At 63.0% G+C, this 56775-nt stretch carries 52 protein-coding genes and 1 pseudogene (2 of these 53 cut by a window edge); 24 read left to right on the top strand and 29 right to left on the bottom strand.

The genetic code is table 11. The annotated features are described in order from the left end of the window. On the bottom strand, positions 1-2879 hold the 5' portion of the coding sequence (locus tag ACP2YP_RS09635) for an efflux RND transporter permease subunit (RefSeq protein WP_426423897.1). Its footprint begins 259 nt before the window's first position; 2879 of the gene's 3138 nt are visible here — the first part of the coding sequence; the start codon lies at positions 2877-2879; its stop codon lies beyond the left edge, outside the window. Between the two features lie 236 nt (positions 2880-3115). Beyond that, positions 3116-4222: pseudogene (locus tag ACP2YP_RS09630) on the bottom strand (efflux RND transporter periplasmic adaptor subunit). Between the two features lie 146 nt (positions 4223-4368). On the opposite strand from ACP2YP_RS09630, the gene ACP2YP_RS09625 reads away from it, so the two are divergent. Both ACP2YP_RS09625 and ACP2YP_RS09620 read left to right on the top strand, forming a co-directional pair. Then, entirely contained in the window at positions 4369-4599 is a 231-nt protein-coding gene (locus tag ACP2YP_RS09625; RefSeq protein WP_426423896.1) for an antitoxin MazE family protein, read from the top strand. 21 nt (positions 4600-4620) lie between these two features. After that, positions 4621-4989, top strand: coding sequence for a type II toxin-antitoxin system PemK/MazF family toxin (locus ACP2YP_RS09620; protein WP_426423895.1), 369 nt, complete (start codon positions 4621-4623; stop codon positions 4987-4989). Positions 4990-5043: 54 nt separating this feature from the next. Here the strand turns inward: ACP2YP_RS09620 and ACP2YP_RS09615 are convergent, their stop codons facing one another. After that, positions 5044-6372, bottom strand: coding sequence for an MFS transporter (locus ACP2YP_RS09615; RefSeq protein ID WP_426423894.1), 1329 nt, complete (start codon positions 6370-6372; stop codon positions 5044-5046). A gap of 74 nt (positions 6373-6446) precedes the next feature. On the opposite strand from ACP2YP_RS09615, the gene ACP2YP_RS09610 reads away from it, so the two are divergent. Beyond that, positions 6447-6893, top strand: a complete 447-nt coding sequence (locus ACP2YP_RS09610; protein ID WP_426426098.1) for a DUF2809 domain-containing protein — start codon at positions 6447-6449, stop codon at positions 6891-6893. Between the two features lie 91 nt (positions 6894-6984). On the opposite strand, the gene ACP2YP_RS09605 is transcribed toward ACP2YP_RS09610, so the two are convergent. The 4 genes from ACP2YP_RS09605 to ACP2YP_RS09590 form a co-directional block, all read right to left on the bottom strand. After that, positions 6985-8145, bottom strand: coding sequence for a winged helix-turn-helix domain-containing protein (locus tag ACP2YP_RS09605; protein ID WP_426423893.1), 1161 nt, complete (start codon positions 8143-8145; stop codon positions 6985-6987). Between the two features lie 116 nt (positions 8146-8261). Further along, on the bottom strand, positions 8262-8516 hold the full coding sequence (locus tag ACP2YP_RS09600) for a hypothetical protein (protein WP_426423892.1): 255 nt from the start codon (positions 8514-8516) through the stop codon (positions 8262-8264). A gap of 122 nt (positions 8517-8638) precedes the next feature. Beyond that, positions 8639-8896 carry a hypothetical protein gene (locus tag ACP2YP_RS09595; RefSeq protein WP_426426096.1) on the bottom strand — a complete coding sequence of 86 codons (258 nt, stop codon included), beginning with the start codon at positions 8894-8896 and terminating at the stop codon, positions 8639-8641. A 247-nt stretch (positions 8897-9143) separates the two neighbouring features. Next, entirely contained in the window at positions 9144-10556 is a 1413-nt protein-coding gene (locus ACP2YP_RS09590) for a caspase family protein (protein WP_426423891.1), read from the bottom strand. Positions 10557-11078: 522 nt separating this feature from the next. Between ACP2YP_RS09590 and ACP2YP_RS09585 the strand changes: the two genes are divergently transcribed. Further along, the gene (locus ACP2YP_RS09585; protein ID WP_426423890.1) at positions 11079-11720 is read left to right on the top strand and encodes an OmpA family protein; all 642 of its coding nucleotides are present in this window, start codon (positions 11079-11081) and stop codon (positions 11718-11720) included. Positions 11721-11784: 64 nt separating this feature from the next. On the opposite strand, the gene ACP2YP_RS09580 is transcribed toward ACP2YP_RS09585, so the two are convergent. Then, positions 11785-13089: a phospholipid carrier-dependent glycosyltransferase gene (locus ACP2YP_RS09580; protein WP_426426095.1), complete on the bottom strand. Its 1305-nt coding sequence runs from the start codon at positions 13087-13089 to the stop codon at positions 11785-11787. A 163-nt stretch (positions 13090-13252) separates the two neighbouring features. Here ACP2YP_RS09580 and ACP2YP_RS09575 point away from each other — a divergent pair, with 163 nt between their 5' ends. Both ACP2YP_RS09575 and ACP2YP_RS09570 read left to right on the top strand, forming a co-directional pair. Beyond that, entirely contained in the window at positions 13253-13954 is a 702-nt protein-coding gene (locus ACP2YP_RS09575; RefSeq protein ID WP_426423889.1) for a FecR family protein, read from the top strand. Between the two features lie 2 nt (positions 13955-13956). Next, entirely contained in the window at positions 13957-15087 is a 1131-nt protein-coding gene (locus ACP2YP_RS09570; protein ID WP_426423888.1) for a hypothetical protein, read from the top strand. Between the two features lie 136 nt (positions 15088-15223). Here ACP2YP_RS09570 and ACP2YP_RS09565 read toward each other — a convergent pair whose 3' ends face one another. The 3 genes from ACP2YP_RS09565 to ACP2YP_RS09555 all read right to left on the bottom strand — a co-directional run bounded on the left by ACP2YP_RS09565 (position 15224) and on the right by ACP2YP_RS09555 (position 16812). Then, complete coding sequence (locus tag ACP2YP_RS09565) at positions 15224-15712, bottom strand: VOC family protein (RefSeq protein WP_426423887.1); 489 nt, start codon at positions 15710-15712, stop codon at positions 15224-15226. A 26-nt stretch (positions 15713-15738) separates the two neighbouring features. Beyond that, positions 15739-16167 carry a VOC family protein gene (locus ACP2YP_RS09560; protein WP_426423886.1) on the bottom strand — a complete coding sequence of 143 codons (429 nt, stop codon included), beginning with the start codon at positions 16165-16167 and terminating at the stop codon, positions 15739-15741. A gap of 129 nt (positions 16168-16296) precedes the next feature. Then, positions 16297-16812 carry a cupin domain-containing protein gene (locus ACP2YP_RS09555; RefSeq protein ID WP_426423885.1) on the bottom strand — a complete coding sequence of 172 codons (516 nt, stop codon included), beginning with the start codon at positions 16810-16812 and terminating at the stop codon, positions 16297-16299. 129 nt (positions 16813-16941) lie between these two features. Between ACP2YP_RS09555 and ACP2YP_RS09550 the strand changes: the two genes are divergently transcribed. Then, positions 16942-17160: a CsbD family protein gene (locus ACP2YP_RS09550; protein WP_426423884.1), complete on the top strand. Its 219-nt coding sequence runs from the start codon at positions 16942-16944 to the stop codon at positions 17158-17160. A gap of 58 nt (positions 17161-17218) precedes the next feature. Here ACP2YP_RS09550 and ACP2YP_RS09545 read toward each other — a convergent pair whose 3' ends face one another. Then, entirely contained in the window at positions 17219-17683 is a 465-nt protein-coding gene (locus ACP2YP_RS09545) for an FKBP-type peptidyl-prolyl cis-trans isomerase (RefSeq protein ID WP_426423883.1), read from the bottom strand. 72 nt (positions 17684-17755) lie between these two features. Next, positions 17756-19342, bottom strand: coding sequence for a gamma-glutamyltransferase (gene ggt / locus ACP2YP_RS09540; RefSeq protein WP_426423882.1), 1587 nt, complete (start codon positions 19340-19342; stop codon positions 17756-17758). 185 nt (positions 19343-19527) lie between these two features. Here ggt and ACP2YP_RS09535 point away from each other — a divergent pair, with 185 nt between their 5' ends. Together ACP2YP_RS09535 and ACP2YP_RS09530 are read left to right on the top strand one after the other, a co-directional pair. Beyond that, entirely contained in the window at positions 19528-20295 is a 768-nt protein-coding gene (locus ACP2YP_RS09535; RefSeq protein WP_426423881.1) for a rhodanese-related sulfurtransferase, read from the top strand. Then, complete coding sequence (locus ACP2YP_RS09530) at positions 20285-20503, top strand: SlyX family protein (protein WP_426423880.1); 219 nt, start codon at positions 20285-20287, stop codon at positions 20501-20503. Before ACP2YP_RS09535 ends, ACP2YP_RS09530 begins: the two co-directional genes overlap by 11 nt. Positions 20504-20509: 6 nt before the next feature. On the opposite strand, the gene ACP2YP_RS09525 is transcribed toward ACP2YP_RS09530, so the two are convergent. Both ACP2YP_RS09525 and ACP2YP_RS09520 read right to left on the bottom strand, forming a co-directional pair. After that, entirely contained in the window at positions 20510-22411 is a 1902-nt protein-coding gene (locus ACP2YP_RS09525; RefSeq protein WP_426423879.1) for a diguanylate cyclase, read from the bottom strand. A 166-nt stretch (positions 22412-22577) separates the two neighbouring features. Next, complete coding sequence (locus ACP2YP_RS09520) at positions 22578-22793, bottom strand: hypothetical protein (RefSeq protein ID WP_426423878.1); 216 nt, start codon at positions 22791-22793, stop codon at positions 22578-22580. Between the two features lie 110 nt (positions 22794-22903). On the opposite strand from ACP2YP_RS09520, the gene hemE reads away from it, so the two are divergent. Beyond that, entirely contained in the window at positions 22904-23938 is a 1035-nt protein-coding gene (gene hemE, locus ACP2YP_RS09515) for a uroporphyrinogen decarboxylase (protein WP_426423877.1), read from the top strand. Between the two features lie 221 nt (positions 23939-24159). Here hemE and ACP2YP_RS09510 read toward each other — a convergent pair whose 3' ends face one another. Continuing rightward, the gene (locus tag ACP2YP_RS09510) at positions 24160-24894 is read right to left on the bottom strand and encodes an SDR family oxidoreductase (protein WP_426423876.1); all 735 of its coding nucleotides are present in this window, start codon (positions 24892-24894) and stop codon (positions 24160-24162) included. Positions 24895-25004: 110 nt separating this feature from the next. Between ACP2YP_RS09510 and ACP2YP_RS09505 the strand changes: the two genes are divergently transcribed. Next, on the top strand, positions 25005-25964 hold the full coding sequence (locus ACP2YP_RS09505; RefSeq protein WP_426426094.1) for a LysR family transcriptional regulator: 960 nt from the start codon (positions 25005-25007) through the stop codon (positions 25962-25964). A gap of 160 nt (positions 25965-26124) precedes the next feature. On the opposite strand, the gene hemC is transcribed toward ACP2YP_RS09505, so the two are convergent. Beyond that, entirely contained in the window at positions 26125-27105 is a 981-nt protein-coding gene (gene hemC, locus ACP2YP_RS09500) for a hydroxymethylbilane synthase (protein ID WP_426423875.1), read from the bottom strand. Between the two features lie 80 nt (positions 27106-27185). After that, positions 27186-28811, bottom strand: a complete 1626-nt coding sequence (locus tag ACP2YP_RS09495) for a GMC family oxidoreductase (RefSeq protein WP_426423874.1) — start codon at positions 28809-28811, stop codon at positions 27186-27188. Between the two features lie 270 nt (positions 28812-29081). Here ACP2YP_RS09495 and ACP2YP_RS09490 point away from each other — a divergent pair, with 270 nt between their 5' ends. Continuing rightward, complete coding sequence (locus ACP2YP_RS09490) at positions 29082-29570, top strand: hypothetical protein (protein WP_426423873.1); 489 nt, start codon at positions 29082-29084, stop codon at positions 29568-29570. 54 nt (positions 29571-29624) lie between these two features. Here ACP2YP_RS09490 and ACP2YP_RS09485 read toward each other — a convergent pair whose 3' ends face one another. Continuing rightward, positions 29625-30215 (bottom strand): TetR/AcrR family transcriptional regulator, encoded by a 591-nt coding sequence (locus ACP2YP_RS09485; protein WP_426423872.1) that lies wholly within the window; start codon positions 30213-30215, stop codon positions 29625-29627. A gap of 305 nt (positions 30216-30520) precedes the next feature. On the opposite strand from ACP2YP_RS09485, the gene ACP2YP_RS09480 reads away from it, so the two are divergent. Together ACP2YP_RS09480 and ACP2YP_RS09475 are read left to right on the top strand one after the other, a co-directional pair. Then, the gene (locus tag ACP2YP_RS09480; RefSeq protein ID WP_426423871.1) at positions 30521-30886 is read left to right on the top strand and encodes a nuclear transport factor 2 family protein; all 366 of its coding nucleotides are present in this window, start codon (positions 30521-30523) and stop codon (positions 30884-30886) included. Between the two features lie 148 nt (positions 30887-31034). Next, positions 31035-32459 (top strand): TAXI family TRAP transporter solute-binding subunit, encoded by a 1425-nt coding sequence (locus ACP2YP_RS09475; protein WP_426423870.1) that lies wholly within the window; start codon positions 31035-31037, stop codon positions 32457-32459. A 76-nt stretch (positions 32460-32535) separates the two neighbouring features. Here the strand turns inward: ACP2YP_RS09475 and ACP2YP_RS09470 are convergent, their stop codons facing one another. From ACP2YP_RS09470 to pgm, 4 genes are all read right to left on the bottom strand, one after another. Next, positions 32536-33516 carry a PDR/VanB family oxidoreductase gene (locus ACP2YP_RS09470; protein ID WP_426423869.1) on the bottom strand — a complete coding sequence of 327 codons (981 nt, stop codon included), beginning with the start codon at positions 33514-33516 and terminating at the stop codon, positions 32536-32538. A 7-nt stretch (positions 33517-33523) separates the two neighbouring features. Beyond that, the gene (locus ACP2YP_RS09465; protein ID WP_270167514.1) at positions 33524-34285 is read right to left on the bottom strand and encodes a GntR family transcriptional regulator; all 762 of its coding nucleotides are present in this window, start codon (positions 34283-34285) and stop codon (positions 33524-33526) included. Positions 34286-34290: 5 nt separating this feature from the next. Next, positions 34291-35322, bottom strand: a complete 1032-nt coding sequence (locus tag ACP2YP_RS09460; protein WP_426426093.1) for a Rieske 2Fe-2S domain-containing protein — start codon at positions 35320-35322, stop codon at positions 34291-34293. A gap of 310 nt (positions 35323-35632) precedes the next feature. Further along, complete coding sequence (gene pgm / locus ACP2YP_RS09455) at positions 35633-37279, bottom strand: phosphoglucomutase (alpha-D-glucose-1,6-bisphosphate-dependent) (RefSeq protein ID WP_426423868.1); 1647 nt, start codon at positions 37277-37279, stop codon at positions 35633-35635. 145 nt (positions 37280-37424) lie between these two features. Between pgm and ACP2YP_RS09450 the strand changes: the two genes are divergently transcribed. Then, on the top strand, positions 37425-38573 hold the full coding sequence (locus ACP2YP_RS09450; protein WP_426423867.1) for an alpha/beta hydrolase family protein: 1149 nt from the start codon (positions 37425-37427) through the stop codon (positions 38571-38573). 90 nt (positions 38574-38663) lie between these two features. On the opposite strand, the gene ACP2YP_RS09445 is transcribed toward ACP2YP_RS09450, so the two are convergent. The 4 genes from ACP2YP_RS09445 to ACP2YP_RS09430 form a co-directional block, all read right to left on the bottom strand. Next, on the bottom strand, positions 38664-39548 hold the full coding sequence (locus ACP2YP_RS09445; RefSeq protein WP_426423866.1) for an aldose 1-epimerase family protein: 885 nt from the start codon (positions 39546-39548) through the stop codon (positions 38664-38666). Between the two features lie 142 nt (positions 39549-39690). Continuing rightward, positions 39691-41004, bottom strand: a complete 1314-nt coding sequence (locus ACP2YP_RS09440) for a UDP-glucose dehydrogenase family protein (protein WP_426423865.1) — start codon at positions 41002-41004, stop codon at positions 39691-39693. 95 nt (positions 41005-41099) lie between these two features. Further along, the gene (locus ACP2YP_RS09435) at positions 41100-42512 is read right to left on the bottom strand and encodes a mannose-1-phosphate guanylyltransferase/mannose-6-phosphate isomerase (protein WP_426423864.1); all 1413 of its coding nucleotides are present in this window, start codon (positions 42510-42512) and stop codon (positions 41100-41102) included. Between the two features lie 23 nt (positions 42513-42535). Continuing rightward, entirely contained in the window at positions 42536-43555 is a 1020-nt protein-coding gene (locus ACP2YP_RS09430) for an NAD-dependent epimerase (protein WP_426423863.1), read from the bottom strand. 276 nt (positions 43556-43831) lie between these two features. On the opposite strand from ACP2YP_RS09430, the gene ACP2YP_RS09425 reads away from it, so the two are divergent. Further along, the gene (locus tag ACP2YP_RS09425; protein ID WP_426423862.1) at positions 43832-44947 is read left to right on the top strand and encodes a glycosyltransferase family 4 protein; all 1116 of its coding nucleotides are present in this window, start codon (positions 43832-43834) and stop codon (positions 44945-44947) included. A gap of 67 nt (positions 44948-45014) precedes the next feature. After that, the gene (locus tag ACP2YP_RS09420) at positions 45015-46172 is read left to right on the top strand and encodes a glycosyltransferase family 4 protein (RefSeq protein ID WP_426423861.1); all 1158 of its coding nucleotides are present in this window, start codon (positions 45015-45017) and stop codon (positions 46170-46172) included. A gap of 11 nt (positions 46173-46183) precedes the next feature. Here the strand turns inward: ACP2YP_RS09420 and ACP2YP_RS09415 are convergent, their stop codons facing one another. Then, on the bottom strand, positions 46184-46321 hold the full coding sequence (locus tag ACP2YP_RS09415; protein WP_426423860.1) for a hypothetical protein: 138 nt from the start codon (positions 46319-46321) through the stop codon (positions 46184-46186). A 516-nt stretch (positions 46322-46837) separates the two neighbouring features. On the opposite strand from ACP2YP_RS09415, the gene ACP2YP_RS09410 reads away from it, so the two are divergent. From ACP2YP_RS09410 to ACP2YP_RS09385, 6 genes are all read left to right on the top strand, one after another. Continuing rightward, the gene (locus tag ACP2YP_RS09410) at positions 46838-48067 is read left to right on the top strand and encodes a polysaccharide biosynthesis/export family protein (protein ID WP_426423858.1); all 1230 of its coding nucleotides are present in this window, start codon (positions 46838-46840) and stop codon (positions 48065-48067) included. 229 nt (positions 48068-48296) lie between these two features. Further along, positions 48297-49484 (top strand): glycosyltransferase family 4 protein, encoded by a 1188-nt coding sequence (locus ACP2YP_RS09405; protein WP_426423856.1) that lies wholly within the window; start codon positions 48297-48299, stop codon positions 49482-49484. Positions 49485-49535: 51 nt separating this feature from the next. After that, positions 49536-50735, top strand: a complete 1200-nt coding sequence (locus tag ACP2YP_RS09400; protein WP_426423854.1) for a glycosyltransferase family 4 protein — start codon at positions 49536-49538, stop codon at positions 50733-50735. 69 nt (positions 50736-50804) lie between these two features. Further along, complete coding sequence (locus ACP2YP_RS09395) at positions 50805-52217, top strand: hypothetical protein (protein WP_426423852.1); 1413 nt, start codon at positions 50805-50807, stop codon at positions 52215-52217. Positions 52218-52396: 179 nt separating this feature from the next. After that, positions 52397-53839, top strand: coding sequence for an oligosaccharide flippase family protein (locus ACP2YP_RS09390; RefSeq protein ID WP_426423850.1), 1443 nt, complete (start codon positions 52397-52399; stop codon positions 53837-53839). Positions 53840-53883: 44 nt separating this feature from the next. Beyond that, a complete protein-coding gene (locus ACP2YP_RS09385) occupies positions 53884-54630 on the top strand; it encodes a hypothetical protein (protein ID WP_426423848.1) in 747 nt (248 codons plus the stop codon). Between the two features lie 35 nt (positions 54631-54665). On the opposite strand, the gene ACP2YP_RS09380 is transcribed toward ACP2YP_RS09385, so the two are convergent. Beyond that, positions 54666-55766 (bottom strand): hypothetical protein, encoded by a 1101-nt coding sequence (locus tag ACP2YP_RS09380; RefSeq protein WP_426423846.1) that lies wholly within the window; start codon positions 55764-55766, stop codon positions 54666-54668. Between the two features lie 246 nt (positions 55767-56012). Between ACP2YP_RS09380 and ACP2YP_RS09375 the strand changes: the two genes are divergently transcribed. Then, a protein-coding gene (locus ACP2YP_RS09375; RefSeq protein ID WP_426423844.1) for a glycosyltransferase crosses the window boundary here: on the top strand, positions 56013-56775 show its 5' portion. 350 nt of this gene lie beyond the right edge of the window; only the first 763 of its 1113 coding nucleotides appear in the window; its start codon is at positions 56013-56015; its stop codon lies beyond the right edge, outside the window.

Raw genomic sequence — 56775 nt, 5'->3', positions numbered from 1 at the left:
CGGGCGCGCCGAACGGTCGCCTCCACGATCGCCTCGCGCCGGGGCAGGCCATGCGAGACGTCAGTCTCGATCTGATCGACCAGGATGACGGCGTTGCGCATGATCATGCCGGCGAGCGCGATCAGGCCGAGCAGCGCCACGAAACCAAACGGGGCATTGGCGACGTTGAGGCCGAGTGAGGCACCGACGATGCCAAGCGGCGCCGTCAGGAACACCAGGAACAGGCGCGAAAAGCTCTGCAGCTGGATCATCAGCAGCGTCAGCATCACCATGACCATCACCGGGAAGAGGATGAAGATCGAGGCGTTGCCCTTGGCGGATTCCTCGAACGCGCCACCCGGCTCGATGCGGTAGGCTGGCTCGAGATAGTCCTTGATGGCCTGCAGCTTCGGCGTGATCTGGTTGGTAACGTCGGGCGCCTGCACGCCGTCGACGACGTCGGAGCGCACGGTGATCGCCATGTCGCGGTTACGCCGCCACATGATCGGCTCCTCGTGGGCATATTCGATCTTGGCGATCTGCTGCAACGGCACGGCGACGCCGTTCTTCGACGTGATGGTGAGATCGCCGACGCCACCGAGATCGAGGCGCTCAGACGGGATCGCGCGCGCAACCACGCCGACCTTCTCGATGCCATCACGCACGGTCGTGACCTGCGCACCCGATATCAGCATGGACAGCGCCTGGGAGACGTCCTGCGGGGTGAGACCCATGGCGCGGGCGCGGTCCTGGTCGACGACGAGCTTGAGGTAGGGCGACTGCTCGTTCCAGTCGAGCTGGACGTCCTTGACGTTCTTGTTCTGCCGCATGACGTCGCGAACCTGGTAGGCGATCTCGCGCACCTTGTTGGCGTCGGGGCCGATCACGCGGAACTGCACGGGGAAGCCGACCGGCGGACCAAAATTGAAGCGATCGACGCGCACGCGCGCTTCGGTCAGCATGCCGTCGGCAACCGCGCCCTCGATCTTGGCCTTGACCCGTTCGCGCGCCTCGACGCCCTTGGCGACGATGACGATCTCGGCAAAGGCCTCGTTCGGCAGCTGCGGGTTGAGACCAAGCCAGAAGCGCGGCGAGCCCTGGCCGACATAAGACGTATAAGTTTCGATATCCTTGTCATCCTTGAGCAGCGTCTCGGCCTTCTTCACCGCCTTCTCGGTGACGTTGAAAGCGGTCCCCTCAGGCAGGCGCAGCTGGAGGAACAACTCGGGCCGTTCCGACAGCGGGAAGAACTGCTGCTGGACATGGCCGAAGCCGACGATGGACGCAATGAAGACGCCGACGGTCGCGGCCACCACGGTGATGCGGTGGTTGACGCACCATTGCACGACGGCGCGCAGGCCGCGGTACATGCGGGTCTCGTAGACCGCATGCGGGTCGTGGTTGTGGTGCACCTTGATGTTGGGCAGCAGCATGACGCCGATATAGGGCGTGAAGATCACCGCCACGAACCAGGAGGCAACCAGCGCGATCGCCACGATCCAGAAGATGCTGCCGGCATATTCGCCGACCGCGGAATTGGCAAAGCCGATGGGGAGGAAGCCAGCGGCCGTGACCAGCGTTCCCGTGAGCATCGGAAACGCAGTAGATTCCCAGGCAAACGACGCCGCGCGAAACCGGTCCCAGCCCTGCTCCATCTTCACCACCATCATCTCGACCGCGATGATGGCGTCATCGACCAGCAGGCCGAGCGCGATGATCAGCGCACCCAGCGTGATGCGATGCAGGTCGAGCGACATCGTGTTCATGACGATGAAGACGATGCCGAGCACCAGCGGCACGGAGAGCGCGACCACGATGCCGGTGCGCCAGCCCAGCGCCAGGAACGAGACGAACAGCACGATGACGAGCGCCTCCATGAAGGAGTGCACGAACTCGCCGACGGCGTGCTCGACCACCTTGGGCTGATCGGCGATCAGGTTGACGTCGACGCCCTGCGGCACCGCCTTCATGAATTCAGCCGTCGCCTTCTCGACCTCCTTGCCGAGGTCGAGGATGTTGGCACCCTTGGCGGTGACGACGCCGATACCGATCGCAGGCTTGCCTTCCTGGCGCACGACGAAGCTCGGCGGATCGACATAACCATGGGTAACGGTGGCGATATCGCCGAGGCGGAACACGCGGCCGTTACTCTCGACCGGGGTCTCGGCCACTGCCTTGGCGCCGTCGAGCGCACCGGTGACGCGCAGCGGCACGCGCTGCGACGAGGTCTCGACCGTACCGGCCGGCGTCACGTTGTTCTGCTTGGCGAGCGAATCGAACAGCGCCTGCGGCGTGATGCCGAGCGTGGCGAGTTTGGCGTGGCTGAACTCGACGAAGATGCGTTCGTCCTGATTGCCGTAGACGTCGACCTTGGTCACGCCGGGCACCTTGAGCAGGCGCTGACGGAAACCTTCCGAAACCTTCTTGAGCTGGGCGTAGTCGGCGCCGTCGCCGGTCATCATGTAGAGGATGGCGTCGACGTCAGAGAATTCGTCGTTGACGACCGGGCCCAGGATCCCTGCGGGCAGCTGGCCCTGCACGTCGACCAGCTTCTTGCGCAAGAGATAGAAAAGGAACGGGACGTCCTTCGGCGGCGTGGAGTCGCGGAAGGTCACCTGGAGCGCGGTGAAGCCGGGCTTGGAATAGGTCTGCACCTTCTCGAAGTAAGGCAGCTCCTGGATCTTCTTCTCGATGGGATCCGCGACCTGGGTCTGCATCTCCTGCGCGGTCGCACCCGGCCACATCACGGAGACGTTGACCACCTTCACCGTGAAGAACGGATCCTCGGCGCGGCCGAGCTTCTGATAGGAGAAGAAGCCGGCGACGCCGAGCACAAGCATCAGGAACAGGACCAGCGTCGGATGGCTGACGGCCCAGGCCGAAAGGTTAAAGCGCTTCATCGCACTCTCCGGAAAAAACGATCCAATTGCCAAAAACGACAGCCGCTCTGTTCAAGGCGTCGTCGCGAGGCAGCGAAGCAATCCAGGGGGCTGGGCAGGTTCTGGATCGCTTCGCCGCTTCAGCCCTTGCATTTGCGCTGGGGCCGAAACTCACCTCACACGACGTAACTCTCTATTCTCTGAGCATGATCTTGATCGGAAACCGCTACACACTTTTCCGGATCATGCTCTAACGCTCAGAAGGACAGCGACGACACGACCCGCACCTTCTGGCCGGGATCGAGCTTCTGCACGCCGAGCGTGACGATCTTGGCGCCCTCGTCGACACCGCTGGTGATGACGACGTCGTTGCTGTCGTACGACTTCACCGCGACAGGCTTCAGCGTGACCGCGCCATTGTCGTCGACGACGTAGAAGGACGGCTTGCCGCCTTCGTTGAACAGCGCCGACAACGGCAGCCGCGCGACGCGCTCGGTGGCGGCGTCCGACAACGTCAGCGTCGCGGTCATGCCGAGTGAAACCTTGTCGCCGGCCTCGGGCAGCGAGAACTTTGCGAGATAGGTGCGCGTCGCGGAATCCGCGGTGGGCGCGATCTCGCGCAGCTTCGCCGTGTACTTCTTGTCCGGCTCCGACCAAAGGGTGACGCTGGCGGCGCCCGATTTGGCACGTCCGACCAGCGTCTCAGGGATCGCGACGACCGCTTCCTTTTCGGCAAAGCGGGCGACACGGATCGAGGTCTGGCCTGCGGCAACCACCTGGCCGGGCTCGATCAGCGTTGCGGTGACGACGCCACGGGCGTCGGCGTTGAGCGTCGCGTAGGAAAGAGAATTCTTGGTCAACTCGACCGAGCGGACGGCGCGGTCGAGGCGCGCACGGGCCTCATCGGCAGCAGCGCGGCTTGAATCCATCGCCGCATCCGTGGTCCAGCCCTTGGCCTTCAGGTCCTTGGCGCGCTGCTCGGCGGCGGCGGCCTAGGCCAGCACGCCGGTGGCGGCGGTCTGCTCGGCGACGGCCTGCTCGGCCTGCAGCTTCAGATCGATCTCATCGAGGGTGGCGAGCGGCTGGCCAATCTCGACGGTCTGGCCGACCTCCACGAGGCGTTTTGCAACTTTGCCGGCGACGCGGAACCCCAGGTCACTCTCGATCCGGGGTTTGATGGTGCCGACGAAGCTGCGCTCCGGAGTCTCGGCATCATAATGGGCGGTTGCAACCAGGACCGGCCGCGGCGGCTCGGCCTTTTGCGCCACGGTATCATTACACCCGGCCAGCGCAGCGGCCATCAGAGCCAGCGACACACCCGCCAAGAGCCTGGAATAGCTGGACAAAACGGACCGAACGAACATCGGAGGACACTCCCGCGCTACAATGAGAGGAATGTCGACTAATCACTGATAAAAGTCAATAATCGTCAGTCATCAGGAAAGCGTGATCGTTAAGGGGGTGGGCCCCTTATCGTGCTAAGGTTACATGTAACCAAGGGGAGAGAACCATGCCCTCTTCTTCAAAGCCAAAGTCGTCGCGAGCCAAGGTACGCGAGCATCGCGAGCGGCTCCGCGCGCAAGGGCTCCGTCCAATCCAGATCTGGGTGCCAGATGTACGCTCCGCCGCCTTCAAGGCAGAAGCGCATCGGCAGTCGCTGGCGGCGGCGACGAGCCCACATGCAGCCGAAGAACAGGCCTTCGTCGATTCCATCTCGAATTGGCCTGACGAGACCGAATAACAATTTCGCAGCAGTCGCGGAATGGCCTTTGGTGAACGAATGGAGCGTGGCGAAATCTGGACCACCTCCGGAAAGGATTGCACCGGAAAGCCACGTCCCGCTGTCATCGTACAGGACACCAGTTTCGACGTAACGGACTCGGTTACGGTTTGCCCATTGACGACCTACGAAATTGAAGCGCCAATCTTCCGATTGCAGATCAATCCAAATGAACGCAATGGCCTTCGCGCTCAGTCCTGGTTAATGGTCGATAAGATAACCACGGTATCGAGAGCCAAGATCGCAAGGCTGATCGGACGCCTCGACGACGAAGACCTCTTGCGCCTCAATCGCGCGATGCTGGTGTTTCTCGGCTTGGCTGGTCCACCAAGATCGGCCGACGTGGATTAGCCGCAGCCCGGATTTCGATTCGCTCCATCCGGGCTACGCAGTGCGAATGCGGCGCTACCGCCCCTGTTCGGCGAACTCGTGCTTGCTCTCGTGGCCGCCGATGAAAACCAAAATGCCGGCGAGCAAAGGCAGCACGGCGAGCACCAGAAGGCCGGTCGAAGTCTGGCCGGTGGATTCCTTGACCCAGCCGATGAGATACGGGCCGCCGAAGCCGGCGAGATTGCCGATCGAATTGATCAGCGCGATGGCGCCGGCCGCGGCCGTGCCGGAGAGCCAGGCGGTCGGCAAGGTCCAGAATACGCCGAACACGCAGAACACGCCAATCGCGGCGAAGGTCAGCGCCACCATCGTCACGGTGGGATCGGTGAGGTAGCTGGAGATGGCGAGCGCGACCGCGATCAGGATCATGGGCGCACCGACATGCATCACGCGCTCACGCGTGGCGTCCGAATGCCGTGCCCACAGGATCATGGCGACAGTGCCGAACATATAGGGGATCGCGGTGACGAAGCCGGTCTGGGCGTTGGTGAGACCGAACGCTTTCACGATCTGCGGCAGCCAGAACTGCATGCCATAAAGCGCGCCGACGAAGCCGAAATAGACCAGGCTCAGGGTGATGACCTTCGGCGAGGACAAGGCTTCACCGAGCGACAGATGCTTCACGGCCTGCTTGGCCGCGATCTCGGAATCGAGCCGCCCCTTGAGCCAGGCCTTCTGATCGGCCGAGAGCCAGTCCGCCTTCTCCGGTCTGTCGGTGAGATAGAACCAGGTGACGATGCCGAGCAGCACCGAGGGAATGCCCTCGAGAATGAACAGCCACTGCCAGCCCTTCAGCCCCATCGCGCCGTCGAGCCCGAGCAGCAGGCCCGAGATCGGCGCGCCGATCACGGTCGAGACCGGCACGGCGATCGCGAAGGCCGCAAGGAAGCGGCCGCGATATTCGGCCGGATACCAATAGGTGAGATAGAGGATGATGCCGGGGAAGAAGCCGGCTTCGGCAACGCCGAGCAGGAAGCGCAGGACGTAGAAGCTCGTCACGCCGTTCACCAGCGCCATCAGCGCCGAGATGATGCCCCACGTCACCATGATGCGGGCGATCCAACGGCTGGCTCCAAACTTCTCCAGCGCGAGGTTGCTCGGCACCTCGAAGATGAAATAGCCGATGAAGAAGATGCCGGCGCCCCAGGAGAAGATCAGCGGCGTGAACTTCAGCTCGGCATTCATGGTCAGCGCGGCGAAGCCGAGATTGACGCGGTCGAGATAGGAGAAGAAGTAGGCCAGCACCAGGAACGGGATCAGGCGCCAGGAGATGGTGCGGATGGTCGAAGTTTCAATTTCCGACTTGGCTCCCGTGGAACCGGTATAGGTTGTGGTCTGGCTCATGGCTTCCCCCGATTGTTGCTTTTGTGGGCTAGAACGCCGTTTTCAGCATCACGGGCAAAGAGTCAATGGAAGCCATGCACGGAGCGCAGCCAGTCAAGACCATTGCATTGCGATCGAGCATGCTGATCCGCGCGTGCCTGGCGCTGGTCGTGATCGCATGCGGGCTGTCGTTACGCTGGTACGGCTTTCCGCTCGGCCTTCCCGCCTTCGTGGTGAAGTACGGCGGCTCGCTGCTCTGGGCCACGATGGTGGTGTTGCTGGTCGGGGTCTTGCTGCCGTGGCTGACACGGAGCCAACTTGCGGTCATCACAATGGCGATTGCGGTCGTGGTCGAGTTTTCCAGGATGGTGCATACGCCCTGGCTCGACGCGTTCCGGCTCACCACGGCCGGCGCACTGTTGCTGGGGCGCATCTTCTCGCTGTGGAATCTGGTGGCGTATGTCGCCGGTATCGTTGTCGGCGTCTGGCTCGATCGTTTGGTCGCGTTGCGTGGTCCCGTAGGGTGGGCAAAGGCGCCCTAGCGCCGTGCCCACCATTTTCCTTTACACCATGACAATGGTGGGCACGCTTCGCTTTGCCCACCCTACGAGACGGGCGTTGTGGCGCACGCCTTCACTCCGTCAGCTGAAACCGCTCAAACCGATCAAGCTCGTCCTCGATCTTCTGCTTGAACTCCTTCCGCCCCGCCGTCTTCTTGCCCTGCCCGAGCCAGGTCCATTTCTGCATCAACAGCTTCTTGGCCTGCCGGTCGGTCTTGAGGTCGAGCGCGGCGACGATCTCGTCGCCGACCAGCACGGGCAGCGCGAAATAGCCGAGCTTGCGCTTGGCCTTCGGCACATAGGCCTCGAACAGATGGTTGTAGCCGAAGATGAGATTGGTACGCTTGCGCTGGATGATCAGCGGATCGAACGGCGACAGGATATGAACGAGATCCGGCGACACGTCATGCGGCTCCAGCGCCGCAGGCATCGCCCAATGCTCCTGCTTGCCGGCGCCCTCGATCGCGACAGGCAAGAGCTCGCCGCGGCGGACGCGCGCGGCGATCAGGTGAGCTACCGCCTTCTTGCTCGGCGCATCGAGATGGCAGATTGAATCGAGGCTGACGACACCTTGCGAGCGCAGCGCGCGATCGAGCAGATAGGCCGTGATCTCCTTAGGCGAGGCCGGCTTCGGCAGCTTGTCCCAGCCAAAATGGCGCGTCATCAGATCATAGGTCTTGAGCATGCCCTGGCGGGCGCTGACGGTCGCGACGCCGGTGTAGAAGGCAAGCTGAAGTGCCCGCTTTGAGGGTTTTCGGCTCTGCCACAGATGCTCCTTCTCGGTGAGCACGTCGTCCTCGATGTCGCGGATCGTCAGCGGGCCGGCCCGCAACAGCCGCATCACCTTGCGCGTGTCGGCCGGCGTCACCGAGGCATACCATCTGTGCCCCTCGCGCTTGTGCTCGCGCATCGCCGGCAGGAAGAAGCGAAAATCGTTCGACGGCACGTAGGACAGCGCATGGGTCCAGTATTCGAACACGCTTTTGTCGACGCTCTGGGCATGACGCAGATCGGCTCGGCGATAGGACGGGATGCGGCTGAAGAGAATGTGGTGATGGCAGCGCTCGATCACGTTGATGGTGTCGATCTGCACATAGCCGAGATGGGAGACCGCGTCCGCGACGGCTGCCGCGCCCTCCCCGAACGGCTCGCGCGTGTCGAGCCGTTGGGCGTGCAGCCAGATCTGCCGGGCCTGTGTGGTCGAAAGCGAGAGGGGCTTTGGTGCGCGGGACATTGCGAGAGGCAATGTAGCGGGATTCGCGCCAGGAAAAAGAACGCGCGAAAGAACGTGGCAAAGAAAGGCCGCGCTGCCATCTGCTGACAGCGCGGCTGGACGGGGGTGGCCGAGGCCTACTTCATCATCATGGCCTTCTGCGCCTTCATGTAGTGCATGCAGGCGCCCTTCATCTTGCCATTGCTCATGTCCGTGTTGGCCATGGCCATTTCCTTGTTCGCGGCCGCCTTGGCAGGCGTGTCGGCGGTACTGGTCATCATGGCCGTCGATTTCATCATGTTATCGCCGGTGCACGCCATCATCGCGGCGGATGCGGGCGAAATTGAAAGAGCGAACGCGACAAAGGCTGCGGCGGTGAGCAAGGTCTTCATCGAAAAATCTCCTTGAGCAAAACGAAACCGGCGTCATGCCGGCCTTCGCAACTACGTATTCTCTCGCGACAATGTTTCGTGGAGAAGAAAATTTTCTTGCTGCAATGCGAAGCGACATCGCCTCAGCGGCCGTCCTTCGGCGGCTTAGGCCGGTCGTTGGGCCGGTCACTGACGCTCCCGGTGGCGATGTCGGGCTCGCATGCGGCTCTGCCCCGGCCCTCCGCCTGGCAGCGATAGACGCTGCCGGTGAGGCGGTCGACCAGCCACATGTTCTCGTCGGTCGGAGCTTCGAGGCCGACATAGCGGGAGGTCAATCCCGTGATCAGCGTCGAGAGCAGGATCGCGACCGCGATCATCGCCGCGCCGATATAGATGGGCATGGAACTCAGGAACACGGTCCGATCCGGCGGGCCGCCACGATAGAACTGATAGTCACTCGGCCTTGGCACAGGATTGAACTCGGCTCCCCTTCGCTTGCGGTTGTCGGATCAGGGGTCCTGCTAGGCGCGCATCTTGCCGAAAACTTGTTCGCAGACAGGCCGCCACGCGACCGCTTTGCGACGAAGGATGAGCGCAGGTTTCCGACAGGGAGGGCGGCCCGGATTGAGCCGCCCCCCGTGTTTGCCCTCAGCGGCGGCCAAACAATCCACCCATCATGCCGCCAAACAGACCGCCAGGGCCGCCCGTCGGGGCGCCGCCGCCACCACTGTAATGGCGCCGACCGCCACCACCGGAGGAATGGCGACGCGCCGGCTCATCGTCTGCCTGCTCAGGGGAGGCAGCGCGGGTCGAAACGATCTCCGATAGCAGAGCCTTGTGCTGGAGCTTGTTGAGATAGCCGGTGGCGGGATAGCCACGTGCAGCCTGCCAACGCTTCATCACGGAACGGGTCTCGTCGTCGAACTTCCCGGTCGCCTTGACGTCAAAGCCGAGCCCGGTGAGGCGGCGCTGCACGTCGCGGCGCTGGCTCTTGTCCAGACCGATCTGGTCTTCGGACATCTGGCTGGCTTCTTCGGTGAAGGTCGCGGGATCGATCCCGGCCGACAGGTTGCGGGTGGTATTGGACGGTCCGTCCTGCAACGCCGCGATGCGGGCGAGTGCAATCGATTTGAACGTGCCGTTCGGATAGTTGGTGAGATAGGCGTTGAGTTCTTCCACCTTGTTGGTGTCCTTGATCGAGCGCCAGAACTCGAGCTCGATGTCGGAGCCTTGCCTGGCCGCGGCCGATACCGGCGCGTTCGACGGATCGATCGTGGCCGTAGCCGACGCACCAACCGGATTGAGATAGACGTTGCCGGTGAGGTTGGTGTGGCCCCAGGGCAATTGCCCCTTGCTGGTCTCGTCACTGACCTGGGCACGGACCTTGGTCATGGCCTGCTGGATCTCGATTCCGGGCTGGGCAATGTTGGCGACGAGGGCCCGGGTGAATGGGCTGTTGGTGCCGGCCTCGCCGTCGAGCGCGGTCTGGCCGGGGCCGGTGGCAAAGGCAATCAGCGTGCCCTCGCCCGACTTCATCTCGGCGAGGCCAGTCTGCACGTTGACGGAGCGGGTGGCCTTGGCCGACCGGATCTTTGCCGCGAATGGGTTATCGCGGCAGGCGTCCAGGAATACGAGCTTCACCTTGGCATCCGCCATGGTCTGATCGAGCGTGATGTCGACATTGATCGCCGCGCCGAGCTTGACGTCGATTTCGGATTTCAGGTCCGCGTCAATCGGCAACAGGTAGTTGACGCCGTTCACGGCAATCCCGTGGCCGGCATAGAAGAACACGGCGACATCGGCGCCTTCACTCTTCTTGCCAAACTCCAAAAGCTTTGCAGTCATGGCGTCGCGGGTGAGGTTGGCGCCCTCGACGACATCGAAGCCGACATTGCGCAGCACCCTGGCCATCGCCTTGGAATCGATCGCGGGGTTTGGGAGCTGCGGGACATTCTTGTAGGCGGCATTGCCGACCACGAAGGCGACGCGCTTGTCAGCGAAAGCTGCGTTGCCGCTGACGAGAAATGCTGCGATTGAAATTGCTGCGATCAAGAAGCGCATGATCATTCTCCCCTGATCCAAACTTCTTCGCTGTTCTCGGATCAACCCGAGCCGATCCGATGAGAGCTATCTGATCCAGTTCACAACGACGCACTGTGATCTGGATCACCCGGGGATTTCTAATGCTCGAACCGAGCTGAGCGACGCTGCGACGGCTACTCTTCGCGGGGCTGACGCAACGGGCAATGAATGCTGGTGACGAGCAATGGCAGGGAGATTGTACCCGCTGCGGCCCGAAGTCCAGCGAGTCGCATAAGACCGATTCGAAATGACGTGAAGGATCTGCACCTGCTTTCGAGGATCGAACGAGACAGCGTTACTTCCTGAGCAGGCCTTGTGCTGCACCGGTAACGGGCCACTGCCAGCTAGCTGGATGCGATGGATGCCGACCGGCGCCGGCGCTAAGATGCGGATGGTACTTCGGCGATTTCTGAATGTGACCCGGATCACATCCGAGCCTTTGAACCTTCCCTATGCTCGCAGCATCAAATCGCCATCAGGCGTCACAGCGAGGATACGACAATGACCCATTTCAATAGGTTTTTTGGACTGAAGGCGATCACGCTCACGGCCGCGCTGTCGTTGACGGCGGGCCTGGCTTTCGCCGGCGACAGCAACGTCTCCACCAATCAGATCCTGGATGCGTTGAAGCCCAGGCCGATCACCCGCGGCCTATCCGCCGGTCCGCAGGCCGATCCGACGGCGCAAGCCAAGGAAGCGGCCTTCCTCAATACCGTACGCAACCGGCAGACCCGTTCGCTCTCGACGGGCGAGCGCGATCAGATCGCCGAGCTCGCGGCGGCAAAGCCGAACATCGATCTGGAGATCCAGTTCGACTACAACTCGGCCGACATCGCCAGGACCTCGGTGCCGTCGGTGCAGGCGCTCGGCAAGGCGCTGTCCGATCCGTCGCTGAAAGGCTCGACCTTCGTGGTCGCCGGCCATACCGATGCGATCGGCACCGAAGAATACAATCAGGGGCTCTCTGAGCGGCGCGCCGACACCATCAAGAAGTACCTGGTGCAGAACTACGGCCTCAATGGCAGCGATCTCGTCACCGTCGGCTATGGCAAGACCAGGCTGAAGGACACCGCCAACGGCGCCGACCCGATCAACCGCCGCGTCCAGGTCGTGAACATGGACACCAAGACCGCGTCCAAGTGATCTGAGAAGTAATTGCAGCAATCGAAAACCGCCTACCGCGAAAGCGGCGGGCGGTTTTCTGTTGTCAGATCCAGCTCTGGAACAACATCATCCGATTGAACATTTGCATCGACGTGCCGATGAAGGCGGCTGAGATCGGCAGCATCACCGCAAAGCCGATCGCGGCGACGCCGACATAGGCCCACAACAGCCAGCGCGGCAGCCCTTCTCTGCGCAGCACATAGACCAGCGCGAGCGAGGCGACGGTTGCTGCCGGCAGATAATAATAGATGAAGCCCAGCGTGCGCGGCAGCAGCGCCCAGGCGAGCCAGAGGCCGAAATAGAACGCCGCGATCAGGAACGCATCCCAGCGACGCGCGACGATGAAGTCGCGCAACACCACCGCGAGCGCGAGCAGCGTCGGCCACGCTACCAGCGGATTGCCGAGGAAAACGACCGCCGCGACGTTGTCGTCCGAGGTCTTGTCGAACAGGAACCACACCGGCCGCGCCAGCAACGGCCAGGATGGCCATGAGCTCATATAAGTATGGCCGGCGATCGCGGTGGTGGTGTTGTCGGCAAAGATGCGGCGCTGCGCCTCGATCAGATCCGGCAATGACAGCCCGTAGAGCGGAACGAAGGCGGCGAGATAGGTCACGGCCGGCAACAGCGCAAAGCAGAGCGCGACATGGTGCACTCTGAAGGCGGGCCAGACATCGGGCCGGTACCAGTCGCTCGGCTGCGCATCGACAAACAGCGTGTGCCAGCCCTGCATCAGGCAGATCACCGCAACGATGACGATGCAGACGCCGAGCGGAAACAAGCCGCTCCACTTGCAGGCGGCGGCGAGACCGAACAACGCACCCGCGAGTGCGAACAGCGCCTGCGGCCGCTCCTTTCGAAAGCCATGCATGAAGGCGGCGATGGCGAGCAGACCGAAACCGAGTGCGAAGATGTCGAGCATCGCGATGCGCGCCTGCACATAGAGCATCTGGTTGAACGCCGCGATCAGTGCTGCCGCGATCGCGGGCCCTTGCGATCCGAACAACGCGAGACCGCAGAGATAGATCGCGACGATCGCGAGCGCACCGAACAGCGTCGCCGGATAGCGCCAGCCCAGCGCATTGTCGCCGAACGCTGCGATCGAAATCGCGATCAGCTCTTTCGCCAGCGGCGGATGCATCGGATTGAGCATCGGCTGCGACGTCCCGGAGCCCAGCATCTGCCGTGCAGCCGGCACATAATGCACCTCGTCGAACACGAATTTTTCCGGCGTCACCAGCCCGATCAACAGCGCGAGATGCGCAGCTAGGAAGATCGCGACAGCGATCACTGCGCTTCGCGACAACTTCGGAACCGCGTGTGCTTCGCGCGACGGCTGTGGGACTATTTTACGTGGCAAATCTGCGTCACCGCGAATAAAAAATAACTCAGCCGATCCATTGAACGCATTCTGCCGCAACTGTCACTAAGCTAACGCTCGTCTCGCGCCGCTTGTGATCATTCTACCACAACACAGGCGTGTGCGATCAGGGACTTCGATCGGGTACAATATGAATTTGCGTTTTCTGCTTTTCCCTGCACTGCTGTCGGCCACATTGTGCGCTGCGACTTGCGCGCAGGCCCAAACGCGCGTCGGCGAAGCCGTCCTGGTCCAGAACGAAGTGGTGCGCATCGCCACGAGCACGACGCCGATCAATGTCGGTGATAGCATGCTGCGCGACGAGACCGTGCGCACCGGCGCCGACAGCGCAGCGCGGTTCGTCATGGCGGACAGCACCAATCTGTCGCTGGGACCGAGCGCCACGCTGAAGCTCGACCGCACCGTCTTCAACGACGAGCACAGCTATCGCGACGTCGCGATCCGCATGACCACCGGCGCCTTCCGCTTCGTCACCGGACATTCGGAGAAGACCGCCTACAAGATCACGACGCCGCTCGCGACCATCGGCGTTCGCGGCACCACGCTCGACATCCTGTCGCAGCGCGGCCGCTCGGTCGTCGTGCTTCAGGAGGGCGCGGCCAGCGTCTGCACGCTGAACTTCCAGTGCATCCAACTCACCCAGCCGGGCGACACAGCGGTCATCACCTCGACCGGCGGCAAGGTCTCCATCACCAGGACCAACACGCCGCCCTGGACTTTCGCCGCCAACTGCGCCGCCAATGCCGGGCTGTGCTCCGTCAATCAATATGCCGATGCCTCGCCAACCATCACACCTGTCGTCCATGACGACGGCATGCTGTGCGGGCGCTGACGATGGCGCAGCTCGGCTTCAAGAGGCTTATCCTCGCCAGCGCATTAGCGGCGGCCGCTGCCCTTGCACTGTTCGCGCTCAACACCCGGCCGGCTGCGGCCCAAAGTTCTTGCGAGTCCGAATGCGGCGAGCCGCAACCCTATCCATCACCAAGCCCTTATCCGGCGCCGAGCCCCTCTCCGTCACCGAGCCCCTCTCCGGCACCGAGCCCGTCCCCATCGCAGAGCCCAACGCCGACCGGCTCCGATTCCAGCGGCAACTCGATCGGCGGCCTCGCCAACCAGCGCTTCAACCAGATGATCACCAACCGCGTGCTCGGCACGGTGCTGCTTGGCGTCAACGAGCAGGTCAATTGCAGCGACTGCGTCAGCGCGTTCGGTTCGGCGGGCTCGTTCTCGGCCGGCATCCACGGCCGCAAGGAGCTGACGCCCAATCTGTCGCTGCTCGCCGGCCTCGCCTACACGCAATACAGCGAGGGCGGCAACAACATCACCAGTGCCCCGATCGGCGCCTTCGCGCTGCGCTATGACTTCACCGATTGGGGCTCGTCGCGTCCATTCTTCGACGTCGGCACGATCCTGACGCCGTGGGAGAAGGCGCGCTACACTCGCAGCTACAATACCAGCCTCGGCCCGGTGAGCGTCACGAGTTCGACCAACGCCGCGAACTACGCGGTCTACGGTCGCGCCGGCTGGATGAGCCGGTTGTCACCGCGCGACGAGGTCGCAGCCTCCGTCGAGGTCTGGCAGCTCTGGCAGCGCGTGTCGGGCTATGCGGACAACACGGTCGCGTTCAATCCGTTCGACGCCAGCATTGCGACCGGCACCGACCGCACCAGCCTAGTCAAGATCGGGGGCCAGTGGACCCATCTCTTCGCCGGCAACATCGAGACCAACATCAACGGCGGCTGGGTGCAGTCATTCGCCAGCCACAGCGGCATCGTCGCCACCGTGACCGGCGACGGCAGGGTGGTGCCGACGATGGGCAACCAGGGCTGGTTCGAATATGGCGGCCGCCTCGGCTTCCGCGTGCAGAAGGGCTGGATCGTGGACCTCTTCACCAACGGCACACTGGGCCCGCAGCCGGTCGGCAACACCATCCATGGCGGCGTGGGGTTGAGGATCAATTACTAGCGGGCGAGCGCGCCTCAGCAAGGTCTCGTAGGGTGGGCAAAGCGGAAGCGTGCCCACCACTTCTCTCTCAATCATAGACGGATGGTGGGCACGGCGCGAATGCGCCTTTGCCCGCCCTACGGCATCTGTGTTGACGTCACGCCGCCGACTTGCCCTCGAACGCACGTCGCAAGGCGTCCACATCAAGCTTCACCATCTTCATCATGGCCTGCATCGCGCGTGCGGCGGCGGCCTTGTCGGGGCTCGACAGGAAATCGAACATCACCTTCGGCACCACCTGCCAGGACACGCCGTAGCGGTCAGAGATCCAGCCGCACTGCTGCTCCTTGCCGCCATGGGCCAGGAACGCGTTCCAGACGCTGTCGACCTGGGCCTGGTCGTCGCAATGGATCATCAGCGACAGCGCATGGGTATAGTCCACCTTCATGCCGCCGTTGAGCGCGACCAGCGGCTGGCCGGCCACCGTGAACTCGACGACGAGCACCGAACCTTCCTTGCCGGACGGATTGTCCGCAACATTGTACTGAACGTGCGTGATCGCCGAATTCGGCACGAGCGAGACGTAGAATTTTGCGGCGTCCTCGGCATCGCCATTGAACCACATGCAGGGCACGAGCTTGGACATTGCGAATGCTCCTCTTCAGCTTTCAATCAGGCGTTCGCCATAGCGGGCTTCGGGGGGACTGCCGCCATGTCCAGCCAGTTCACGCCCCACATATGACCATCCGGATCCTCGAAGCTGCGGCCGTACATGAAACCGTATTCGTCCTTCGGGCTGGGATCGGCCACCCCGCCCGCAGCCGCGGCCCTGCCGACGATATCGTCGACCTCCTTCCGGCTATCGGCTGACAGGCAGAACAGCGCCTGGTTCGAGGTCTTCGCGTCGGCAATCGGCTTCGGCGTGAATTGACGAAATTTGTCGTGGGTCGTCAGCATCGCGTAGATGGTCTCGGAAAAGACCATGCAGCTCGCCGTGTCGTCACTGAATTGCGGGTTCCTGGTGGCGCCGATCGCCTCATAAAAGGCGGTCGCACGCTTGAGGTCGGTCACCGGCAGATTGAGAAAAATCATCCTGGGCATCGGAAGCTCCGTGGGCGGGATTCTGCCCAAGGACGGATGGCAGAGCCGCCATCCGACACGGCTTCCGGATATTTTTTACCTTATAACCTGCGGGGTTCTGTCGCACCGAACCCCGCGCAGTCTTCGGCCTTACTTCCTCTCGTTAGGATCCCGATGGATGGGATCGACCCACAGCACGGTCTCGGGCTTCTCGACCGGCTCGATGTCAAGATTGATCGCGACCGCCTCGCCGTCGCTGCGCACCAGCACGCATTCGAGCACCTCGTCGGGGCTGGCGTTGATCTCCTGGTGCGGCACGTAGGGCGGCACGAAAATGAAATCGCCGGGGCCGGCCTCGGCGGTGAATTGCAGGCTCTCGCCCCAGCGCATCCGCGCCTTGCCCTTCACCACATAGATGACGCTTTCGAGGTGGCCGTGATGATGCGCGCCGGTCTTGGCGTCCGGCTTGATGCTGACGGTACCTGCCCACAATTTCTGTGCGCCGACGCGGGCGAAATTGATGGCGGCTGCACGGTCCATGCCCGCTGTCGACGGCACGTTGGTATCGAGCTGATTGCCGGGAATGACGCGCACGCCATCGTGTTTCCAGCGATCATCGTGATGATCGTGGTCATGGTGGGAATGCGTGTGGTCATGGCCGGTCATGATTCTTGCTTTCTGTTGGTTCCTTACCGGTGAAACTAACCCAAAGCTACGGCGGCAAGCCATACCAAAATCGGAACTCTCATTGTCGCCCAGTGTTGTTAGCTCGAGCAATCTGGAAGGAGAGTTTCCATGGGTAGCACGAGCGACAAGATCAAGGGCAATGCCAACGAAGCCATCGGCAAGGCCAAGCAGGGCATCGGCGAAGCCACCGGTTCCGAGCGCCTGCAAGGCGAAGGCGTGGTCCAGGAGGTGAAGGGCAAGGGCCAGGCGGCCACGGGCGATGCCAAGGACGCCGCGAAGGAAGCGATCGATCGCGCCGCGGCGGCGGCACGTCGCGCGGCGGAGTAGCGCGCGTTAGACTGAAAGCGAAAGGACCGGCCCCGAGGCCGGTCTTTTTGTTGTCCGCTCACTTCACCGCGAGCAATTCCACGTCGAACATCAGCGTCGCGTTCGGCGGGATCACACCGCCGGCGCCACGGGCGCCGTAGCCGAGCTGCGGCGGGATGATCAGCGTGCGCTTGCCGCCGACCTTCATCGTGCCAACGCCCTCGTCCCAGCCGGCAATGACGCGGCCCTTGCCGATCGGGAATTCGAAGGGCTCGTTGCGATCGACTGACGAGTCGAACTTCTTACCCTTCTGGCCATTCTCATAGAGCCAGCCGGTATAATGCATCACGCAAATCTGGCCGGGCTTCGGCGAGGCGCCGGTGCCGACGACGCTGTCGATGGTCTGCAAGCCTGAAGCTGTGGTCATGGGTTTTCCTGCGGTCTGAGCCGATGCCGTGGTGGAGACGAATGTCGACACGCTGGCGATCACAGTGATCGCGAGCGCGGACATGATGGCGAGGAGTGCGCGCTGAAAACGCTGCATAGAACACCTTCCGTTTGAGGCGGAAGGTGTCTAGCGCAACGCGGTGATCGTTTCCAGCCCTCGGGTCCTCGATCAATAGCCGAGCGCGCAGCCATCCTTGCGCGGATCGGAACCGCCGGTGAGCGTGCCCCTGTCCCAGTCGATCCAGATCGCCTGGGCGCCGCCGAGCGGACCGACCACGCTGGTGGTCTCGTGGCCGAGCTTCTTGAGGCCCTCGACGATATCGGCCGGCACACTGTCCTCGAGCTGGTACTTGCCCTCGTAGTGCAGGCCGCGCGGCATATCGATGGCCTCCTGTACGTCGCAGCCATAATCGAGAATGTTGGTCACGACACGGGTCTGGCCGACCGGCTGATACTGACCGCCCATCACCGCGAACGGCATCACCGAGCGGCCGCCCTTGGTGAGCAGGCTCGGCATGATGGTGTGCAGCGGACGCTTGCCGCCGGCGATGCAGTTGGGATGGCCGGGCTGGATGCGGAAGCCGCCGGCGCGGTTCTGGAACAGCACGCCGGTCTTATTGGAGACGATCGCCGAGCCGAAGGAATGCGCGATCGAGTTGATGAACGAGCAGACGTTGCGATCCTTGTCCACGACCGTGATGTAGATGGTCGAGGGATTCATCGGCGGTGCGACGTTCGGCAGGTCGAGCATGCCGTCCATGCGGATTTTTGCGATGTGCTCGTCGCAGAATTCCTTGGCGAGGATCTTGGAGACCTCGACCTGCATGTGATTGGGATCGGCGACATGCAGCTCGCGATGCATGTAGGCGATGCGCGCGGCTTCCGCCTCGAGGTGGAAGCGCTCGACGCTGAGCGGCGCGTATTTGGTCAGGTCGAACCGCGACAGGATGTTGAGCATCAGTAACGCGGTGAGACCGGGGCCGTTCGGCGGGCACTGCCAGACGTCGTAGCCCTTGTACATGGTGCCGATCGGCGTCGTCGTCTCGGTGGTGTGCGCGGCGAAATCGTCGAGCGTGTGCAGGCCGCCGATGCCGCGTAGGGTCTCGACCATGTCTTCCGCGATCGCGCCCCTGTAGAAGGCGTCACGGCCGTCCTTGGCGATCGCGCGCAGCGTCTTGCCGAGCTCGGCCTGGCGGATGACGTCGCCGGCCACCGGCGGCTTGCCGCCCGGTAGCAGGTAGCGCACGGTGTTGGTGCCACCCTTCAGCTTCTCGAACTGGTTCTTCCAGTCGAACGCGATGCGGGGAGCGACGACGTAGCCTTCCTCGGCCGCCTTGATCGCGGGCAGCAGCAGCCGGTCGAAGCCGAACTTGCCGTGGTCGCGCAGCACGGTCGCGAAACAGTCGATCACGCCGGGGATCGAGACTGCATGCGCCGAGGTCAGCGGCACGGAATTGATCTTGCGCTCGAGATACCAGTCGGCGTTGGCCGCCTTCGGCGCCCGGCCGGAGCCGTTATAGGCGATGATCTTGCCCTCGCCGCGCGGCTGGATCAGCGCAAAACAATCGCCGCCGATGCCGGTCGATTGCGGCTCGATCACGCCGAGCAAGGCAGAACCTGCCACCGCCGCGTCCACCGCCGTGCCACCCTCGCGCAGCACCTCGATCGCGGCAAGGGATGCCTGCGGATGCGAGGTCGCGACCATCGCGTTGGTGGCGTGGACTGTGGACCTGCCGGGGAAATGGAAGTTTCTCATCGAAGTTTTTGCTCTCTCAGACCCATGGGCGCAGATGGCGCGCCGTCTCGGAAAAATCGGGCCTTCATGACACATTCAGGGCCGCCCGGGCAATGCTGGCATACCAGGGAAATGGCTGCCATTCGCTGGGAATAGAGCTATCGGTTGCGGGTTTTCCGGGCGCCGGCCGCCTGCTAAACGGGCGCATGACTTACAAGGTCTGCGCCTTCTACCAATTCGCCGCCCTGCCCGATTACCGCGAGCTGCGCGAGCCGCTGCGCGCGCTCTGTACCGGCCTGTCCCTGAAAGGCAGCATATTGCTGGCCCAGGAGGGCATCAACGGCACGATCGCGGGCGCACCTGTGGCGATCGACGCCTTCGCCCACGAGCTCGCGCACGGGGCGATGTTCGGCGGCCGGCTCAACAATCTCGAGCTGAAATGCTCGACCGCGGAAGCGATGCCGTTCGGCCGGCTCAAGGTGCGGCTGAAGAAGGAGATCGTCACACTTGGCGACGCGGCCGCCGATCCGACCCGGCAGGTCGGCACCTATGTCGAAGCAGCCGAATGGAACGGGCTGATCTCGTCGCCCGACACGCTGGTGCTCGACACCCGCAACGCCTTCGAGGTGGCGATGGGGACGTTCGAGGGCGCGGTCGACCCTGGCATCAAGAGCTTTGGCCAGTTCAAGGATTTTGCGGCAGAACAGCTCGATCCCGCGAAACATCGCAAGATCGCGATGTTCTGCACCGGCGGCATCCGCTGTGAGAAGGCGAGCGCGCATCTGCTGGCGCGCGGCTTTACGGAAGTCTACCACCTCAAGGGCGGCATCCTGAAGTATCTGGAAGATGTACCGGAAGCGCAGAGCCGCTGGCGCGGCGAATGCTTTGTGTTCGACGAGCGCGTGGCGCTCGGCCATGGTTTACAAGAACTTGGTTTGCGCGAGCGGGACAAGGACACGGCACGTGACGAATGAGATCAAGGCGCTCGCCGAGCGCATCGACACGCTGGAGACGCGTCTTGCCTATCAGGACGACACCATCGATACGCTGAACCAGACCATCACCGCGCAGTGGAAGCAGATCGATGTGCTGACGCGACAGCTGGCGCAGCTCAATGAGCGATTGCAGGAGGCGGAAGCGAATGCGCCGGGCCCTGCCAACGAGCCTCCGCCGCACTATTGAGCGGAATTACTGGCCGGATGCCTTGAGCAGGTTCATGACCTCGCCGGACATCGTCAAGCTGTCGCGGCCGGCGTCCTTGGCGGCGTAGAGCGCCCGGTCGGCGGATTCCACCAGCGATCCCGCGCCCGCGGTGCGCTCGAACGACGGCCGGCAGGTCGCGCCACCGACCGAGACGGTGACGCATGGCGCCGCCGGATTGGAGGCGTGGACCAGACCTGCATCGTGGACGGCGCTGCGGATCCGCTCGCCGATCCGGGCGCAGCCGGCGGCATCAGTGTTCGGCAGCAGCATGGCGAATTCCTCGCCGCCGTAACGCGCCGCGAGATCGCCGACCCGTTGCATCTCGGCCGCGATGATCTTTGCAACCACGCGCAAGCAGGCGTCACCGGCGGGATGGCCATATTCGTCGTTGTAGGCCTTGAAGTGGTCGACGTCGATCATCAACAGGCCGAGGCTGGAGCGGTCGCGATAGGCGCGCGCCCATTCCTCCTTCAGCCGTTCGTCGAAGCGGCGACGGTTGGCAAGCCCGGTGAGGCTGTCCTCGATCGCAAGCGTCTCGAGCCTGGTCTCCAGCTTCTTCTGCTCGGAGATGTCGCGCGAGATCGCGACCACGCCGTTGACATTGCCGTTGTCCTTGCGGGTCACGCGCATGGTCGATTCCAGCCAGACCTCGGAGTTCTGCCGGTGTACGTTGCGGTAGGTGACGCGCGCTTCGTCCGTATCGCCGCGCTTCATGGCGTCGACGATGGCCTGCACATGCGGCCGGTCCTCCGGATGGATTCCAGCGAGCGCGTCGGTGCCGATCAGCTGATTCGGGCGCCAGCCGACGACGCGGTTGGACGACGGCGAAACGTAGCGCAGCTGCCCGTCAAGCCCGATGCGGGTGACCATGTCGCTAGAGCCTTCCGCGAGCAGGCGGAAATGCGCCTCCTTCTCGATCAACGCCGCCGCCATGCGCTGGCCGCGCTGCAACTGGCGCACCAGCACCGCGCCGATCACCGCGATCAGCATGACCAGCGCGAGCACGTAGAGCATGCGCGAGATCGCCGCCCCGCGCCAGGGCGCGAGTAACTCGTCCCGGTCGACGGTGGCGAGCAGGACGAGCGGGTAGCGGCTGCTGCGCTTGAAGAAGCTGACGCGCTCGACGCCATCCAGTGGTGACTTGAATTGATAGGCGCCGTTCGGCCGTTGCAGGCTGGGATCGCGAAATAGCGGAGCGTCGGCAACGCTGCGGCCGACGAATTTCTCGTTGTTCGGGTTGCGCGCGATGATCAGGCCATCGCCGTGCATCAGCGCCACGGAGCTGTTACGGCCGATCTCGAACTGCTCGTAGAAGTGCGACAGATATCTGGAGCCGATCGCGGCGAGCACCACGCCGCCAAAGCTGCCGTCCGGCTTGTTGAAGCGGCGCGACAGGGTCACGACCCATTCGCCGTCCAAGAGGCTCTTCACGGGGTGGCCGATATAGGCCTCCCGTTTGGGCGAGAGCTGGTGGTAACGGAAGAACGTATCGTCGCTGAGCGTCGAGGCGATCGTGCCGGGCGAGGTCAGCCAGTTGCCCTGGTCGTCGATGATGGCGAGGCTGTGGACGCGCTCCATCGCCTTCTTGCGCGCCTCGAGGAGATTGCGCAGCTTCGCGATCGTGACGGGACCGGCGCCGTCCATCTCCAGCCGGCTGACGACGCCGACGACGCCGGAATCGAGCAGGTCGAGGCTATCCTCGGCATGCTGCGTCAGCGAGCGGGCGACGTTCGCCATCTCGGTTTCGGCGCCCTTGAGCACCGCGTCCCGCGCGGCCCATTCACGCCAGCCGCTGACGCCGAGAATCGCCACGCAGGTGAGCACGACAAACGCTGCCGCGCGCAACGGCAGGCGGCTCCATCCGGCTCTCTGTGAGGCGACGTTCATGCGGCAGAATTCTCCAGTCGAGGGAAACTCTGCCGCTTCTCTTATTGAACCCTGAAGCGCCTGCCCGGATTCGCATTCATCTACGGGTTCTTCCGTACTCCTACGGACCGGGGCTTCCGCAGATCACTAACAAGGTCTTATCGAGTCTATCGGAAACTGGCGGCCCCTAGCTGAAGATCGACTTGACCTTGCCCCAGAGCGAGGGATTGTCGGCGTCCGCGTCGGCCTTCGACGGCGTCGGCTGCGTGACGCTCACGGGATCGGAGGCGGGGAAGGTATCTTCCAACCCGGTATCGAGCTTGGCGTGGCGGTCGGCCGCGAGCGCCTCGTGCAGATTGTCGGCGTGCTTGTCGTGCGGCGCGGGATTGAATGTCTGAGCCATGGAATTCCTCCTCCACTGGCGGGTCAACGCGGCGCATTTGCGCTGGTTCCCCTGTTCCGCTCCGACCGCGCACGGTGTATCAGGAACCCCAATCTGCATCAGGAACGTTCGTGCCCCAGTCTGCGACAAAGCCCTTCATCGACGTGCTCTCCGGCCAGCGGCAAGCCGTCCCGCCCATGTGGATGATGCGGCAGGCCGGCCGCTATCTGCCGGAGTACCGCGAGGTCCGCGCCAAGGCCGGCGGCTTCCTCGATCTCTGCTTCAATCCGGAGCTTGCTGCCGAAGTCACGCTGCAACCGATCCGCCGGTTCGGCTTCGATGCGGCGATCATCTTCTCCGACATTCTGGTGATCCCCTATGCGCTCGGCCGCTCCGTGCGCTTCGAGGTTGGCGAAGGTCCGCGGCTCGAGCCGCTGGATGATCCGGCCAAGGTCGCAACGCTCGCCACGCATGCCGATTTCGGCAAGCTCAAGCCGGTGTTCGAGGCGCTCAAGATCGTGCGCGGCGCACTCGATCCGAAAATCGCGCTGATCGGCTTCTGCGGCGCGCCGTGGACGGTGGCGACCTACATGGTCGCGGGCCAAGGCACGCCGGACCAGGCGCCGGCGCGGATGATGGCCTACCGGCATCCGGAGGCGTTTGCGAAAATCATCGACGTGCTGGTCGAGAACTCGATCCACTATCTGCTGGCGCAGTTAGAGGCCGGCGCCAATGCGTTGCAGATTTTCGACACCTGGGCCGGCGTGCTGCCGCCGGCCGAATTCGCGCGCTGGTCGGTCGAGCCGACGCGGCGCATCGTCGAAGGCGTGCGCGCAAAAGTGCCGGATGCGAAGATCATCGGCTTCCCGCGCGGGGCCGGCGCGCAACTGCCCGGCTATGTCGAGGCGACGGGCGTCAACGCCGTCAGCATCGACTGGACCGCGGAGCCGGCCTTCATCCGCGAGCGGGTGCAGAGCCGCGTCGCCGTGCAGGGCAATCTCGATCCGCTGGTGCTGATCACCGGCGGTTCAGCCCTCGACCGCGCGGTCGACAATGTGCTGGCGAATTTTGCGCAAGGCTGCTTCATCTTCAATCTCGGCCACGGCATCCAGCCGGAGACGCCGATCGCCCATGTCGAGCAGATGCTGAAGCGCGTGCGGGACTAAAAAGTTTCACCCCGCAGGGGGCGGAAACGAAAACCGTGAAAACAACCCCATGCACAGTAGAAATCATTGAAAGATTTCGGCCGGCATGGGTTTGAGCCTCGCTGCGACGACGTTTGACACGTCGGGCAAAACAGGCGCACGATGACAACATCGCACCCACATCGCCTCGAGCGAATCCAGCAGGTCCGAGCGACCTCCTGAAGAACCTGCTTGATCCGCATTCAGATGAGACGGGCGCCGCCGTCGATATGAAGCGTCTCTCCGTTCATGAACCCATTGCTCATCAGGAAAACCACAGCATTGCCGGCTTCCTGCGCGGTACCAAGGCGGTGGACCGGCAGTTTCTCCTTGAGCGCCGTCACGTAAGCGTCGCGGCCTTCGCCGAGTGTGCGTGCGAGGAGAGGCGTGTCGATCGTCCCAGGCGACAAGGTATTCACGCGGCGTGGCGCCAGTTCCAGGACGAGGCCACGGGCGAAGGCTTCCATAGCCGCCGAGGCCGCAGCGAGCACTGCAGTGCCATATGCGTTAGGTCGATCGGCCAAGGCGCCCGAAATGAACGTAACCGATCCGTTGGCAGCGAGCCGGTCCCCGAGACTGCGCAGCGCATAAACAGCCGCCCAGATGCGCTCGTCAAAGGCGCGATGCAGATAAGCGACGTCCGCCTCCAGAGCCCTGCCGGCGACGAAGCTGCCGGCGAGTAGAACGAGATGGTCGACGTGGGAGATATCGGCAAGCGCTGCGGCGATCGTTTCAGGTTTGGTCACATCTGCAGCACGCCAGCCGACGAAACCATTCTCGGAGGCAACCCGTTCCGCTCCTTTGGCATCGAAGCCAACTACGATGACCTTGGCGCCGGCTGCCTTGGCCTGCTGGGCCGCAGCGAGCCCGATGCCGGATGTGCCGCCGAAGATAACGACGCTGCGATCTTTAAGGGTGTTGGAGTCAAAATTGGTCATGGAGTTCAGTCCCTTCAGGGGCGGCGCCCTATGCGCTGCCGATGACATGAAGACTAGACGCTTGGGTTTAGCTTGATAATTGGGCCAATAAGCGGTTGTATTATTCCATCATGGAACAAATCAGCCTCGACCGGCTTACCGGCCTTATCGCTTTTGCCCGCGCCGGCTCCCTGGGCAGTTATACCGCCGCCGCTCGTGCGCTCGGCGTCTCGCCCTCGGCGGTCAGCAAAAGCGTGCAACGGTTGGAGCAACACCTCGGGCTGCGCCTGTTCAGCCGCACCACGCGCTCGCTCACGCTGACATCCGAAGGGCGGGACTTGCACGAGCGGGCGCTCCGGCTTTTGCGTGAGGCGGACGCGATTGAGCAGGCCGCAGTGGCGGCGCGTTCCGAACCTGCAGGCGCTTTGAGGATTGCGGCGCCCCTGCCAATCGGCGTCCATATTCTCTCGCCGGCACTACCGCGTTTTCGCGAGCGTTACCCAAAACTCATGATCGATTTACGTCTGGGCGACCGTCTCGTCGACCTTATCGAGGAAGGCATCGACGTCGCGATTCGCGTCGGCGATCTTGCTGATACCAGGCTGATCTCCCGGCAACTGGCGCCACATCGCATCTGCGCTTTTGCTTCCCCCGACTATCTGGCCCGGCGCGGTGCGCCAGCTCATCCTGACGAGCTCATCAACCATGACTGTGTAAACTTTCGCTTCCAGAGTTCGGGACAGGCGTTTGGCTGGCCCTTCCTCGTCGGTGATCGCTTGCTTGAGATCGTTCCCGATGCCGCCATCATCACCGATCTCAGCGACGCTGTTGCCACCATCATCGCGTCAGGAGGTGGCATCGGCGTCACGCCCACCTATGTCGCTGCTCCCTATGTGCGACGAAATGAGCTTGTCCCAGTGTTGCGAAATTTCGCCGTTCCAAGAACCAACATCACCGCACTATGGCCGGAAAGCCGACGAGGCAATCCGAACGTGAAGGCCTTCATCGAATTTCTGGGTGAGATTTTTCCTCCGCAGCCGCCATGGGACGAGGTACTCGCCAAGGCTAATCGCCCAGATGTATCAAGATGACGGGGATTGCAGCTCGGGCTATCGCGGTCGCGCGACGCAGTGTCGCGAGTGTCGGCTGACGACTGCTGTTGGCCCGTGGCGGACACTCGCTTATGCATCATCGACGTCCGCTGTTGACGGCGCGGATCCGCCCCATGTACCGGGCTGGTGGGGTCACGCTCTACCGCGGCCGGCTGCGCTCGATGATCTCGGCGGCGCCCTTGTCCAGCAGATCCAGTCCCACCGCTCGGCCGAGCTCACGCGGGCGATTGGCGGGGCCTGTGCGCGAGGCTTCGATGATGGTGTTGCCGGAGAGGTCGAGCACAGACGCCGCGAGCGACATCTGATCGCCTGATATGGTCGAGAAGCCCGCCACCGGCGAATTGCAGTGCCCGTTCAGCACCCACAGCACCTCACGCTCGGCATCGGCGCAGGCACGCGCTGCGGGATCGTCGATCGATGACAATATCTGCCGCGTCTGCCAGTCCTGCGCTGCGCATTCGACGGCGACGATGCCCTGCCCCGCTGCGGGCAGCATTTCGGCCGCGGTGAATTCGTAGGCAATGCGGCTGGAAAGACCGACGCGATCGAGACCCGAACGCGCCATGATCAACGCATCCGCGGGCCCGACCGCGCCGCCATCCGGCAGACGCTGCATCTCGCCATTGTCGAGTTTTCGCACGCGCGTGTCGGCGGCGCCGCGGAAGTGAATCACCTCCACGTCCGGAAACAACCGTCGCGCATAGGCGGCGCGGCGGACGGCGTTGGTGCCAATTTTAAAACCCCTGCCGCACGACTGGCGCAGCGCTTCCAGCGTGACGCCGTCGCGCAGCACCAGCGCGTCGCCGGGCGGATCGCGCGACAGCGTGGCGCCGATGACGAGGCCGGGCGTGTCCTCGTTCCCAGGCATGTCCTTCAGCGAATGCATCGCCGCCTGCAATTCGCCCGAGAGCACCGCGGCGCGGATCTGCGCGACGAAGGCGCCGCCCTTGCCGCCATGGGGCAAGAGCTTGCTGGTCTGGTCGAGATCGCCCGTGGTGTCGAACTTGACGATCTCGACATCGAGACCGGGCATGGCGGCAGTCAGGCGGCGAGCGATCTCGTCCGTCTGTGCCAGCGCCATCGCGCTCTTGCGGGTGCCGATCTTGAATCGCATAGCCAAGTTCAAATCCTCTCAAGCGCGTCGTTTTATTTGAGCATGATCTTATCGGAAAACCGCTTCCCACTTTTCCGGATCATGCTCTACCGCGCGTCCTCCAATATCATATCGGACGCCTTCTCCGCGATCATGATGATCGGCGCGTTGGTGTTCCCCGAGACGAGGTCCGGCATGATCGAACCGTCGACGACGCGCAAGGCTTCGAGCCCCCTCACCTTCAGCCGCTGGTCCACCACCGCGAGCGCATCATTGCCCATACGACAGGTCGAGGTCGGATGGTAGATGGTGCTGCCGCGCTCGCGGCAATAATCCAGCAGCTCGGCGTCCGAGGATACCTTCGCCCCGGGATCGTACTCGCTGACCACGAACGGCTTCATCGCCGGCGCGTTCAAGATCTTGCGCAGGATCTTGATGCCCTCGACATTGGTGGTGCGGTCGGTCTCGGTCGACATGTAATTGATACGGATCTCCGGCGGCACGGTCGGGTCCGCGCTCCTGATGCGCAGTGAGCCACGGCTCTCGGGACGAAGCTGGCACACCGACGCCGTGAAGCCGGAAAAATCATGCAGCCTCTCGCCCATCTTGTCGGTCGAGAACGGCAGGAAGTGCACCTGGATGTCGGGCGAAGCCAGCCGCGGATTGGTCTTGAAGAACGCGCCCGCTGTGCCGGCCGCGATCGTCAGCCAGCCTTTCCTGAACAGCGCATAGCGCGCGCCGGCGAGCGTGCGGCGGAGCGGATTGTTGACGGTGTCGTTGAGCGTGATCCTCTGCGAGCAGCGCATCACGATGCGGACCTGCATGTGGTCCTGGAGATCGTGGCCGACGCCTTGGGCATCGAGCACGATTTCGATGCCATGCTTGTGCAAGAGATCGGCAGGCCCGACGCCGGAGAGCTGCAAGAGCTGCGGCGAGTTGTAGGCACCGCTCGACAGCACGATCTCCCTGCGTGCGCGGGCGCGGCGCACATTGGCGCCTTGCCGGTACTCGAGGCCGACCGCGCGGCGGCCCTCGAACAGCACGCGCTGGCCGAGCGCCTCGGTCTCGATCTTGAGATTGGCGCGCGCCTTCGCAGGGCCGAGATAGGCCACCGCCGTCGAGGCGCGACGGCCGTTGCGCGTGGTGGTCTGGAACAGGCCGACGCCTTCCTGCGTGGCGCCGTTGAAATCGGGATTGTAGGGCAAACCGGTCTCGACCGCGGCGTCGATGAAGGCCTTCGACAGCGGATCGGTCACGACCATGTTGGAGACCGGCAGCGGCCCGCCGGTGCCGTGATATTGATCGGCGCCGCGCGTCTGGTTCTCGGCCTTCTTGAAATAGGGCAGCACGTCGTCAAAGCCCCAGCCGGCATTGCCGTGCTGGCGCCAGCGGTCGTAATCCTCGTGCTGGCCGCGGACATAGAGCAGGCCGTTGATCGAGCTCGATCCGCCCAGCGTCTTGCCGCGCGGCTGGAACACCTGGCGCCCCTTCAGTTCGGGCTCCGGCTCGGTCTGGTACATCCAGTTGACGGTCTTGTCCTTGAACAGCTTTCCGTAGCCGAGCGGCACGTGGATCCAGATGTTGGAATCCTTAGGTCCTGCCTCTAGCAAAAGCACGCTGTGCTTGCCGTTCGCGGACAGACGGTTGGCGAGCACGCAGCCGGCAGAGCCGGCACCCACGATGATATAGTCGAACTCGGGATCGGACGGTGCGAGGGCGGAATTTGCGTTCATGTTGATCGGTTCTTGTTGTTGGTTGTTGTAGGTGTTTCCGAGAGGGGGCACCTAGGCCGTGGACTGATTAGCACGCACCCAGATGCGCGCCAGGGAGCCTTCCGAGATACCCCTAACCGGAAATGTCAGGGGCGCGCCAAGACCGACGCGATTGACCATGGCAGAAGTGCTGGCCTCCTTCATATTTCCTACGTGAGCGTGGTGATAAGTACTTCTGCTTGTACGCTGACACCAATACACCTGATTCTTGATTTTCGCGGAAGACGACCCATGAAATGGACAACGACGGCGGGGACAGCTTTCGCCCTGGCTATCCTCGGTACCAATGTCGCGGCACAGAAGGCTGTACCCGACCGGGTGAGCAATATTGAGAAGGCAGCAGCCGAGATTGGAACGATCCAGAAAAAGGGCGGATCAGACGGTGCGTTTGCTGCCATAGACGCATGCTATAAGCGTGAACTTGCGCACGCCACGGCGTTGACGCCTCAACTGGAAGCATGCATGGCGCAAGATATTGTCGTTTCTCAAGTGACCGCGGCTTTCTATTCGAGAATTTCGGCGGAAGGACGTAGGAGGGCAGGAGGCGAAGAACCGGATGCCGTCCTAAAGGCAATGACAGGGCGCGTCGCCGGAACGATGGCTCGCTTTAAGGTGCCGCAAGATGATGCGCGCGTCTTCAGCGGCATCGTCAACGCGCGAGGAATGGAGGCTTACGGCAGAGCACAATTCCCTGATCAATTTCCAGCAAAGAAGGATTAGTGGCGTCTTCCCCGCATCGGCCGCTCGAACTTATGGGTTCACGCCCCAGCACAATCATGCAGCGACGCGCAGCGCCTCGACCAGCGACTTGAACGCACGGGCATATTCCGCGCCCGCCCTTGCGATATCGGCGCGCCCGGCGCAGGCGACCGCGGCCTCCGTCACCGCACCGAGCAGCAACCGCGCCAGCGGCTCGACCGGCTGCTTTGTGATGAGACCGGCCTCCATCGCCACCGATAGCGCGCGCGGCATCTTGCCGCCAAAATGCTGCGCATCGATCTCGCGCCAGCGCTCCCAGCCGAGCACGGCCGGACCGTCGCGCAGGATGATCTGGCCGGTCGGGCCCTTGGCGGTCGCGGCAAAATAATGCTGGGTGCCGGCGACCATCGCGGCCAGTACATCCTTCTCGGCACGCGCGGCGCTGTCGATCTCGACCACGAGATCGCGCGAGACGAGGTCGAATACCGCTTCGAACACCGCCTCCTTGGTCTTGAAGTGATGATAGACCGCGCCCTTGGCGATGCCGGCGCCTTCCGCGATCTCGTCCATCGTCGTCGCGACAAAGCCTTGCGTCCCGAACAACCGGCGCGCCGCCGTCAGGATCGCCTCTGTCGTCGCCGCCCGCCGCTCCGCCTGTTTCGCCATGGGTCTCGTCTCCACCTCTCCCCAGCGGGGGGGAGAGGTCGGATTGCGCCTGGCGATGCGAAGCATCGTCCAGTGCAATCCGGGTGAGGGGCCGCAACATTCGGTGAGGCTGTAACCCCTCACCCGGATCGCATCTTACGATGCGATCCGACCTCTCCCTCCGGGAGAGGTGTTCCGAGTTCTTGGCTCGCATCGATTTAAACTCACCCCCGCTGTAATCGAATTCGCCTCACGCGGCCAGTTGACTTTTCGACTACCAGTCGGTATTTACCGACTAGCAGTCGGTTTTAATCGTGAGGTACGCCATGCCGCGCCGTGACATCGTCGAAGCCTTTGCGAAGCGCCTGGAGGAGGGAGATTTCGTCGGCGCAATCGAGCAATTCTACACGCCCGATGCCGCGACCTACGAGAACGACGCCGCCCCGACGGTCGGCCGCGACAAGCTCGTCGCCAAGGAGCGCGGCGTGCTGGCGGCCTTCAAAGAGGTCAAGGCCGTTCGTATCGGGCCGAGCCTGATCGAGGGCGACCATGTCGCGACACGCTGGTCGTTCAGCTTCACGAATGCCGAAGGTGGGACGCGGACACTCGACGAGATCGCGTGGCAGACCTGGCGGGGCGATCAGCTGATCGAGGAGCGGTTCTATTACGACCCGAAGCAATTGGGGCGGTGATTTTAGCTGCCTTACAATCGGCTCAGCCGCATCGGAGAATAACCGGTAAGCGCATACGGGCTTTCCGGTCGCTGCACACCTTCCCCGATGTGAAGCTTGTCGTGGAACGCAGAACCCTGCAAGCTCTTGATCTCCGACTGGAGCGGAAATGTCCTCGTCTGATGATACAAGTGCAACCAGTGACGCAACCCGCCGGCGGCGCAGAAGGGGCAGTACCCTACTGCTGATCTTGGCGGTTGGATTTCTGGTCTTTTGCGCCGCAGCGGGCGCCCTGTTTTACGTGTTGCGGCCGGCGACGCTCCAGATTGCCGTCGGGCCGGACGGAAGCGATGACCACAAGGTAGTTCAGGCCGCCGCCGCGGCTTTCGCCAGCGAAAGCAGGACAGTGCGGCTGTCTGTGATCACCACCGGCGGTGCGGTCGAAGCTCTCGCTCTGCTTGGTTCTGGCAAGGCCCAACTTGCGGTGGGTCGTGGCGATCTGGAGATGCCTGCTGATGCTCAAGTCGTGGCGGTCCTGCGCAAGAACTTCGTCGTGCTCTGGACACCTTCCGAACGCGCGACCAGGACCTCCAAGAAAAGGCCGGCAACAATCAAGGAGATCTCCGATCTCGCAGGGCACAGGGTCGGCGTGATCGGCCGGACGCCGGCGAACGCCACGTTGCTTCGGGTGATCCTGAGCGCCTCCGGGGTGGAGGCGGACAAGGTCGCGGTGACGCAGTTTGGCACGGATCAGATCGAGGAGCTGGCGCGCGACCCGACCCTCGATGCATTTATGGCGGTCGGTCCGCTCGACAGCAAGATCACCTCGAGCGCCATCGCTGCGACGGCCCGGGCACGAGGCAAACCGAAGTTTCTCGCGATCGATGCGTCAGAGGCCATCGCCCTGAAGCACCCGCGTTATGAGTCCGAAGAAATTCCACCCAGCGTATTCAATGCGGAGCCGGCCTGGCCGGATGACAAAGTCGAGACGATCAGCGTCAACCACCTCATCATGGCGCAAAAGGCCTTGTCCGAAACCACTGTTGCTGCATTTTTCCGACAGCTGTTCGCCGTTCGTCAGGTGATTGCCCGCCAAGCGCCGGGCGTTGCGCACATCGCCAAGCCGGACACCGAGCGGGACGCCGAGTTGCAGGTGCATCGCGGAGCTGCAGCCGTCATCGACGGCACTGAACGCACCTTCCTCGACAGGTACGGCGATTACTTCTGGTTTGCGCTCCTGCTGCTCTCCGGGATCGGTTCGGCCATCGCCTGGCTGCGCCATTATTTGAATCGGGATGAAAGGGACGAAAACACCGGCCACCGCAACAGAATCCTGGCTATGGTTTCCGAGGTGCGCACCGCGGAATCCGACCAGAAACTTTTCGCGATGCAACGCGAGGTCGACGTCATCATCGGCCAAACGCTCGAGTGCTACGATGACGGCGCCATCGAGGAAGAGGAACTTGCCGCCTTTGGTCTGGTGCTCGAATTGTTCGACCACGCAGTCGTCGAGAGGCGGGCGGCATTGCGAGCGGGCACGCTCGAACCGGTCCGTGGCGCGACAGTCAATCGCAGCCTCCCCTCTTCACGATAACAGCCGTGTTGCGCACTGGATGAGTCCTAATCGGCCAGCCGACACGCTCAGACGAACTGAACCGCGCCAGGCCCGGTCAAACCGCATCCGCCCGCAGCAGCGTGTCCACCGTGATGGTGCCCCGCGCACGTGACACGCAGGCGCAGATCTTTTCGTTACTTTGCTTCTGGTGGTCGCTGAAGAAGACGTCGCGATGGTCGATCTCGCCGTCGACAGCGACGACGTCGATGGCGCAGAGGCCGCATTCGCCGCGCTTGCAGTCGTACATCACTTCGTGGCCGCTGGCGTTGAGCACATCCAGCATCGAACGCTCGCGCGGGATTTCGAGCTCGACATTGGACCCCTTCAGGCGCACGCGAAACGTTTCGGTCGGCAGCGTGCCGCTGGAGCCGAAGGTCTCGTAACGGAGATCGGGGAGCGGATGGCCGGCGCCGATCCAGGCGTGGCGCGCGGCATCGAGCATGCGCATCGGGCCGCAGAACAGCGCCAGTGTGCCCTGCGGCAGCGACGCGAACAGCGTGTCGAGCTCGAGCCGTTTTCCTTCATCGCTGGCATGAACGACCAGGCGGTCACCGAGCAGGTTGGCGAGATCGTCGAGATAGGCGGCGTCAGCGCGCCCGCGCACGGCGTAGTGCAGCGTGACGTCGGCGCCGCGGCGCGCCAGCGCCTGCGCGGCGCCGATGATCGGGGTGATGCCGATGCCGCCGGCGATCAGGCAATAGTGGTCGCGCGTCCAGTCGACTGCGACGAGCGAGGCCGGCCGCGTGATGTCGAGCCGCGCGCCTGGCGCCAGCTGCCACATGTAGCGCGAGCCGCCGCGGGAATCCTCGGCGCGACGCACCGCGATCCGCAAGCCTTGCGACGAGGCTTCGCCGACCAGAGAATATGAGCGCGTCTCGGGCTGGCCATCGATGGTCACGCCGACATTGATGTGGCTGCCGACCGGATACGCGGCGCCGTCGAACTGGTCGGGCCGGATGAGGAATTCGCGGATGCCGGGCGAAAGATCGCGGGTCGAGACGAGCGTCGCCGGAATCCAGGTTTCGATGAAGCGCATGGTGCCCTCAATCGGTTGCGGTCTTGATCAGCGCGAGCGCCGGCAAGAGGTCGAGATGGGTGCGGTTGCGCAAGGCCAGGCGCAGGTTTCGCACGGCGAGCCGCGCGTGCTCGCGCATCACGGCTTCGGCGCGCGCACCCTCGCGGTTCTCGATGGCGTCGATCACGACGCGGTGGTGCTCCTGTCCGATGATCAGGATCTGCTGCGCTTCCGGCAATGCCGACTGCGCCATCACAAAACCGCTGGGCGAGGCGAACGGCAGCGCGGAGGCACGGTCGATCTGGCGGATCAAGGGCGGGCTGCGCGACAATTCGGTGAGCAGCGCGTGGAAGCGCGCGTTCAGCGCGACATAGGACGAGAAGGCCTCGATCGAGATCGGCACCTGGCGCAGCAGCTCGTCGATCGCGGCAAGGCACTCCTTCAGCGGCTCGAGCTCGCGCGCGGAGACGCCGCGCTCGGCGGCAAAGCGCGCGGCGAGGCCTTCGAGCGTGCCGCGCAGCTCGATGGAATCGGAGATGTCGCGCTCCGAAAACGCCTTCACCATGAAGCCGCCGGAGGGGATCGCTTCGAGCAGCCCCTCCTCCTCCAGCCGCACCAGCGCCATACGCACCGGCGTGCGCGAGGCGCCCGTGGTCTCCACCGCCTGGAGCTCCGAGATGCGCTCGCCCGGCCGCAACGCGCCCGACAGGATCTGGTCGCGCAGCGCGAGCTGCGCCTTCACGGTCTGCGAGACGGAGCGATCGACCTCGCGCTCGGGCGCTGCTTTCACTTGCCCTACTCCGCGGCCTGGAGATGCGTCGGCGCGTTTTCCTTTGCCACCATCTTGTCGATCAGCTTGCGCGTCCACATCGCGCCGGCGTCGATGTTGAGGTTGTAGAAGATGCGATCCGGGTTTTCGTCGATCGCGCGCTGCTGCGCTTCCAGGATCAGCTCGTCCTCGCGGAAGATGCCGGAGACGCCTTCGCGGATCTCGGTGGTGATGCGCTGCTCGCCGATCTGGTGGTTGCGGACGAAGGCCCAGAAATAGTGGCAGGTCTTCTCGGTCTCCGGCGTGACGGTATTGAGCACGAAGCCGTTGACGCCCTGCGAGCGGTCGCCTTCGGGCGCGCCGGTGCCTGTCGGCGCCACGCCGACGTCGATCGCGATGGTGCACGGGGCTTCGAAGCGGATGATCTGCCAGCGGTCGACGAGGCCGGGCTTGCCGAGTTGCTTCGCCCAGAACGGCGGCGCCTCGATGCCGCGCATCCAGCGCGTCACCGTCACCGTCTTCTCGCCATGAGTGACGTCGAACGGCGCTTCGGCGACCGCGTCATTGCCGATGGAGGAACCGTGCACAAAGGTCTCGTGGGTGAGGTCCATGAGATTGTCGAGCACGAGACGGTAGTCGCAATTGACACGGATGGTCTTGCCGTCGCCGGCCCAGGCCGGATCGTGATTCCAGTGCATGTCGGGCACGAGCGCGGGATCGGCGAGCGCCGGATCGCCCATCCAGAGCCAGATGTAGCGGTGACGCTCGACCACGGGATAGGCGCGCACGCAGGCCGACGGGTTGATGGTCTCCTGCGAGGGCATGAAGGTGCAGCGGCCCTGCGCATTGTATTTGAGGCCGTGGTAGCCGCAGACGACGGTGTCGCCTTCGAGCCGGCCCTTGGACAGCGGCACCAGGCGGTGCCAGCAGGCATCCTCCAGCGCGGTCACCGCGCCATCGGCCTTGCGGTACATCACGACGTGCTTGCCGCAGATCGTCCGAGGCAGCAGCGCCGGCTTCACCTCGGCGTCCCACGCGGCGGCGTACCAGGCATTCATCGGGAAGGGTTTTGTCACCGGCGATCTCCCAGAGCTTATGTATGCGTTATGTATACAATAGCAGAGGGATGAAATCGTTCAAGGCCAGAATTGGCGTATCCAATTACCCATTATCAACATTATGTATACATATGGTACCCCTGGGTCATTCCCCGCGAAAGCGGGAATCCAGTACTCCGCAGCGGCCATTGGTTCGCATAACTCTGGCCGCGGCGTACTGGATCACCCGCTTTCGCGGGTGATGGCGGCGGAGGATGTGGCAAATACTTCCTCGGAGCGAGGCAGCCCGGGAGGCGTACTGGGCTCAGGCTTACGCCCCGAACACCTTCGCGAGCCCCGCCTGGGCTTCTTCCTGAATCCGCTTCAGGTGCTCGGTGCTGCGAAAACTTTCCGCGTAGATCTTGTAGACGTCCTCGGTGCCGGACGGCCGCGCCGCGAACCAGCCGAAATCGGTCTCGACCTTGATGCCGCCGAACGGCTGGCCGTTGCCGGGCGCCTTGCTCAGCGTTGAGCGAACCGGATCGCCGGCGAGATCCTTCAGGCCGAGCTGCTCGGGCGTGACGGATTTCAGGATGTTCTTCTGCGGCGCCGTGGCGGCGACGTCGATGCGGGCGTAATGGGGCACGCCGAGTTCGGCAGTGAGATCGCCAAACAGCTGGCTCGGGTCGCGGCCGGTCTTGGCCATGATCTCGGCGGCGAGCAGGCCAAGGATGATGCCGTCCTTGTCGGTGGTCCAGACCCCGCCGTCGCGGCGCAGGAACGAGGCCCCTGCGCTCTCCTCGCCGCCGAAGCCGAAACTGCCGGTGAGGAGGCCGTCGACGAACCATTTGAAGCCGACCGGCGTCTCCACCAGCTTGCGGCCGAGTTTTTTCGCGACACGGTCGATGATCGAGCTCGATACCACGGTCTTGCCGATCGCAGCACTCCCACCCCAGTTCGGTCGGTGCGCGAACAGATAGGAGATCGCGGTCGCCAGATAATGGTTCGGGTTCATCAACCCGCCGGTGCGCGTGACGATGCCGTGACGGTCGGCGTCGGTGTCGTTGGCAAAGGCGACGTCAAAACGGTCGCGCATTGCGATCAGGCTTGCCATCGCGTAAGGCGAGGAGCAGTCCATGCGGATCTTGCCGTCCCAGTCCACGGTCATGAAGCGGAAGGTCGGATCGATCGCCTCGTTCACGACGGTGGCCTTGAGGCCATAGCGCGCGATGATCGGATGCCAGTAATGCACGGCGGCGCCGCCGAGCGGGTCGATGCCGATATTGATGCCGGCGGATTTGACGAGCTCGAGATCGACGACATTACCGAGATCGGCCACGTAAGGCGTGATGTAGTCATAGGCGTGGACGGTCGATGATTTCAGCGCCCTGGCATAGTCGATGCGCTTCACGCCCTTCAGGCCGTCGGCAAGATAGGCGTTGGCGCGCTTCTCGACGACGGAGGTCGCGTCGGTATCAGCCGGGCCGCCATGCGGCGGATTGTATTTGTAGCCGCCATCCTCGGGCGGATTGTGCGAGGGCGTGACGACGACGCCGTCAGCCAGACCCGAGGTGCGGCCCTTGTTGTAGGTCAGGATCGCGTGCGAAATCACCGGCGTCGGCGTGTAGCCGCCGTCCTTGTCGATCATGATGTCGACGCCGTTCGCCGCGAACACCTCGACGGCACTTGCGAGCGCAGGCTCAGCCAGCGCATGGGTGTCGATGCCGATGAAGAGCGGTCCGGTCAGCCCCTTTTCCTGTCTGTAGTCGCAGATCGCCTGCGTGGTCGCGAGGATGTGGCCCTCGTTGAAGGTGTTCTTGAACGAGGTGCCGCGATGGCCTGACGTCCCGAACGCCACCCGCTGCGCCGGGTCCGCCGCATCCGGCCTGTTGGCGAAATAGGCCGTCACGAGCCGTGGAATGTTGGCGAGCGCGTCCGGCGAAACCAGCTTGCCCGCCGCGGGATGAACATCAGCCACTGAAATATCCTCGTCCTGTCGACCAGAGATTGCGCCACACCATAGCATCGGATGGGCTCGCGCCAAACCACAACACGCGCGATGGGGAGCTGTTCCTGAGATCGTGCTATGGTCTGGTTTTGATCGGGTGTTTTCGAGAAGGCACATGGCGCGGCTTCACAGGCTCTTGCTTATTCTGATCGCCTGCCTCGCCGTGGGCCTTACCCTGGCCGGCGCGCCGGCGCGCGGCGCCCAGTTCTACACCGAGGATCTGCGCATCCCGATGGCGGAGGCCGGGCCGCAGGGGCTGGAGGCGTTTCTGGTTCGCCCGGCCGGGACCAGGCGCTATCCGCTCGCGCTGCTCAGCCACGGCTCGCCGCGCAGTTTCGACGACCGCGCGACCATGTCTGCGCATAAATATTACGGCATTGCGCTGGAATATGCCCGCCGCGGTTTCGCCGCCCTGATCGTAATGCGGCGCGGTTACGGCGGCTCGCCCGGCGGCCGAGCCGATAGCGTCGGCGGCTGTGCCAACGCCGCCTATCTGCCGGCGGCCGCCATTGCGGTGGCGGATTTGCGCGCGGCGATCGACGCGATGGCGCGCCGGGCCGACGTCACCACGACGGGCATGATCGCAGCCGGCCATTCCGCCGGCGGGCTCGCCACCGTCGCGCTGACCGCAGAGCCGCCGCCCGGCCTCGTCGCCGCGATCAGCTTCGCCGGCGGCCGTGGCTCGCGCGACGATGACGAAGTTTGCAACGAAGATGGCCTGGTGCAGGCCTTCGCCAGCTTCGGCAAGACCTCGCGCGTGCCGATGCTGTGGGTCTACGCGACCAACGATTCCTATTTCGGTCCCGATCTGGCGCGCCGCCTTTACGATGGGTTTCGCGGCAATGGCGGTCATGCAAAATTCATCGCGGCGCCGCCTTACGGCGATGACGGCCACTATCTCTATTCCGTCGTGGCCCGCCCGCAATGGACGCCCTATGTCGACGCCTTCCTGCGCGAGCGCGGGCTCGCTCACGACATGCTGAGCCCGCCCGATCCGCTGCCGCCGCCGGGCCATTTCAGTGACGCGGCGAAAGCCGAGTTCGCGCGCTATCTCGCCAGCACCATGCCGCACAAGGCTTTTGCGGTGTCGCCCAATGGCGGCTACGGCTGGCGTTCGGGACGCAACACCGTGGACGATGCGCAACGCGATTCACTCGCGGCCTGCATGAAACGGTCGCCGACCTGCACGCTCTACGCGGTCGACGACGAGCTCGCGGGGGCGACGCGACAAATCATCACGGATCAAAGCGCCCGCACACGATAGTATAGGTCACGGTGTAAGGCGGCGCGCGTACAATCCGTCACCGCCGCACGTGTTGCACTGAACGGCCGCAGCGCCGCCGTGTGATCGACCTCAGGACGCTCCGACCTCGATCCGGTAAGACATCTCTTCTTCCGCGCCGGGTGCGATGTGCATCAGGCCTGGCTTGTCGCTGAATTCGCCGTCGAAGTCTTTGGGGCTGGCATAGCCGTGCCAGGGTTCGATGCAGAGAAACGGCGCGCCCGTGGGTTTCGACCAGACACCGAGCTCGCGGAAGCCACGCCATGACATTTTAAGCCAGGGTCCGGCGCCCGTTCCGGCCGCATAGCGGACCGCATCGCTGTTGACGGGATCGATAATGACGGCATCGTTGGCGAACAGGGCTTCCGACAGAGGCAGCACAGTGCCTCGGACGGGGCTCGGATCCATTGCCGCGAGCAGGAGTCCGCCCTCGACACGGCGAACCGGAGACGGCTCGTCGTTCGTGAACGTCAGCGCGTAACTCTTCTTCGGCACTCCGGCCTGAAGCGGCCAGTTGAAAGCGGGATGGCCTCCGAGCGACGCCGGCAATGTCTCCTTGCCGGTGTTGGTGACCGTGAGCGAGAGGTCGAGACCGGACTCATCGAGCGCATAGGCCGCCGTCAGCCGAAACGCGAACGGATAGAGCGCACGCGTCGCCTCGCTGTCCTCAAGCACGAGCGCGCATCGGCTCTCGCCACGCTCCCCCCAGACAAAAAGGCTGTCGCGCGCAAAGCCATGCTGGGTCATCCGGTAGGTCTTGCCCCGATGCAGCATTTCGTCATTGGCGAGGCGCCCGACGATTGGAAACAGCAGCGGCGCATGGCGCGCCCAGGCGGGACCTGCCTGCCAGACGAATTCGATCCCGTCCTTGTGCTTGAGCGAGCACATCTCGGCGCCGTGCGCCTTGATGGTCGCGGTGAGCCCGCCACTGCGGATCGTGTGCGTGTCGTCGGTCATGGCAGTCACCATCGCAGTAACAAGGCTGACGCCCAAAGGGTTCGGCCTCATGCGAGCGAACCATACCGCATTGGAAGCGATTTCGCTCGCCTCGGGACGGGGCGAGCGAAAGGCCGCAAAAATTCAGCGGTGCATTGCCGTGCTAGGCTTGGGACGGCCGTCCCACGCTTTCATAAACGAAGCCGGCGGCAGCCATGTCTTCAGGGCTGAAGATGTTGCGGAGGTCGACGACGACGGGCTGCGCCATGACGTTCTTCAGGCGGTCGAGATCGAGACCACGGAACTGCACCCATTCGGTGACGACGACCAGCGCATCGGCGCCTTCAGCACAGGAATACGCATCCTCGCTATAGGCGATGCTGGGCAGCTCGCTCTTGGCCTGCTCCATACCGACCGGATCGAACGCCTTCACCTTCGCGCCCATGTCGAGGAGGCCGGTCACCAGCGGAATCGACGGCGCGTCGCGCATGTCGTCGGTATCAGGCTTGAAGGTGAGGCCGAGCACGGCAATGGTCTTGCCACGCAGCGAGCCGCCGAGCGCCTGGCTCACTTTCCGCGCCATCGCGCGCTTGCGGTTCTCGTTGACCGCCAGCACGGATTCGACGATGCGCAAGCTCACGTCGTAATCCTGCGCGATCTTGATCAGCGCCTTGGTGTCCTTCGGGAAGCAGGAGCCGCCGAAGCCCGGACCGGCGTGCAGGAATTTTGTGCCGATGCGGTTGTCCAGCCCAATGCCGCGTGCGACCTCCTGCACGTTGGCGCCGACCTTCTCGGAGAGATCCGCGATCTCGTTGATGAAGGTGATCTTGGTCGCGAGGAACGCGTTGGCAGCGTATTTGATCATCTCGGCGGTGCGGCGCGCGGTGAACATCAGCGGCGCCTGGTTCAGCGATAGCGGGCGGTAGATATCGCCCATCACCTTGCGGCCGCGTTCGTCGGACGTGCCGACGACGACGCGATCGGGGAATTTGAAGTCGCGGATCGCCGCGCCCTCGCGCAGGAACTCGGGGTTGGAGGCGACCACGACGTCCGCCTTGGGATTGGCCTCGCGGATGATGCGCTCGACCTCGTCACCGGTGCCGACCGGCACGGTCGATTTCGTCACCACGACGGTGAAGCCGGACAGCGAATGCGCGATCTCCTTCGCGGCGGCGTAGACGTAGGAGAGATCGGCATGGCCATCGCCGCGACGCGACGGTGTGCCGACTGCGATGAATACAGCATCGGCATCCGCCACCGGCTTCGACAGGTCAGTAGTGAAGCTCAGGCGCTTGGCCTTCACGTTGGTCGCGACCAGCTCGTCGAGGCCCGGCTCGTAGATCGGAATCTCGCCACGATGCAGGCTAGCGATCTTCTTCTCGTCCTTGTCGACGCAGGTGACGTCGTGACCGAAATCCGCAAAGCAGGCTCCGGACACCAGTCCGACATAACCCGTGCCGATCATCGCGATTCGCATCAAAAACTCTTTCCATTGAAGACGGATGTTCTACTGAACACCCTACCTTATTTTCTATCAGAGGGCTCGCCTAAGAAGACGGCAGCAAAGATCCTTCAAGAGCGTTGATAGTCGTCTTCAATCCGGATGATGTCGTCTTCCCCGAGATAGGAGCCGGTCTGGACCTCGATCAGTTCCAGCATGATCTTGCCGGGATTCTCCATCCGGTGGACGGCGCCCATCGGGATGTAGATCGACTCGTTCTCGTGCACCATCTTCACGGTCTCGTTGACGGTGACGCGGGCGGCACCACGCACCACGATCCAGTGCTCGGCGCGGTGATGATGCTTCTGCAGCGACAGCCGCCCGCCCGGCTTGACCACGATGCGCTTGACCTGGTGGCGCTCGCCATTGTCGACCGACTGGTAGCTGCCCCAGGGCCGATGCACCTTGAGATGCTCCTCGGTGACCTTCGGTGCGACCGCCTTCAGCTTGGTCACGAGGCGCTTGAGGCCATTGGCGTCCTTCTGCCGCGAGACCAGCACCGCATCCGCGGTTGCCACGACGACGAGGTCATCGACACCTTCGAGCGCGACCAGTGCATGATCGCTCGTGACGTTGCAGTTGCGCGAATCCTCGAACACGGCGGTGCCGTGCGCCGCGTTGCCTTGCGTGTCCTTGTCGGACAGCTCCCACACCGCGCGCCAGGAGCCGACGTCGGACCAGCCGCAGGACACCGGCACCACGGCTGCGCGCGAGGTCTTCTCCATCACCGCATAGTCGATCGAGATCGCCTTCGCCGCGCCGAAGGCCCGCGGCTCCAGCGTCACGAAGCCGAGATCGCGCCCCGCATTGGCCACAGCGTTGGAGACCGCCTCCACGCTTGCCGCATCGACCTTGCGATATTCGTCGAGCAGCAGGGCCGCGGGGAACATGAAGTTGCCGCTGTTCCAGAGATAGCCCGAATTGACGTAGTCGGCGGCCTTCACCGCATCCGGCTTCTCGACGAAGCGTGCGACCGCGTGCACCTCACCGGAGATCACCTCACCCGGGCTGATATAGCCGTATTCGGTCGCCGGCCGCTCCGGCTTGACGCCGAAGGTGACGATGCGCCCCGTGCTCGCGGCAACGAGGCCTTCGCGGCAGGCGGCGACGAAGGCGGCATTGTCCTGCACCACATGGTCGGCCGCGAGCGCGAGCACGATCGCTTCACTGGTGCGATTTTGCGCGAACACCGCGCCGGCGGCGATCGCGGGACCGGAGTCGCGCCGCATCGGCTCGAGGATCACGTCGGCCTCGATGCCGATCTCGGCAAGCTGCTCCAGCACCATGAAGCGATAGGATGCATTGGTGATGACGATGGGGCGATCGAACAGCGCGGCGTCCGAGACGCGCGAGAGCGTGTCCTGGAAGGTCGAGCGCGCGCCGAACAGCGGCAGGAACTGCTTCGGGCGCACCTCGCGCGAAGCCGGCCACAGCCGCGTGCCGGCACCGCCGCACATGATCAGGGGGATAATTTTTTGAGACACGTGCGAGCTACTCATGTGAGAGATTATACAAGATGATACATTCGATACCATTCGACAAAGCGGCCCAAGCCATCCGCGAGCGACGTCGACGGCGAGAAGCCGACGTCGCGCTGGAGCTCGGAGATGTCGGCACGCGTCTCCAGGACATCGCCGGCCTGCATTGGCAGCAGCTGACGGATCGCAGGCCTGCCAATGATCTTCTCGAGTGTCTCGACGAACTCGAGCAATTGCACCGACCTGTTGTTACCGATGTTGTAAACGCGATACGGCGCGTAGCTCGATGAATTCTCCGGCCGCTCGGCATTCCACCCCGGATTCGGCGTCGCGGGCCGATCGAGCGTGCGGATCACGCCTTCGACGATGTCATCGACATAGGTGAAGTCGCGCCACATGTCGCCATTGTTGAAAATCTTGATCGGCTCATTCGCGAAGATCGCACGCGTGAACAGATAGGCGGCCATGTCGGGCCGGCCCCATGGACCGTAGACGGTGAAGAAGCGAAGACCGGTCACCGGAAGCTTGTGAACATGCGCAAAGGTGTGCGCCATCAGCTCGTTGGCCTTCTTGCTCGCGGCATAAAGGCTGACCGGATGGTTCACCGATTGCTCGGTCGAATACGGCAAGGTGCGGTTGGCGCCATAGACCGAGCTCGACGAGGCGTAGACGAGATGCGTCAGACCATGCCGCCGGCCGGCCTCTAGCACGGTGACAAAGCCGTCACAATTGGCACGAATGCTGGTGATGGGATCGTCGATCGAGGCGCGGACGCCCGGCTGCGCCGCAAGGTGAACAACCCGATCGGGCGCGACTTCATCGAATACGCGGAGCACCGCGGCAAAATCCGCAAGGTCGATCTCGTGCAAGCTGAAGCCGGGAAGTTGCTTGAGCTTTTCGAGGCGCGCGCGCTTCAGCGCCGGATCGTAATACGGCGTGAACGCATCGATACCAACGACCTGCTCGCCACGCGCCAACAGCCGTTCACAAACATGCATTCCGATAAAGCCGGCAGCGCCGGTCACGATCACTGGTCGCAAAGCTGTCATCTCGTTCGTCCATTCCGCGAATGCAATGCCAGACCGGGACAAGAGAGGCAAGGTTTTGACGATGACGACATCATCGAGTCAGGCTCGTCCATGTAAGCGCATCGAAATGTGTAGGAAACATGATGGCATCATGCATCCACGCATGCTATCCGGCTGCGAGGATGCTCGGACGATAGCGCTGCATGTGCTAGAGATCATATAGACCGTACATTCCGCGCGGATGCCCAGTCTTGAGGCATTGTTCGCGCAAGACACGCGCAAAGAAAAAGATCGGCTTTGAAACTCTCCATCAACGGCAGGTTCCTGACACAATCGCTGACAGGCGTGCAACGCTATGCCGCCGAGATCGTCAAAGCGATGGACCGCCTGCTCACGAGCGGCAAGGCGCCACAGCAACTCCTGGATGCGGAGTGGCAGATTTTGGTGCCACCAAATGCACAGACGCTCGCCGGTCTTGGCCGGATCAAGGTCAGGCAAGTCGGAACTCTGCGCGGGCACGCGTGGGACCAGATCGATCTGGCGCGCGCGGCCGCCGGCACGCGCCTCGTCAGCCTCGCCAATTCCGGTCCGGTGCTCCACCGCGACCATCTCGTCGTGATTCACGACGCGCAAGTGTTCAAACGGCCGGACTTCTTCAGTTGGCAATATCTCGCCTTGCATCGATCGCTCGGCCATTTGCTGGCACGCACTGCAACCATTGCAACAGTTTCCGCGTTCTCACGCAACGAACTTGCCCGGGTGTTCTCGCTGGATCCTGCATCGATTCCCATCGTTCCAAACAGTGCAGAACACTTCGCGTCGGTCGAGCCCGATTACTCGATCATCGAATCCCTGCGCCTCGAACCTTACCGCTTCTTCCTCTTTGTCGGCTCGATGACGAAGAACAAGAATGTCGACACGGCCATTGGTGCGGCCGAGCGGCTCGGCCGCACGGATTTTCCGCTGGTCGTGGTCGGAGGCGACAACAGCAAGGTCTTTGGCGGCCGCGCGGCCGAGTCGAAAGCCGGAATCGTCATCGCCGGCCGCCTCAAGGACGAGGAAGTCGCCGCACTCTTCGCCCGTGCTGCAGCTTTCGTGTTTCCGAGTCTCTACGAGGGCTTCGGCATCCCACCCCTGGAGGCGATGTACTTCGCCTGCCCGGTCATTGCGAGTTCCGCGGAGGCCGTTCGCGAGACCTGCGCTGACGCTGCCGTCTATTTCGACCCACTCAACCCAGGCGAGTTGTCGGCACGGATGCACGAAAGAATTGATCTCGGCAGGATTTCGCCGGCGGAACAAGAGAAGCAGCGGGAGCGGCTCGCGACATATTCGTGGACCAAATCGGCCGTAGCCATGCTCGATGTGCTCGCCAAATCGGCTCCGCAGGCAACCTCCGGCGGAGCGCTACGATGACGCGGCCCAAATATTGCTGCTTGGAGACGCTACAAATGGTCTCTGCAAGACAGGGAAGGATCGACCGTTGTCCAGCGGCCTGAAGGTTCTGCATGTTGCCGAAACGGTGAGAGGCGGCATCGCAACCTACCTCAACGAGCTTCATCCGCATCAGAGCGCGAGCTTCGGGCGCGGCAACGTCAGCTATGTCGTTCCGTCCGACCATCGCGACGACCTGGTCAACGTCGAGGATGAGGCCGTCACCACCTTCCCGCGCGACGGCCGCAACGCCAAGGGCCTGTTTGCCATGCTGTCCGCAACGATGCGCGCGGTCCGGCAGCAGCGGCCGGACATCATTCACCTGCACTCGTCGTTCGCCGGGCTTGTGGTGCGGCCGGTGCTGTGGCTGACCTACCGGCGCTCGCGCATCATCTATTGCCCGCACGGATGGGCCTTTGGCCGGGAGACGGGCCGTCTTAGCCGCGCCGTCACTGAGTTCACCGAACTCGCGTTGTCGAAGCTGACCCATCGCATCGTCTGCATCTCCGAGAGCGAGCAGGTCGATGCAAGGCGGGTCGGAATTGCGGCAAAACGCCTCGTCCTCGTACACAACGGGATTTCCAGGCATCGCCCCACGCTCGACACACGCGCAGCATCATGGCGGTCGGAGAAGATCAAGGTCCTGTTCATCGGACGCCTCGATCGCCAGAAGGGATATGATCTCCTGATCGAGGCGGCCCGCGCGCTCGGAGACACGCTGGATGTGCGCCTCATCGGCGCCTCGGTCGTCAGCAAATTCCGGAGAAGCGACCTGCCCTCCAACGTCGCGCTGCTGGGCTGGATGGACCGCGACCAGATCGAGGGCGAACTGGATCAGGCAGACATGGTGGCGATTCCGTCGCGCTGGGAGGCATTTGGCCTCGTCGCCATCGAGGCGATGCGGGCGGCCAAGCCGATCATCGCATTCCGCATCGGCGCTCTGCCGGAAATCGTCGAAGACGGCACCACGGGCGTGCTGTGCGACGAAGTCTCGCCCGAACAGTTGGTTGAAGGATTCAAGCGCGCAACCAGGCTCGATCTGCCCGCGGTCGGCCGGGCCGGATATGAGCGTTTCACCCGCCTCTACGACATCGAGCAGACCCATCGCAACCTGAGCCAGGTCTATGTCGACGTCCTGCAATTGGACGAAAGCGAGGCTGGCAGGGCCAAGCTGCAGTCCGATTTCTCGAACAACCTGCGACCGTAGAGACCTGTCGATCAGGCCATCCGGTGGGCGTCGCCCTGCGCCAGATCGGTATCGATGACGCGTTGATCAGAGAACGACCACGTGATCGCGAGCATGATGGCCATCGCACAGATGAGAAAGCCGGCCGCGAACAGCCCGGTTTGCAACATCGTCTTCGCCTTCCCTTTTGTTTGCCCGACACCTAGCCGGATCGGGATTAGGAAGACCTTACGGACGCGAGCTTCCAGATCTAAGCGTTAACGGAGGCGGAATCCGTCACGGAAATGTCGATGCAGATCCTGACGGGCCACAGCCGAGCCCACAGCAGGACCCGCGAAACTACAGCGCAGGGTACGCTCTGATTCGAATTCGACACCTGGAGTTTACGTCGGCACCACATCGCAGAGATGCTGTCGAATGCGCCGGTCGAGCTCGCGCGCCGCTTACCGGATGAACCGAGGCCTCAATCGTGACACCGATCTGACACCGGCATGTCTAATTTGCGAGTTGCTTAGAAAAGAGCGCGTCTCGCACAGGATTTGACCAGTTGATTGCACGTGTACGCTGGTTCACAAGTGGCAATAAGGTCACAGCCATGAGTGCTTTACCATAATCACGAAGACGCAGCAGTGACTCAGTAGCTGGACAGTTGCTACGGTAATTCAGATTTTAGGTGTGTGCGAGGGATGACATTGGCTACGACCGAACAAACTCATTCGGATTTCGGGATTAGCCGGATTCTGGCCGTTGCTGCGATCAGCTTCTCCCTGACCGGCTGCGGGGGCTTCATTCCGTTAGACGCTCCCGATGCCGTTTCCACGCAAACAAATGCCGCGCTGGTCACCGAGCCGACCGCGCCGCTTGCCTATGCGCTGATGCCGGTCAATCCGGCCGTGCTGCAGGTGACCAATGGGTTTACAGACAGCGCCGGGCTGCTGTTCTCCCGCCTCCCCGGCGGCAATTACCGCGACGTCACGATCGGCGTCGGGGACATCGTCATCGTGACCGTCTACGAAGCCCAGGCCGGCGGCCTGTTCATTCCGCGCGAAGCCGGCGTGAGGCCGGGCAACTTCGTCGACATCCCGCGCCAGCAGGTCGACCAGTCCGGCAACATCAACATCCCCTACGCCGGATCGGTCAAGGTCTCCGGACTGACGCCGCGCGCCGTCTCGAACATCATCCGCGAACGCCTCAAGGATCGCGCCATTGATCCGCAGGCGGTCGTGAGCGTCGCAGAGCAGCGCGGCAACCAGATCAGCGTGCTCGGCGAAGTCAACTCGCCGCAGCGCTTCCCGGTCGACCCGGGCGGCATCCGCCTGATGGGCGCGATTGCACGCGCCGGCGGCCCGAAATATCCGTCCTACGAGAGCACGATCACGATCAAGCGCGAAGGACGCACCTACAACGAGTCGATGTCGTCGGTCGTGCATCATCCCAGCGAGGACGTGCTGCTGGCTCCGGGCGACGTCGTCTTCCTCACCCGCATTCCCAGGGTGTACATGGCGTTCGGCTCGACGCCGTCGCCGGGTTCGATCGGCGGCACCAACAACCGCCGCTTCACCTTCGAGAACGACAACATGTCGCTGGCCGAAGCGCTCGCGAAGGCCGGCGGTCTCGACGGGTCCCGGGCCGATTCCAAGTCGATCTATGTCTATCGCTTCGAGCCGAAGCCGCTGCTCCAGCAGATCGGTGTCGACGTGTCGCAGTTCCCGACCAAGACCATTCCGGCCGTCTACAAGTTCGACATGAGCAAGCCGGACGGCTGGTTCCAGGCTGACACGTTCAGGATGCGCGACCACGACGTAATCTCGGTCGCTGAATCGCCGTCGACCGAATTCATCAAGCTCATGGCCCCGCTGGACGCAGCTACAACTAACGCGTCGAACATCTCCAGCGTCGTGGTCAACTCCAAGTAACGGCCACGCTCGATACGCTCGCCTGCCCGAATCTCGCTGCTCGCGAAGGTCCGGGCAGGACGTCATGGCCCGCTTCTTGAATATTGTGTGACTATTTCGGCTCCGTTCCGGCATGATCATTCACGCCGTTGTGGGCTCGAATGCGATTGCAGATCCAGCTATTGCGTGGCAAGCGAGGTGTATCCCCGTCATCGATCAACGTACGAGGCGATCGTTGAAGATACTTATCGTGAACACCCTCTATCCTCCCGACGTCATGGGCGGAGCGGAGGTATCGGTATCGCTGCTCGCAGAAGCCCTCATGCGCAATGGCCACCAGGTCGCCGTCGTCTGCCTGCAGAAAGCGGGCGAAGTCTCGGTCGGGGATCGCAACGGCATCCGCACCTACCGTGTGCAGATCGATAATACATACTGGCCGTTTGGACAGACGCGGAAGCCACCAAGGCTCGAGCGACTGCGATGGCACCTGCGGGATACCTGGAACAGGCGTGCCGCCAAGCGCTTTGGCGCGATTCTCGACACCGAGAAGCCGGACGTCGTTCACACCAACAATCTGACCGGATTCTCCGTGTCGCTGTGGGCGGAGGCCAAGCGCCGCAACATCCGCGTCGTCCATACGCTGCGCGACTACTCGCTGATCTGCAAACGGTCCACGCTTTTCAGCAATGGCGACACGTGCAAGGAGCGCTGCCTGGCATGCAAGACGATGACCATGCCATATCTCTACGCCTCGCGCATGGTCGATGCGGTGGTCTCCAACAGCCAGTACGTACTGGACCGGCACCTGAAAGTCGGCTTCTTCCCGGGCGCACCTCGCAAGGTGGTCTACAACATCGCGGACGCCAGCGCGGGACTTGCCCCGCGGTCTCCGGACGCCGACCTGACTTTCGGCTTCATCGGCCGGATCGAGCCCGAAAAGGGCATCGAAGTCGTCCTTAAAGCGGTCTCTCTGCTCCCAGATTCGGGCTGGCAACTCAAAATCGCCGGAAAGGGCCTCGAAGATTACGTGAGAGAGCTGAAGGGACGGTATGATAATCCGAGGATCAAATGGCTTGGCTTCGTAAAGTCGGCGGAATTTTACTCGGCCGTGGATGTTTGCCTGATTAGCTCGGTTTGGCCTGAGCCATTGCCGCGGACACTGATAGAAAGCATCAATGCCGGACGCGCGACCATTTGCTCTACCGCCGGCGGAATACCAGAAATCTCTCATTTCTCGACGACACTCGGCTCGTACGAGCCAAGTGACCACTACAAACTGGCCGAACTGATGAAGCAGGCCGTCAGTGAAGCACCTAAATGGAAGCAGACTTTTCCGCCTCGGCCTGACTTTGCAGCCAGCTTCACACCGGAAGCTGTCACCGGACAATATCTCGACGTCTATTTAGAAGGCACCTCGAACACCGATGGAGAAAGATGAGAAGGGCTCTCGGGGTTCGTTCACAGACGCTTATTGGATGAGATCCTTTCCATGAGAATATTGATCACATCGTCACTGTACCCGACACCGGGCGCACCGAAGGTGGTCGGCGGGGCCGAGATATTCGTGCGTCGCATTGCCGAAGGCCTTTTGAAGAGTGGCGATGCCGTCGAAGTCGTTCGCGCCGCCTCGCTGCCCGAACAGGCGATGGAGACGAGCAACGGCATCGACGTGTACTCGGCGCCGGTCCAGAACATCTACCGACCCTTCACCGGACAGCGAAGCGCGCCGGCGAGAGGATTGTGGCATGCGATGGAGGACTGGCGCGGAAGCGCCGAACTCGTGGCCAGCAGAATCAAGGCATTCAAGCCCGACGTACTGCACTCGAACAACCTCTCGGGCCTCACCACGGCGGTATGGAAGACGGCGGCCGAGCTCAATGTGCCGGTCCTCCACACGCTGCACGACTACTACCTGACCTGCCCGCGGTGCTCGCGCTTCTCGAAGGGGAAGGCCTGCGAGCATACCTGCATGAGCTGCAGGCTGCTGACCATCAACCGCCGAAGCGCAACCAGATATCTGCGCGGCGTCGTCGGCGTGAGCCAGCGCATCCTCGACATCCATCTGGAGACGGGCCTGTTCGCCGATACGCAGCTCCGCAAGGTCATTCCCCACGCATCGACGATGCCGGTCTCGCCGCCTTCGAAATATTCCGCAGCTCCGGTCCTGACCTTAGGCTTCATCGGCCGTCTGACCGAAGAAAAAGGCATCTACAATCTCGTCAAGGCGTTCGCCTATCTTCCCCATGACCGGGTCCGGCTTGTCATCGCAGGCGTCGCAGAGGCGGAGATCCAGCACGAGCTCAGGGCCATGGCGCCGAAGGCGAGTATCGAATTTCTCGGCTTCGTCGAGCCTGAGAAATTCTATCGTCAGATCGACGTCGTCGTGATTCCGCCGATCTGGGAGGAGCCGGGTCCGCTCGTCGTTGCTGACGCCCAGGCGGCGCGAAAGCCTTTCCTGGGGACGCAATTCGGCGGGATTCCCGAGGCCGTCGAGCGCGGTGCCGTCGGCTGGTTGACCGCGCCCGATCCGAAGTCGCTCGCGGACAGCATTGTGCGCATCTTGTCGAATCCGGAGGAGCTGGCGGCGATGGTCGACAAGCTCGCGAAGCAGAACGATCATCGGACATTCACCGACGTCATCGCCGAATATCGCGCCGCCTTCGAGCTCCTGAGCCGGCACAAGCAATAGCCCTGGGATGACCGGTTTGTGCAATGAGCCCGTTCTGTCCTGCACTTCAGCCCGCAGCCTGAACCTCCCATGACCCGTCTGTTCGCGCTTGTCGGGGTCGTCTACCAGAGTGCGGCGGCGATCATTCTCATCTTTCTGCTCGGCCGTATCCTCACGCCGCTCGCTTATGCCAATTTCTCCCTCACGCTCGCCTCCAGTCAGCTGCTCAGCGTGCTGATGTTCGAATGGCTGCAATTGGCCGGCGTGCGCTTTCTCGCCGCCGCCACGCAGGACGACGCGGCGCGACTGAGATCTTCCCTGTTCGGCGCCGCGCTCGCCAGCGCGCTCGCGCTTCTGGTGATCGGGGGCCTCGCCGTTTCGATCGCTAGCCCGATCGCCACAAGCGTAGGCTTGGTCGGCCTTGCACTAGCCGTAGCGCAGGGCGCGACCGATCTCCACTTCATGGTTGTCCGCGTCTCGCACCGACTTGGCGCCGCCGCGTTTCTCCTCATTCTGAGAGCCACGCTGATGGTGGGCGGCGCGACGGCCGGCGCGTGGCTCCACGGCACGGCGCACGCGGCGCTGCTCGGCATGCTGGGCGCCCAGATCGCCAGCCTGATCGCCGGGCAGTTGCTGCATCCCCAAACGCTTCAGAAAGTGCCCCGTCCGGCGCTGCTCGCGGATTGGAGCGGCTTCGCTCGTTACGGTATGCTCGCCGCCGGCGCCTCAGTGCTGCACCTTTCGGTCCCGGTCTCGATACGCTTCGTCGTCGTTTCAGCGCTGGGTGCGAGCGCTCCCGCGGTCACCGCAGGCTTCTCGATGGCGATCGACCTGCTGCAGCGGCCGTTTGCAGTGCTGGTCGCAGCCATCCACACCGTCAACTATCCCGAAGTCGTCCATCAATACGAGCGCGGCAGTGCCGACGACTCCCGTGCCGCCGTCGCGCATCTCCTCGATTTCATCATATGCGCCACGTTGGTGATGCTCGGAGGCCTGATCGGCTTTCTGCCGGACGCGGGACAGTTGTTCGTTCCGGCGTCCATTCTGGCAAGCTTTCTCCAGACCTCGGCGACCGCAGCGGGCTTCTATTTCATGCACTGCCATCTGCAATCCACGCTCGCGATCGCACCCCATTTGACGAAGTCCGCCACGCGTCTCGTCGTCGTCGCCCTGTGCCAATTGCTGCTCGTCCTGGCCGTGGCGGTGCCGACGCAAGCGATCACGGGATCGCCGACCTATGTCCTGGTCGGTGCAATCGCCGCAACCGCGATCGTCATCGTGCTCGCGGCAAGACCAATGGTGCGGTTCGGCGCAACGCCGCGATGGGGGCTCGTCGCGGCATCCGTCGCGGGCGCCGCCTTCATCGGCGCATTTTCGGCCGTGCCTTCGGCGTCCGCGATTGCGCTGGTTGCGAAGATTTCGGCCGCAACCGCCATCGTCGCACTTCTCGCCTGGAAGGGGCGTTTCCTCGAAGCTGCCGGCGCATCCCCATCGGATGTGTAACGACAGCGTGACGCCGCGATGCTGCCCAGAATGAAAAATGGCCTGCCCAACAACTTGGCAATGCCTGCTGCCTGATTGCTTGTCTTGCCAGTTGTGCATGTGCGAGATAAACGCGCGGGTGCAGGGCTGGGCCGTATGGAACCTGAGTGGGCATCATCCCGTGGCGCCCGGAGATCGTAATGCTGAAAAATCTGCTGTCGATGTCCGGCATGAACGTTCTCAAATCCGGCCTGCAGTTCGCGATGACCGTCATGATGACGTATTTCGCGGCGCCGGCCGAATTCGGTCTCGTCACCTTTTCGCTCCCGTTCGTCGGATTCATCGCGCTGTTAACCGATCTGGGCATGTCGAGCGCCATGGTGCAGCGGCCGACGCTCGATCGGAACGACGCGGGCGCCGCGATCACGCTGATCTGCGCCATCGGCTTGCTCTGCGCCGTGATCCTGGCGGTCATCTCCGCGCCTCTCGCCGCCGGTCTCGAGATGGAGGGATTGGGAAGCGTGCTCGCCACGCTGTCGATTTCGGTGGTGCTCTCCATCGCCGGCCTCGGCCCGCGCGCCGTCCTCGAACGGCACCTGCGCTACCAGGTCGTGGCGAGCGTCGAGATCATCGCCGTCGTCGTTTCGGTGCTCACATGCGTTGTGGGCGCCTTCCTGGGCTGGGGCGTCTGGGCGCTGGTCGCCTACTATGTCGTCGTTCAGATCGTTCGCGCCGCCGCCTTCGCCATCATCGCGCGAAAGGATGTGCAGCTCAATTTTCAATGGGGCCGCGTGCGCTCGATCCTGACCTTCGGCGGTTGGGTGTTGGCGAGCAATCTGCTCAACTTTGCCGGTCGCGCAGTTGGCAACGTCCTGATCGGCGGTGCTGTGGGCGCGGCCGCCGTCGGTCTGTACGGTCTGGCGTACCAGATCATGATCCTTCCGCTGATGGTGATCACCTGGCCCGGCAGCGGCGTGCTGATGGCGACACTCAGCCGTCAGGCGGCAATGGGATCGCTGCAGGAGCGCAACGAGATCATTTGCGGTGTCCTGTCGCTGACGGCCGCCGTGGTCTTTCCCGGCATGCTCTATCTCACGTTCGGCGCGGACTATCTTTTCACCGCGTTCTTTCCGGCCAAATGGACCGGCATCATTCCGCTGGTCGGGTTGATGTCGATTGCCGGCGCAGCGCAGTCGATCACCGCTTATAGTGGCGCCATGCTGCTGTCGCGGGGCAAGGCTCAGCTGCAATTCTGGGTTTCGACCGCGAACAGCATCTCGACGATCGTGGCGTTCGTCATCGGCCTGAGATTTGGGCTCATCGGGATCATCAAGATCTATCTCGCGGTGACCCTCATCGTGTCCGTCGCCACGATGCTGATCACCTGCTGGGAAACCAAACTGCCAGTGGTCGATCTGGTCAAGTCGCTCGCGCCTGCAACTGTCGCCACGATGCTCGGCCTCGTTGCCGCAAATCGCGTCATGGAGATGGCCGCCACGCCGAAATCAGCCTGGTTGCTTGGCACGACCGCTTATGTCCTGACGATCGCGATCAGTTACCTGCTGTTTCATCGGCAACTGGCACGGAGCCTGCTCGGCCTGCGCGATCTCGAACTGAACAAGGAGCGCGTCGCTGCTACCTAGCCATGACACCGCGAGGGATTGATGAGATGACATCGAAAGGACCCATGAATATTCTGATCATGACGGCGACCATCACGCCGAAAGCCGACGTACGAAGCCTCGGCCGGAAAGATCCCGCCCTCCGCCGCAAGGACTATGAAGACGCGCTCCGGTTCTACGGCCGGCTGGTCGGCCAGTGCATCGACCAGATCGTCTTTGTCGAGAACTCGGAATCCGACCTGTCCAGTCTCAAGGCCATCGCCGAGCAGTTGAACATCGTCGACAAGATCGAGTTTATTTCCTTTCCGGGGCTCGACTATCCCCAGATGTACGGCCGCGGCTACGGGGAGTTGTTCCTGCTGGACTACGCGATGGCGAATTCGCGCTTCATCAGGGAATGCGATGCCGACACCCCGATCTGGAAGGTCACCGGCCGTTACGTTGTCCTGAATCTCGCCAAGCTAATCCAGAAGACCCCGAAAGGGTTCGACTTCTACGTCAACATGCGCAACTACCCCAAAAGGGTCGTCGACATGTACATGATGGCGTGGACCAAAGCCGGCTATCGCCAATATCTCCAGGGCAAATGCAAGCTCTATGAGGAGACGTCCGCCGCCGCGTTCCCCGAAAAGGCGCTGCGCGACGATTTCGAGGCCGCGCCGAGAACGCTAAAATTCGTTCCACGGTTCCGGACGGTGCCGCTCGTCAGCGGAATCCGCGGCCTCGACAACAAGGGATATGCAACCGACAACATCTGGAAGTTCTACATCCGGGTCGCACTGGACACCGTTTGTCCGTGGCTTTGGATCTAGGCCGAATGTTGCCGTAGGCGCGGCACGTGCCGCGCCTACATTCCGCGCTTCGTCAGCTCGTCGGCCTCTTGCGGCGCGAGCTGCTTTCCCGCAAAGCGTGAAAGCATGTAAAGCGGGACCTTCGGCGTCTTGAGGTCGTACATCAGGCCGAAGCGGTTTTCCGGCGGGGTCTTCTTCGGCTCATCGAACAACTCGTAGATCAGCACGCTCTCGACATCGGCGTCGACCTGATTGGCGATGAAGCTCAACGTGGCGTGCAGGCTCTTGTAGCACGCCTCGGTGAGGGGTTTGCCGGCTTCGTTCTCATAGGCCGGCTTGTAGATCTCCGCGCAATTGACCTCATTGAAGACGACCGGCTTGCCATACGTCGCGAGCTTCTTGAACAGACTGTAGGGCTGCCTGCTGCCGCCCCAGGCGCGGTTTGGATTCTGATTTAGGGATTCATAATAGTGGTAGGAGATGACGTCGAATCCGACCCCCTTCGACGCCATGAAGTCGAGAAAGCCGAACATCGTCGACGTGGTGTTGAGCACGCGTCGCAAATGCGTCCCGTGCTCGCGATTGATCTTGTCGATCGCATCCGACATGCCCTTGAGGACCGCGACCCAGTCGTTCATGACCGGCATGTCGAATTCCTCGGCGGTCCAGCCGTGGCCGTAGAGCTTCTTCCCGCTGGAATCCAGCGCCAGAAGATTGATCTCGTTGCCCATCTCCCAGTCGTTGATTTGATCCTTGAAATTGATCACGAAGGTGTAAGTTCTCGAATAGGCCTGTTGATACAGCGCATTCCAGTCGCCAGCCGGATACTTGCCGCCATCGGTGCGATCGCCCCAGGCAAACGGGGTCGCCAAAATCGGCTTGAGCGTGATGCCGTAGGTCTTGGCCAGCGCCAGCATGTCCCGGTACATCTGGACCTCGTAGGGATCGGTGTCCCGCGCGAGATTTGCACCGACCCTGTACTGCGTGAGCCCGCGGGCTCGCATGACCTCGAAGATCGCCTTCAGGTCTGCGCGCCGTCCGTCGGGGCCGTCGACCCCCCATGTGAGCGGACCCGCACTGGCATTCTCGACGGATGCCACCAGACCGAGTGTCAGCAACAGCGCGGCTAGAAAGACTCTCTTCATTGCCAGGAACATTGCGCCTCCGTGCGCTCGAGAAATTGCATGCATCCGCTCCCGATCCATCATCACCTGCATCTGCGCGACCGACCTTCACAATATGATCACATTAGGCCCTCACCGGCAAAGTGCTGCCGCTGTCGGAGCGAACAACACGTTTGCACGCTTTTGTGGCGAAAATTGCCGGAGGAATTGCCGTTCCAATTCGACTGAGTATCTATAATGTCGCCCGAATGGAACGACCTAACGCCAAGCGAGAGTAAATTGTCGAACGCTCCCCTCGAGTCGAAGCCACCGATCGTCCTCAATCGCTCGAACGAAGCGAGGCGCTCGGTCGCATGTGTCATCGTGACTTACGGACGACGCGAGCAGCTGGTACGGCGGACCGTTGCCGCCGTTCAGGCCAGCCCCGCGGTCAAACGCGTGATCGTGGTCGACAATGGATGCAACCGCCCGGTGACGGTTGACGATTTCGCAACCATACCTCCCGTCGATGTCATCAGGCTCGCTTCAAATCAGGGATCGGCCGGCGGCTTTCACGCCGGCATCACCGCTGCCCAGCAGCTCGAAGACGACGATTTGGGGTTCGTCCTGATTCTGGACGACGATAATGTCGGCGAGGACGGCTTCCTGGACCGCTTGCTCGCGCTGCATACGGCGCTCGGCGCGACTGATGATATCGGGCTGTGCGCGTTGCGCAGGCATCGGGGCATTTATCCGACGTTGCTTGCCGATCACAACGCGGTGGCCATCCGCGCCAACTCGTTCCTGAACTTTCATCTCGCCTCGCTTCCGTCGAAACTATGGCGGCGGTTCGCGCGATCCGCGCGGCGAGATCCGGAGAATTACGGGGAGTTTCATCTGCGCAGGATCGAGACCGCTCCCTATGGCGGGCTGCTGCTGCCGATCGGCGCCGTCCGGAAGGTCGCGCCTCCGAACAAGGAGTTCGTCCTCTATAGTGACGACCACGACTACTCACTGCGCCTGATGGACGCCGGCATTGCCATCTATCTGACGGATGTCGGTT

Source organism: Bradyrhizobium genosp. A, assembly GCF_049949275.1.
Lineage (GTDB): Bacteria > Pseudomonadota > Alphaproteobacteria > Rhizobiales > Xanthobacteraceae > Bradyrhizobium.
Note: the sequence above shows the minus strand (reverse complement) of the source record. Positions and strands in the feature narration are given on the sequence as shown.

Coding starts and splice junctions, on each gene's coding strand:
- ACP2YP_RS09625 (WP_426423896.1), top strand. CDS start 4,369: ATGCCCTCTTCTTCAAAGCCAAAGTCGTCGCGAGCCAAGGTACGCGAG.
- ACP2YP_RS09620 (WP_426423895.1), top strand. CDS start 4,621: ATGGCCTTTGGTGAACGAATGGAGCGTGGCGAAATCTGGACCACCTCC.
- ACP2YP_RS09615 (WP_426423894.1), bottom strand. CDS start 6,372: ATGAGCCAGACCACAACCTATACCGGTTCCACGGGAGCCAAGTCGGAA.
- ACP2YP_RS09610 (WP_426426098.1), top strand. CDS start 6,447: ATGCACGGAGCGCAGCCAGTCAAGACCATTGCATTGCGATCGAGCATG.
- ACP2YP_RS09605 (WP_426423893.1), bottom strand. CDS start 8,145: ATGTCCCGCGCACCAAAGCCCCTCTCGCTTTCGACCACACAGGCCCGG.
- ACP2YP_RS09600 (WP_426423892.1), bottom strand. CDS start 8,516: ATGAAGACCTTGCTCACCGCCGCAGCCTTTGTCGCGTTCGCTCTTTCA.
- ACP2YP_RS09595 (WP_426426096.1), bottom strand. CDS start 8,896: ATGCCCATCTATATCGGCGCGGCGATGATCGCGGTCGCGATCCTGCTC.
- ACP2YP_RS09590 (WP_426423891.1), bottom strand. CDS start 10,556: ATGCGCTTCTTGATCGCAGCAATTTCAATCGCAGCATTTCTCGTCAGC.
- ACP2YP_RS09585 (WP_426423890.1), top strand. CDS start 11,079: ATGACCCATTTCAATAGGTTTTTTGGACTGAAGGCGATCACGCTCACG.
- ACP2YP_RS09575 (WP_426423889.1), top strand. CDS start 13,253: ATGAATTTGCGTTTTCTGCTTTTCCCTGCACTGCTGTCGGCCACATTG.
- ACP2YP_RS09570 (WP_426423888.1), top strand. CDS start 13,957: ATGGCGCAGCTCGGCTTCAAGAGGCTTATCCTCGCCAGCGCATTAGCG.
- ACP2YP_RS09565 (WP_426423887.1), bottom strand. CDS start 15,712: ATGTCCAAGCTCGTGCCCTGCATGTGGTTCAATGGCGATGCCGAGGAC.
- ACP2YP_RS09560 (WP_426423886.1), bottom strand. CDS start 16,167: ATGCCCAGGATGATTTTTCTCAATCTGCCGGTGACCGACCTCAAGCGT.
- ACP2YP_RS09555 (WP_426423885.1), bottom strand. CDS start 16,812: ATGACCGGCCATGACCACACGCATTCCCACCATGACCACGATCATCAC.
- ACP2YP_RS09550 (WP_426423884.1), top strand. CDS start 16,942: ATGGGTAGCACGAGCGACAAGATCAAGGGCAATGCCAACGAAGCCATC.
- ACP2YP_RS09545 (WP_426423883.1), bottom strand. CDS start 17,683: ATGCAGCGTTTTCAGCGCGCACTCCTCGCCATCATGTCCGCGCTCGCG.
- ggt (WP_426423882.1), bottom strand. CDS start 19,342: ATGAGAAACTTCCATTTCCCCGGCAGGTCCACAGTCCACGCCACCAAC.
- ACP2YP_RS09535 (WP_426423881.1), top strand. CDS start 19,528: ATGACTTACAAGGTCTGCGCCTTCTACCAATTCGCCGCCCTGCCCGAT.
- ACP2YP_RS09525 (WP_426423879.1), bottom strand. CDS start 22,411: ATGAACGTCGCCTCACAGAGAGCCGGATGGAGCCGCCTGCCGTTGCGC.
- ACP2YP_RS09520 (WP_426423878.1), bottom strand. CDS start 22,793: ATGGCTCAGACATTCAATCCCGCGCCGCACGACAAGCACGCCGACAAT.
- ACP2YP_RS09510 (WP_426423876.1), bottom strand. CDS start 24,894: ATGACCAATTTTGACTCCAACACCCTTAAAGATCGCAGCGTCGTTATC.
- ACP2YP_RS09505 (WP_426426094.1), top strand. CDS start 25,005: ATGGAACAAATCAGCCTCGACCGGCTTACCGGCCTTATCGCTTTTGCC.
- ACP2YP_RS09495 (WP_426423874.1), bottom strand. CDS start 28,811: ATGAACGCAAATTCCGCCCTCGCACCGTCCGATCCCGAGTTCGACTAT.
- ACP2YP_RS09490 (WP_426423873.1), top strand. CDS start 29,082: ATGAAATGGACAACGACGGCGGGGACAGCTTTCGCCCTGGCTATCCTC.
- ACP2YP_RS09485 (WP_426423872.1), bottom strand. CDS start 30,215: ATGGCGAAACAGGCGGAGCGGCGGGCGGCGACGACAGAGGCGATCCTG.
- ACP2YP_RS09480 (WP_426423871.1), top strand. CDS start 30,521: ATGCCGCGCCGTGACATCGTCGAAGCCTTTGCGAAGCGCCTGGAGGAG.
- ACP2YP_RS09475 (WP_426423870.1), top strand. CDS start 31,035: ATGTCCTCGTCTGATGATACAAGTGCAACCAGTGACGCAACCCGCCGG.
- ACP2YP_RS09470 (WP_426423869.1), bottom strand. CDS start 33,516: ATGCGCTTCATCGAAACCTGGATTCCGGCGACGCTCGTCTCGACCCGC.
- ACP2YP_RS09460 (WP_426426093.1), bottom strand. CDS start 35,322: ATGAATGCCTGGTACGCCGCCGCGTGGGACGCCGAGGTGAAGCCGGCG.
- ACP2YP_RS09450 (WP_426423867.1), top strand. CDS start 37,425: ATGGCGCGGCTTCACAGGCTCTTGCTTATTCTGATCGCCTGCCTCGCC.
- ACP2YP_RS09445 (WP_426423866.1), bottom strand. CDS start 39,548: ATGACCGACGACACGCACACGATCCGCAGTGGCGGGCTCACCGCGACC.
- ACP2YP_RS09440 (WP_426423865.1), bottom strand. CDS start 41,004: ATGCGAATCGCGATGATCGGCACGGGTTATGTCGGACTGGTGTCCGGA.
- ACP2YP_RS09430 (WP_426423863.1), bottom strand. CDS start 43,555: ATGACAGCTTTGCGACCAGTGATCGTGACCGGCGCTGCCGGCTTTATC.
- ACP2YP_RS09415 (WP_426423860.1), bottom strand. CDS start 46,321: ATGTTGCAAACCGGGCTGTTCGCGGCCGGCTTTCTCATCTGTGCGATG.
- ACP2YP_RS09410 (WP_426423858.1), top strand. CDS start 46,838: ATGACATTGGCTACGACCGAACAAACTCATTCGGATTTCGGGATTAGC.
- ACP2YP_RS09400 (WP_426423854.1), top strand. CDS start 49,536: ATGAGAATATTGATCACATCGTCACTGTACCCGACACCGGGCGCACCG.
- ACP2YP_RS09395 (WP_426423852.1), top strand. CDS start 50,805: ATGACCCGTCTGTTCGCGCTTGTCGGGGTCGTCTACCAGAGTGCGGCG.
- ACP2YP_RS09390 (WP_426423850.1), top strand. CDS start 52,397: ATGCTGAAAAATCTGCTGTCGATGTCCGGCATGAACGTTCTCAAATCC.
- ACP2YP_RS09385 (WP_426423848.1), top strand. CDS start 53,884: ATGAATATTCTGATCATGACGGCGACCATCACGCCGAAAGCCGACGTA.
- ACP2YP_RS09380 (WP_426423846.1), bottom strand. CDS start 55,766: ATGTTCCTGGCAATGAAGAGAGTCTTTCTAGCCGCGCTGTTGCTGACA.